The organism is Bacillus sp. OTU2372, from assembly GCF_038440275.1.
Classification (GTDB): Bacteria; Bacillota; Bacilli; order Bacillales; family Cytobacillaceae; genus Neobacillus; species Neobacillus bataviensis_B.
Genome location: NZ_JASATK010000002.1, coordinates 1 through 57,671 on the forward strand (window position 1 = coordinate 1; position 57,671 = coordinate 57,671).

General features: G+C 38.7%; 54 protein-coding genes and 1 riboswitch (1 of these 55 running past the window's edge). Of the genes, 11 read left to right on the forward strand and 43 right to left on the reverse strand.

The genetic code is table 11. The features are described from left to right. Positions 1-177 precede the first annotated feature (177 nt). Complete coding sequence (locus tag AAHB15_RS04995; protein WP_335575065.1) at positions 178-1,041, reverse strand: nucleotidyltransferase-like protein; 864 nt, start codon at positions 1,039-1,041, stop codon at positions 178-180. Between the two features lie 145 nt (positions 1,042-1,186). Here AAHB15_RS04995 and AAHB15_RS05000 point away from each other — a divergent pair, with 145 nt between their 5' ends. Then, positions 1,187-1,540 carry a YgzB family protein gene (locus tag AAHB15_RS05000; protein WP_335575066.1) on the forward strand — a complete coding sequence of 118 codons (354 nt, stop codon included), beginning with the start codon at positions 1,187-1,189 and terminating at the stop codon, positions 1,538-1,540. A gap of 85 nt (positions 1,541-1,625) precedes the next feature. Here AAHB15_RS05000 and perR read toward each other — a convergent pair whose 3' ends face one another. Both perR and AAHB15_RS05010 read right to left on the reverse strand, forming a co-directional pair. Beyond that, positions 1,626-2,063, reverse strand: coding sequence for a peroxide-responsive transcriptional repressor PerR (gene perR / locus AAHB15_RS05005; RefSeq protein ID WP_335575067.1), 438 nt, complete (start codon positions 2,061-2,063; stop codon positions 1,626-1,628). Positions 2,064-2,169: 106 nt separating this feature from the next. Then, positions 2,170-2,724: a cob(I)yrinic acid a,c-diamide adenosyltransferase gene (locus AAHB15_RS05010; RefSeq protein ID WP_342041891.1), complete on the reverse strand. Its 555-nt coding sequence runs from the start codon at positions 2,722-2,724 to the stop codon at positions 2,170-2,172. A gap of 396 nt (positions 2,725-3,120) precedes the next feature. On the opposite strand from AAHB15_RS05010, the gene AAHB15_RS05015 reads away from it, so the two are divergent. Then, positions 3,121-4,794 (forward strand): ribonuclease J, encoded by a 1,674-nt coding sequence (locus AAHB15_RS05015; RefSeq protein WP_144567372.1) that lies wholly within the window; start codon positions 3,121-3,123, stop codon positions 4,792-4,794. Positions 4,795-4,869: 75 nt separating this feature from the next. On the opposite strand, the gene bcp is transcribed toward AAHB15_RS05015, so the two are convergent. From bcp to AAHB15_RS05040, 5 genes are all read right to left on the reverse strand, one after another. Further along, positions 4,870-5,340, reverse strand: a complete 471-nt coding sequence (bcp, locus tag AAHB15_RS05020) for a thioredoxin-dependent thiol peroxidase (RefSeq protein WP_144567371.1) — start codon at positions 5,338-5,340, stop codon at positions 4,870-4,872. Between the two features lie 114 nt (positions 5,341-5,454). Then, positions 5,455-5,844, reverse strand: a complete 390-nt coding sequence (locus AAHB15_RS05025; RefSeq protein WP_255286546.1) for a potassium channel family protein — start codon at positions 5,842-5,844, stop codon at positions 5,455-5,457. A gap of 211 nt (positions 5,845-6,055) precedes the next feature. Continuing rightward, positions 6,056-6,841, reverse strand: a complete 786-nt coding sequence (locus tag AAHB15_RS05030; protein ID WP_335575070.1) for an ABC transporter permease — start codon at positions 6,839-6,841, stop codon at positions 6,056-6,058. Between the two features lie 3 nt (positions 6,842-6,844). Next, on the reverse strand, positions 6,845-7,636 hold the full coding sequence (locus AAHB15_RS05035) for an ABC transporter permease (protein ID WP_098528002.1): 792 nt from the start codon (positions 7,634-7,636) through the stop codon (positions 6,845-6,847). After that, a complete protein-coding gene (locus AAHB15_RS05040; RefSeq protein WP_335575071.1) occupies positions 7,629-8,645 on the reverse strand; it encodes an ABC transporter ATP-binding protein in 1,017 nt (338 codons plus the stop codon). Before AAHB15_RS05040 ends, AAHB15_RS05035 begins: the two co-directional genes overlap by 8 nt. A 163-nt stretch (positions 8,646-8,808) precedes the next feature. On the opposite strand from AAHB15_RS05040, the gene AAHB15_RS05045 reads away from it, so the two are divergent. The 3 genes from AAHB15_RS05045 to AAHB15_RS05055 all read left to right on the forward strand — a co-directional run bounded on the left by AAHB15_RS05045 (position 8,809) and on the right by AAHB15_RS05055 (position 16,432). Continuing rightward, the gene (locus AAHB15_RS05045) at positions 8,809-10,104 is read left to right on the forward strand and encodes a glutamate-1-semialdehyde 2,1-aminomutase (protein WP_342041892.1); all 1,296 of its coding nucleotides are present in this window, start codon (positions 8,809-8,811) and stop codon (positions 10,102-10,104) included. Positions 10,105-10,424: 320 nt separating this feature from the next. Further along, on the forward strand, positions 10,425-14,894 hold the full coding sequence (locus tag AAHB15_RS05050; RefSeq protein WP_342041893.1) for a glutamate synthase-related protein: 4,470 nt from the start codon (positions 10,425-10,427) through the stop codon (positions 14,892-14,894). 464 nt (positions 14,895-15,358) lie between these two features. Further along, positions 15,359-16,432 (forward strand): FUSC family protein, encoded by a 1,074-nt coding sequence (locus AAHB15_RS05055; RefSeq protein ID WP_342041894.1) that lies wholly within the window; start codon positions 15,359-15,361, stop codon positions 16,430-16,432. Positions 16,433-16,480: 48 nt separating this feature from the next. Here the strand turns inward: AAHB15_RS05055 and AAHB15_RS05060 are convergent, their stop codons facing one another. The 5 genes from AAHB15_RS05060 to fabL form a co-directional block, all read right to left on the reverse strand. After that, positions 16,481-18,250, reverse strand: coding sequence for an ABC transporter ATP-binding protein (locus AAHB15_RS05060; protein WP_342041895.1), 1,770 nt, complete (start codon positions 18,248-18,250; stop codon positions 16,481-16,483). A 90-nt stretch (positions 18,251-18,340) separates the two neighbouring features. After that, positions 18,341-18,871 carry a nucleoside tri-diphosphate phosphatase gene (gene ntdP, locus AAHB15_RS05065; protein WP_098527996.1) on the reverse strand — a complete coding sequence of 177 codons (531 nt, stop codon included), beginning with the start codon at positions 18,869-18,871 and terminating at the stop codon, positions 18,341-18,343. A gap of 193 nt (positions 18,872-19,064) precedes the next feature. Beyond that, positions 19,065-19,322, reverse strand: a complete 258-nt coding sequence (locus AAHB15_RS05070; protein ID WP_098527995.1) for a YgaB family protein — start codon at positions 19,320-19,322, stop codon at positions 19,065-19,067. 387 nt (positions 19,323-19,709) lie between these two features. After that, the gene (locus AAHB15_RS05075; RefSeq protein ID WP_342041896.1) at positions 19,710-20,009 is read right to left on the reverse strand and encodes a gamma-type small acid-soluble spore protein; all 300 of its coding nucleotides are present in this window, start codon (positions 20,007-20,009) and stop codon (positions 19,710-19,712) included. Between the two features lie 82 nt (positions 20,010-20,091). Next, entirely contained in the window at positions 20,092-20,841 is a 750-nt protein-coding gene (gene fabL / locus AAHB15_RS05080) for an enoyl-[acyl-carrier-protein] reductase FabL (RefSeq protein WP_144567363.1), read from the reverse strand. A 143-nt stretch (positions 20,842-20,984) separates the two neighbouring features. On the opposite strand from fabL, the gene AAHB15_RS05085 reads away from it, so the two are divergent. Then, complete coding sequence (locus AAHB15_RS05085; protein ID WP_098527992.1) at positions 20,985-21,209, forward strand: hypothetical protein; 225 nt, start codon at positions 20,985-20,987, stop codon at positions 21,207-21,209. Between the two features lie 38 nt (positions 21,210-21,247). On the opposite strand, the gene mutY is transcribed toward AAHB15_RS05085, so the two are convergent. Then, positions 21,248-22,348 carry an A/G-specific adenine glycosylase gene (gene mutY, locus AAHB15_RS05090; protein ID WP_342041897.1) on the reverse strand — a complete coding sequence of 367 codons (1,101 nt, stop codon included), beginning with the start codon at positions 22,346-22,348 and terminating at the stop codon, positions 21,248-21,250. 193 nt (positions 22,349-22,541) lie between these two features. Between mutY and AAHB15_RS05095 the strand changes: the two genes are divergently transcribed. After that, on the forward strand, positions 22,542-23,522 hold the full coding sequence (locus AAHB15_RS05095; protein ID WP_342041898.1) for a metal-dependent hydrolase: 981 nt from the start codon (positions 22,542-22,544) through the stop codon (positions 23,520-23,522). A 30-nt stretch (positions 23,523-23,552) separates the two neighbouring features. Here the strand turns inward: AAHB15_RS05095 and AAHB15_RS05100 are convergent, their stop codons facing one another. After that, positions 23,553-23,804: a YfhJ family protein gene (locus AAHB15_RS05100; RefSeq protein ID WP_144567360.1), complete on the reverse strand. Its 252-nt coding sequence runs from the start codon at positions 23,802-23,804 to the stop codon at positions 23,553-23,555. A 130-nt stretch (positions 23,805-23,934) separates the two neighbouring features. Between AAHB15_RS05100 and AAHB15_RS05105 the strand changes: the two genes are divergently transcribed. Next, positions 23,935-24,114, forward strand: coding sequence for a small, acid-soluble spore protein K (locus AAHB15_RS05105; RefSeq protein WP_098527988.1), 180 nt, complete (start codon positions 23,935-23,937; stop codon positions 24,112-24,114). A 116-nt stretch (positions 24,115-24,230) separates the two neighbouring features. Here AAHB15_RS05105 and AAHB15_RS05110 read toward each other — a convergent pair whose 3' ends face one another. Together AAHB15_RS05110 and recX are read right to left on the reverse strand one after the other, a co-directional pair. Continuing rightward, positions 24,231-24,554, reverse strand: coding sequence for a YfhH family protein (locus AAHB15_RS05110; protein WP_342041899.1), 324 nt, complete (start codon positions 24,552-24,554; stop codon positions 24,231-24,233). Positions 24,555-24,575: 21 nt separating this feature from the next. Continuing rightward, entirely contained in the window at positions 24,576-25,394 is an 819-nt protein-coding gene (gene recX / locus AAHB15_RS05115) for a recombination regulator RecX (protein ID WP_342041900.1), read from the reverse strand. A gap of 166 nt (positions 25,395-25,560) precedes the next feature. Between recX and AAHB15_RS05120 the strand changes: the two genes are divergently transcribed. Both AAHB15_RS05120 and AAHB15_RS05125 read left to right on the forward strand, forming a co-directional pair. Beyond that, positions 25,561-25,707: a YfhE family protein gene (locus tag AAHB15_RS05120; RefSeq protein WP_396897377.1), complete on the forward strand. Its 147-nt coding sequence runs from the start codon at positions 25,561-25,563 to the stop codon at positions 25,705-25,707. Positions 25,708-25,826: 119 nt separating this feature from the next. Continuing rightward, complete coding sequence (locus tag AAHB15_RS05125; protein WP_335573680.1) at positions 25,827-26,000, forward strand: YfhD family protein; 174 nt, start codon at positions 25,827-25,829, stop codon at positions 25,998-26,000. A gap of 46 nt (positions 26,001-26,046) precedes the next feature. On the opposite strand, the gene AAHB15_RS05130 is transcribed toward AAHB15_RS05125, so the two are convergent. The 20 genes from AAHB15_RS05130 to AAHB15_RS05225 form a co-directional block, all read right to left on the reverse strand. Further along, complete coding sequence (locus AAHB15_RS05130; protein ID WP_342041901.1) at positions 26,047-26,703, reverse strand: glycosyltransferase; 657 nt, start codon at positions 26,701-26,703, stop codon at positions 26,047-26,049. A gap of 61 nt (positions 26,704-26,764) precedes the next feature. Then, a complete protein-coding gene (locus AAHB15_RS05135; RefSeq protein WP_342041902.1) occupies positions 26,765-28,150 on the reverse strand; it encodes a glycosyltransferase family 2 protein in 1,386 nt (461 codons plus the stop codon). Positions 28,151-28,343: 193 nt separating this feature from the next. Then, positions 28,344-29,576, reverse strand: coding sequence for a homoserine dehydrogenase (locus tag AAHB15_RS05140; protein WP_342041903.1), 1,233 nt, complete (start codon positions 29,574-29,576; stop codon positions 28,344-28,346). 94 nt (positions 29,577-29,670) lie between these two features. Next, positions 29,671-29,780: riboswitch (SAM riboswitch) on the reverse strand. Between the two features lie 329 nt (positions 29,781-30,109). Continuing rightward, positions 30,110-31,486, reverse strand: a complete 1,377-nt coding sequence (gene argH / locus AAHB15_RS05145) for an argininosuccinate lyase (protein WP_144567354.1) — start codon at positions 31,484-31,486, stop codon at positions 30,110-30,112. Between the two features lie 226 nt (positions 31,487-31,712). Beyond that, on the reverse strand, positions 31,713-32,924 hold the full coding sequence (locus AAHB15_RS05150; protein ID WP_342041904.1) for an argininosuccinate synthase: 1,212 nt from the start codon (positions 32,922-32,924) through the stop codon (positions 31,713-31,715). A gap of 88 nt (positions 32,925-33,012) precedes the next feature. Further along, a complete protein-coding gene (argF, locus tag AAHB15_RS05155) occupies positions 33,013-33,990 on the reverse strand; it encodes an ornithine carbamoyltransferase (protein ID WP_335573675.1) in 978 nt (325 codons plus the stop codon). Further along, positions 33,974-37,210, reverse strand: a complete 3,237-nt coding sequence (carB, locus tag AAHB15_RS05160; RefSeq protein ID WP_342041905.1) for a carbamoyl-phosphate synthase (glutamine-hydrolyzing) large subunit — start codon at positions 37,208-37,210, stop codon at positions 33,974-33,976. The genes argF and carB overlap by 17 nt, the downstream gene beginning before the upstream one ends. Next, positions 37,197-38,273, reverse strand: a complete 1,077-nt coding sequence (locus AAHB15_RS05165; protein WP_342041906.1) for a carbamoyl phosphate synthase small subunit — start codon at positions 38,271-38,273, stop codon at positions 37,197-37,199. The genes carB and AAHB15_RS05165 overlap by 14 nt, the downstream gene beginning before the upstream one ends. A gap of 5 nt (positions 38,274-38,278) precedes the next feature. Then, positions 38,279-39,478, reverse strand: coding sequence for an acetylornithine transaminase (locus AAHB15_RS05170; RefSeq protein WP_342041907.1), 1,200 nt, complete (start codon positions 39,476-39,478; stop codon positions 38,279-38,281). Continuing rightward, complete coding sequence (gene argB / locus AAHB15_RS05175; RefSeq protein ID WP_335573671.1) at positions 39,478-40,275, reverse strand: acetylglutamate kinase; 798 nt, start codon at positions 40,273-40,275, stop codon at positions 39,478-39,480. Before argB ends, AAHB15_RS05170 begins: the two co-directional genes overlap by 1 nt. A gap of 12 nt (positions 40,276-40,287) precedes the next feature. Further along, positions 40,288-41,517, reverse strand: a complete 1,230-nt coding sequence (gene argJ / locus AAHB15_RS05180; protein ID WP_335573670.1) for a bifunctional glutamate N-acetyltransferase/amino-acid acetyltransferase ArgJ — start codon at positions 41,515-41,517, stop codon at positions 40,288-40,290. A gap of 71 nt (positions 41,518-41,588) precedes the next feature. Next, complete coding sequence (gene argC, locus AAHB15_RS05185) at positions 41,589-42,626, reverse strand: N-acetyl-gamma-glutamyl-phosphate reductase (RefSeq protein ID WP_335573669.1); 1,038 nt, start codon at positions 42,624-42,626, stop codon at positions 41,589-41,591. A gap of 220 nt (positions 42,627-42,846) precedes the next feature. Then, on the reverse strand, positions 42,847-43,611 hold the full coding sequence (gene aroD, locus AAHB15_RS05190; protein ID WP_342041908.1) for a type I 3-dehydroquinate dehydratase: 765 nt from the start codon (positions 43,609-43,611) through the stop codon (positions 42,847-42,849). 53 nt (positions 43,612-43,664) lie between these two features. Further along, a complete protein-coding gene (locus AAHB15_RS05195) occupies positions 43,665-44,189 on the reverse strand; it encodes a shikimate kinase (RefSeq protein WP_186446599.1) in 525 nt (174 codons plus the stop codon). 215 nt (positions 44,190-44,404) lie between these two features. Then, on the reverse strand, positions 44,405-45,274 hold the full coding sequence (nikC, locus tag AAHB15_RS05200) for a nickel transporter permease (protein WP_342042122.1): 870 nt from the start codon (positions 45,272-45,274) through the stop codon (positions 44,405-44,407). 47 nt (positions 45,275-45,321) lie between these two features. After that, positions 45,322-46,329: an ABC transporter permease gene (locus AAHB15_RS05205; protein WP_335573667.1), complete on the reverse strand. Its 1,008-nt coding sequence runs from the start codon at positions 46,327-46,329 to the stop codon at positions 45,322-45,324. 163 nt (positions 46,330-46,492) lie between these two features. Continuing rightward, on the reverse strand, positions 46,493-48,109 hold the full coding sequence (locus AAHB15_RS05210; RefSeq protein ID WP_335573666.1) for an ABC transporter substrate-binding protein: 1,617 nt from the start codon (positions 48,107-48,109) through the stop codon (positions 46,493-46,495). Positions 48,110-48,160: 51 nt separating this feature from the next. After that, positions 48,161-49,129: an ABC transporter ATP-binding protein gene (locus AAHB15_RS05215; protein WP_342041909.1), complete on the reverse strand. Its 969-nt coding sequence runs from the start codon at positions 49,127-49,129 to the stop codon at positions 48,161-48,163. Next, positions 49,110-50,117, reverse strand: coding sequence for an ABC transporter ATP-binding protein (locus AAHB15_RS05220; protein ID WP_335573665.1), 1,008 nt, complete (start codon positions 50,115-50,117; stop codon positions 49,110-49,112). The genes AAHB15_RS05215 and AAHB15_RS05220 overlap by 20 nt, the downstream gene beginning before the upstream one ends. Positions 50,118-50,347: 230 nt before the next feature. Continuing rightward, complete coding sequence (locus AAHB15_RS05225) at positions 50,348-51,112, reverse strand: MerR family transcriptional regulator (RefSeq protein ID WP_342041910.1); 765 nt, start codon at positions 51,110-51,112, stop codon at positions 50,348-50,350. A 353-nt stretch (positions 51,113-51,465) separates the two neighbouring features. Between AAHB15_RS05225 and AAHB15_RS05230 the strand changes: the two genes are divergently transcribed. Then, positions 51,466-52,962, forward strand: coding sequence for a peptide MFS transporter (locus AAHB15_RS05230; protein WP_335575192.1), 1,497 nt, complete (start codon positions 51,466-51,468; stop codon positions 52,960-52,962). A gap of 49 nt (positions 52,963-53,011) precedes the next feature. Here AAHB15_RS05230 and AAHB15_RS05235 read toward each other — a convergent pair whose 3' ends face one another. The 6 genes from AAHB15_RS05235 to AAHB15_RS05260 form a co-directional block, all read right to left on the reverse strand. Continuing rightward, positions 53,012-53,242 (reverse strand): hypothetical protein, encoded by a 231-nt coding sequence (locus tag AAHB15_RS05235; RefSeq protein ID WP_342041911.1) that lies wholly within the window; start codon positions 53,240-53,242, stop codon positions 53,012-53,014. A gap of 165 nt (positions 53,243-53,407) precedes the next feature. Continuing rightward, positions 53,408-54,151 carry an amino acid ABC transporter ATP-binding protein gene (locus tag AAHB15_RS05240; protein ID WP_335575162.1) on the reverse strand — a complete coding sequence of 248 codons (744 nt, stop codon included), beginning with the start codon at positions 54,149-54,151 and terminating at the stop codon, positions 53,408-53,410. Between the two features lie 15 nt (positions 54,152-54,166). Continuing rightward, positions 54,167-54,826, reverse strand: coding sequence for an amino acid ABC transporter permease (locus AAHB15_RS05245; RefSeq protein ID WP_098527421.1), 660 nt, complete (start codon positions 54,824-54,826; stop codon positions 54,167-54,169). A 269-nt stretch (positions 54,827-55,095) separates the two neighbouring features. Then, on the reverse strand, positions 55,096-55,872 hold the full coding sequence (locus AAHB15_RS05250; protein ID WP_186446597.1) for an amino acid ABC transporter substrate-binding protein: 777 nt from the start codon (positions 55,870-55,872) through the stop codon (positions 55,096-55,098). 285 nt (positions 55,873-56,157) lie between these two features. Then, positions 56,158-57,072 (reverse strand): ketopantoate reductase family protein, encoded by a 915-nt coding sequence (locus tag AAHB15_RS05255; RefSeq protein WP_342041912.1) that lies wholly within the window; start codon positions 57,070-57,072, stop codon positions 56,158-56,160. Positions 57,073-57,083: 11 nt separating this feature from the next. After that, positions 57,084-57,671 carry the 3' portion of a branched-chain amino acid aminotransferase gene (locus AAHB15_RS05260; protein WP_335575164.1) on the reverse strand. 483 nt of this gene lie beyond the right edge of the window, so 588 of the gene's 1,071 nt are visible here — the last part of the coding sequence; its start codon lies beyond the right edge, outside the window; its stop codon occupies positions 57,084-57,086.

A 57,671-nucleotide genomic window follows, 5' to 3' on the forward strand; every position in this document is an offset into this window, starting at 1 on the left:
TTCATGTCATTCACAAGCGACTTTATTAATTTAACACATCATCACTTTAGTGTCAACACTTTTTTGTTTTTTAACCGTCACTTACGAAAACTTTTTAAGAATGTTTCGCAGCGACGGTTATTAATATACCAAGTATTTTTATAAAGGTCAATACCTTTTATTATTTTTTAAAAATAATTATGAAACGCGATAACATCTATGAAAGACACCATTACCTTTGGTTTCTATATTGGCTACTTCTATTAAATGTTTTTCAATTAAATATTCAATGAGCACTGCTAAATCTACAGAATAAGGGATTAATTCTTTCTCGTTCATAATTTCATTAAACAGCCAGTATTCCTTCCCGCGTAGGACATCCAATAAATGAGAAGTACCAATACTTGTTCTGGAATGAATCAGAAACTCGCTGGCCAAGAACAAAAGCTCCAGTCTTTTTTCTAATGTTTCTTCACTATTCACTAGCTCAACATATAATTTATAAATTTCTGGCTCTATTTGTTTTACCTGATGCCAAACCGTAAGTTCAGGATGGAGACCATTTTCAATTACAGCCAATCGCGCTAAATGATGTAAGGAATGCACTACATAGTTATAGGCATCTAAAAATTGACCGCTCTCAAATAACGCTTTACCATCTACATAGCGCCGTATTAATTTAGCAAACTCTAAACCCATTTTAATTTTTCGTCCATTAAAAGGAAAATCCCGGAGCTCCGTTTTTAAATTCATGACGTACTCATTACGATCAAACAAAATTTTGGCTTCATGAATCCATTCAAATATCTTTCGGTTCGTGCCCAATAAGAGCCATTCCTGAAGCTGAGATTCTGACACGACATGCATAGCTGCCTTTTTGTCACCGTAGGTATAATGTTTAATAAATAATGACTGGTCAGCCTCTTTTACAATTATCAATAAAACAACATCAAATGAATCAGTAATATGACTTGATTTACGTTTTTTTTCGACCAACAAAACTCCTAGTGTATTGGATTGACTCGCCCTTTCTTGATAAATAGGCCGAAGGATGTCTTCCATTCATCATTCCTCCATTTTATTCAGGTAGCATTATATGTTCGACAGTGGAATCTAATTTCCTTCTTTCCTAAAAGACAAATTTCGACATTCTTTGTATTTTTTCTTACAAAATAATTATGGTATAGTTTGTCTAGGAGGGTGAAACATGGCAAAATATTCGAATAAGATAAATAAAATACGTACTTTTGCATTATCCTTAATCTTTATTGGTTTTATTGTAATGTATATCGGTATTTATTTTAGGACTTCACCAGTTATTATGACCATCTTTATGCTTTTAGGGCTACTTTTTATTATTGCGAGTACTGTCGTTTATTTTTGGATTGGAATGCTATCAACCAAAACGGTTCAAGTGAAGTGCCCTAGCTGCGGAAAACCAACTAAGATGCTTGGCCGGGTGGATATGTGTATGCACTGCCGCGAACCATTAACATTAGATCCTGGTCTTGAAGGAAAACAATTTGATGAATCCTATAATCATAAAAAAGAAAACAAATAAAAAGAGGATGACTAAAACCCATTGGTTAATACCAAATGGTTTTAGTCATCCTCTTTTTTAGAAAAAACAAACATTCAATTAATTATTAATGCACTTCTTTACTAACACATTCAGGACAAGATCCGTAAATCTCCATACGATGATTATCAACTTTAAAGCCTGTTACATGCGAAGCTAAATGTTCTACCTCATCTAGACCTGGATAATGGAAATCAACAATTTTACCACAGTTTTGACAAATCACATGGTAATGATGGGAGGTTACAAAATCAAAGCGTGCGGATGCATCCCCATAGGTTAATTCCTTAACAAGTCCAACTTCACGAAATACCCGTAAATTATTGTAAACAGTTGCCACACTCATATTAGGAAATTTTCCTTCAAGGGCTTTATAAATTTCATCTGCTGTAGGATGTGACATCGAGTTTATTAAATATTCAAGTATCGCATGACGTTGCGGAGTAATTCTCACACCCGTATCCTTCAGGGTATCCAACGCTTCTTTTAACTGATTCATCGCCATGCACCTTCTTTCTAAAAAATATTATTAGATTATAATTGTTATAATTAATTTTACTAGGTCTTTTGTACTTTTGTCAATATTGTAATCTAATAAACACTATTTGTTACTAACTATTACCATGTAAGGTTTGTTCATTCTGCCCTAATTGATAATTGACATATCTGGCTGTTACAAACAAAAGGTCGGAAAGCCGGTTTAAATAGGCTAAGACCAGTGGATTAACTTCTTCCCCTAATGAAACCGCACAACGTTCAGCTCTCCGTACAATTGTTCGAGCCACATGGAGGGAAGCACCCGCCGGATGTCCTCCAGGCAGGATGAAATTCGTTAGTCCCGGCAGGGTAGTATCCCAGTCATCAATCTGTTTTTCTAATAGTTCGATATCTGAAGGCGCAAGCTTCCACTTAACTTCCTTCCCTGTTGGTGTAGCCAATTCCGCTCCGACATGAAAAAGGTTTGTTTGTATTTTATGATATACATTTTCAATTATTTCTTTCCCTTGAAAATTTTCATTTTTTAAGTAACTTAAGGCAAGACCAATCATAGAGTTTGTTTCATCGCAGGTTCCATACGCCTCGACCCGTAAATCATTTTTCGCTACCCTTTGGCCATAAATTAGGGACGTCGTACCTTTATCACCTGTTTTGGTATATATTTTCATTTACTTACCTCCATTAGCAAAATTAATTAATCAAATCCTTATGTATTTAGGTGGGGCTGTTTTCTTCATCTTAACACCTTTACTTATATTTAGAAAAGTTGTAATCATGATATTCATTTTCATAAAAAAAAAGGGTCACTATGGACCCAAATGATTTTATCTGAGGAGGTATGCCCTAATAAAATGATATTCAATTTATGCTTTCTTGCATTGGACAAATGCCTTTTCTCGTGAAAATAGGCTTTAAAGTATGTAGATTTCATTCCTCATTTTATGAAAGAATTCATAACTCATGTCCAAAAATATAAAAAGGTTAAGATCGTGTACTTTTTCCCCTGCATCAAAGAATTACAAAAAGGAATAATAAGAAATATTTAGTTAGATGGGAGGAAAAAGATGAAATACACAGAAAACGCCTTATCGATATTCGCACTTGGCGGCATTAATGAAATCGGAAAAAACATGTATGTTGTTCAGTATGAAGACGATATTTTCATCATCGACTGTGGCGGGAAATTCCCAGATGAAAGCTTACTGGGAATTGATTTAATTATTCCTGACATTACTTATCTAGAGGAGAATCAGGACAAAATCAGGGCCTTAATTGTCACCCATGGTCACGAGGACCATATTGGCGGCATTCCCTATTTCTTAAGAAAATTAAACGTACCAATTTACGCCACCCGATTTACGCTTGGATTAATTGAATTAAAAATCGATGAACATAGGCTAAGAGGAGATTCCAAACTCATTACGATTGACTCCAATTCAAGATTGGAATTCGGATCGGTTGAGATTTCCTTTTTTAAAGTAAGCCATAGCATACCAGACTGCCTTGGAATTGTCTTTCATACACCTGAAGGGAATGTGGTTCACACTGGTGATTTTAAATTCGATTTAACACCTGCCAATAACCAATATGCCGATATACATAAAATGGCAGAAATCGGCCAGCAAGGTGTCTTAGTTTTAATTTCTGAAAGTACCAATGCAGAGCGTAAAGGGCTCACGCCTTCTGAGCAAATGGTAGGTTCCCATATGGACGAAGCCTTCATAAAAGCTAGAGGGAAGATTTTCATCTCTACATTCGCCTCGAATGTCAATCGGGTTCAGCAAGTGGTTGAGTCCGCGTTAAGGACTAATCGGAAACTAGCCTTGCTTGGCCGCAGTATGGTTAACGTTGTTAATGTCGCCATCGAACGCGGTTATTTAAATGTTCCAGAAGGTATGTTAATCGATGCCAGCGAGGTGGATAAACTGCCGGCTGAAAAGGTTGCAATCCTTTGTACAGGCAGTCAAGGGGAACCAATGGCAGCCTTATCCCGATTAGCTAGCGGAAACTTCCGTGATGTCGCGATTTACCCTGGAGATACGGTGATATTAGCTGCATCCCCAATCCCCGGAAACGAAAAAGATGTTTCTAAAATCATAGACAATTTATTTCAAATCGGGGCTAAAGTAATTTACGGTTCCGGCAGTACAACCGGCATGCATGTGTCCGGTCACGGCTATCAGGAAGACCTAAAGCTTATGCTGACTTTAATGAAACCTACCTATTTCATCCCCATCCATGGTGAATACCGGATGCTGCACCATCATCGGATGTTAGGTGAATCCGTTGGGGTGGAAAAAGGCAATACATTTATTATTAAAAATGGAGACGTCGTCGATATCAAAAATGGAACTGCCCGTCAGACCCGTTCCGTTCCATCCGGGGATACATATGTAGATGGTATTGGTGTAGGCGATGTCGGCGACATTGTACTACGCGACAGAAAGCAGCTGTCTGAAGATGGAATGCTTGTTATTGTCATTACAATTAGCAAAGGCGACCGAAAGATCATTTCAGGGCCAGATACTATTACTCGCGGGTTTGTTTATGCACGAGACTCGGATGAAATGCTCAAAGAAGTTAACCGCCTCGTTACAAAGTCTGTCAATGACATGCACGCCGAAAATATTCGCCAATGGAATGTTATGAAACAAAACATTAAAAAGTCAGTTGGGCAATATTTATTTACTCAAACCAAGCGAAAGCCAATGATTCTCCCGATTATTATAGAAATTTAAATAAACAAAAAAGGATGTGCACTTAACCCGTGACCCATCCTTTTTAATTAATCAGAATGCTATACTTTGTATGGATTAGACTAAATTCTCTTTTACATACTGCAATGCTTCTTCGACATGCCCTTGTACTTTTACCTTACGCCACTCTTTTACTAGCTTACCTTCCTTATCAATCACAAACGTCGACCGTTCAATTCCCATATACTCTTTTCCAAAGTTTTTCTTCAGTTTCCAAACCTCATACGTTTCTGATACTTTATGTTCTTCATCAACTAACAGTAAAAAAGGCAGATTGTACTTTTCGATAAATTTTTCGTGCTTCACTTGAGAGTCTGGGCTGACTCCTAAAATCACGCAATCTAATTCAGTAAAGTTTTGATGGTAATCACGAAAATCACATGCCTGTGTGGTGCACCCAGGAGTCATGTCCTTCGGATAGAAATATAACACAATATTTTTCCCTCTAAAATCTGCTAAGCTAACATTTTCTCCATTTGTTGCCCTTAATTCAAAATCAGGTGCCTGTACGCCAATTTCAATTGTCATTTTTAACCTCTTCCTTCGCTTAGTAATCATTGTTTAAGTGCCGTTTGGTACTCTTATTTATTCTAAGCGTAACCAAACTCACCTAATAACACAACTATATCACTATAAATGAGGTTACTTTTCACTATTTAGCACCACTCTAGCTACAAACGCCGCTGGCAATGTATAGCCAATTAATGCCTCAATAACAGCAACCATCCTCCCTAATCCTTGCGGGAGGACATCGCCGTTGCCTACTGAAAAAAGCGTCATCGCACTAAAATAAAAGCTTGATTCAAAAATATTATGATGGGGATGATTTACTTCACGCAGCAGCGGCATACCAATTAAATTAAACAGAATGTAGATCATGCCAAAACCTAGGATGATTGTTAAATAGACAGCTCCTAAATATAAAAAATTCTCAACCGAAGCAAATTTCCCTCTAAGCGTGTTAGGAATAAATAATGTTCGCAGACTCATAAAAATGCAAAATATGACAACCGGGAGTAAGAAATAGAACACCGAAACCACCCCTATTAGAATACGCGCTACTCTATTCCTATGCAGGCTTGGACGATTAAATAGCAAAAACCAGGCGTTAGCCCGGAATATTAAAGCGGAAGCGCATTGATCAGGGGCGACAGGCATAAGACAAGCCTTCTTGACGGATTGGCTTATGACCCCGATCCCCTAGGCGCTGGAACTGGACAATCATCAGAGTTTAATGCTTAATTTAATTCCCTGCACCTCGATATTTTTTAACACCTTGATTCCAAACAATCACTGATAAAATAAAGAAAATAACCCCAATAAACGGCGTTAAAAAGGAATACCAGTACCATTCTTGTTTTTCAAGGAAAAAGGCTGCAGGGTAAATACCTACAAAAGCAAATGGTAAGATCCATGTTAAAATAAAGCGAATCAATTGATTATAGATATTCACCGGGTATCTGCCGTAATTGCTGATATTATACATCATCGGCATCAGCGACGTCCGTGCATCGGCCCAAAAGCTAATACAAGCAAGCAATATAAAGATACCGCCATATACTAGTGCTCCACCTACGACAAAAACTATAAACATAATCGGGTCATACCAATCTATGTCTAAATGAAGCCTGCTGCCGGCATAGAACATAACGGCAAGTCCTGTAATGGCCCCTAACAGTGATTCAAGTTCAAGTCTTTCTAAAATGATTTGAAATAAACTGTGGATAGGCCGTGTTAAAATTCGGTCCAATTCTCCCTTTACAATGTAACGCTCGTTAAAATCCCAAATATTAAAAAAGGCTGAAAAAACCGCAAATGGGACTAAGAAAAATCCATAGATGAAAATAATTTCATCCCTGTTCCACCCGTGCAGTAAATGAGTGTGCCCAAATACAACTAAAATAAAAATAAGGTTAATGGCTTGCGAGAGCAAGTCGGAGAAAAACTCAACAAACACGTCAGCTCGGTATTGGAATCTCGTTTTTAAATACTGTGATAGATATTGAAAAAACATCGATAAATAGAACACAGATTACCCCCCTTGAATAATCAACTGTTTTTTCGCTAGATGCCAAAGTAAATAAATTGGCAGCATTAAGATGATTACCCAAATAAATTGCTGGCCGATAGCAGCTATCGCTTGATCATGTGAAAACCCTTTGGTGAAAATCATACTTGGCGCATAACTAATTCCTTGGAAAGGCAGAAAGCCCATTATAGATTGCGCCCATCCAGGAAAAAAACTAATTGGCAGAAGAAGCCCCGAAAACAAGTCAATCACCACTCGCTTCGCACGAATTAATCCAGCATTATTATATAAGAAGAAAGTGGTAATACCCGTTAATAAATTCAGCTCAGTATTAATAAAAAAGCTCAACATAATAGAAATAGCAAATAACCCCCATACACTTAAATCCCAAGTGAATTGAATCGGGAAAATAAAATACACGATAATAAGTCCAGGAGCTGAAAAGAAGAACAGTCTAAAGATCCCTTCCCCTAAACCCTGCATCGTTTTCATTCCTAAATAATTGTAGGGCCTGATAAGTTCAATCGCGACTTTTCCTTCCATAATTTCTTGAGCCATCTCCCGGTCAAGATTATTAAAATAAAAGGCTCTTGCCATCCAGGAAACCGCTACATAGGTAGTCATTTGGACAACCGAAAGCCCTTGGATCTGTTCTTTTCCACCATAAATAGCCGTCCAAAGAAAATAATAAGCACCAATATTAATACTATAAATGAGAATTCCTGTATAATAATTAGTCCGGTATGCCAGCATCATTAAAAAACGGATTCTAATCATTTCTAAATATTTATCCAACTTCCACAGCACCCTTTTCATAGATATTTCGAATAATTTCTTCTGTCGAAGTTTCATTTATTTTTACATCTTTAATTTTGAATGCTGCAACGACTTGGGCGATAACCTGTGAAATTAATTCATCACGATCCTCTACTGTCGCAGTAAAAATCTGGTCCTTCTCCTCTATCTCCCACACCACCGGAAGTCCGCTGGTTACTTTTTTTACTGCAGGAATATCGACTGCCTCAAGAAATTGGAATTGCAATTCTTTCTGGTCGCCCCATTTTTCTTTTAACTCCCTTAATCCTCCGTCATAAATGATGTTTCCTTCATCCAGCATTACAACACGCTCACACAATGCCTCAATATCCGAGAGGTCATGAGTGGTCAGTAGAATCGTAGTGTTATATTTTTCATTAATTTCTTTCAAGAACTCCCGAATTTTCAACTTTACCAGGACATCTAATCCGATGGTTGGTTCATCTAAGAATAGTAACGGAGGGTTGTGAATTAAAGCGGCAGCAAGTTCACAGCGCATTCTTTGACCGAGTGATAACTTTCTTACTGGCTTGTCTAAAAGTGGTTCAATATCCAATGTTTTAATGACATGGTTCATATGCTGGTCGTACTGTTCGTCAGATACTTTATAAACTTTTTTCAACAAGCGGAATGACTCCTGCACAGCAATATCCCACCATAATTGCGAACGCTGCCCAAAAACAACGCCAATTGTCTGCACAAATCGTTCCCGTTCCTTATGCGGATTCATCCCGTTAACAATGATTTCACCGGATGTCGGGGTTAATATCCCCGTCAGCATTTTAATAGTGGTCGATTTACCTGCCCCATTTTCACCAATGTAGCCCACCATCTCCCCTTTTTTGACTGAAAAATTAATATCATTCACAGCAGGTAAAACTTTATAATTACGGGTAAATAAATCCCGAAATGCACCCTTTAAACCTGAACGGCTAGAATAGGCTTTAAACTCTTTTCGTAAATTTTTAACTTGAATTACATTTTCCATTTTGCGTCCTCCTGATACATTGCCCTAGAGAATTAGTTTAGCCAAATAATATTGATTAAACAACAATCCTGTATTTCAACAAATTTTCTAAAATATAAAACAGATAGAACTCAACATAAAAAGTGATAAAATAGAGAGATACGTAAATGAAGGAGGAAAGATTGTGCAATTTTCAAATTCAGAAAGATTACATAATGAAGCATTAGAACACATTGTAGGCGGAGTTAACAGCCCTTCAAGGTCTTACAAGGCAGTTGGCGGGGGTTCCCCGGTGGTTATGGAACGAGGTCAAGGCGCTTATTTTTGGGACGTCGACGGCAACCAATATATCGATTTTCTTGCGGCTTATGGTCCAATTATTACAGGCCATGCCCACCCGCATATTACCCAAGCCATTAAACGTGCTGCAGAGACGGGAGTTCTTTATGGAACTCCCACTCCTCATGAGGTTAAATTTGCCAAAATGTTAAAAGAAGCCATACCATCCTTAGATAAAGTTCGATTTGTTAACTCGGGAACAGAGGCCGTCATGTCTACCATTCGTGTTGCCCGCGCCCACACAGGACGTGATAAAATCATTAAATTTGCCGGCTGTTATCATGGGCATTCAGACCTTGTGCTCGTTGCGGCCGGTTCAGGTCCATCTACTCTGGGGACACCGGATTCTGCTGGTGTGCCAAAGAGCATTGCCCAAGAAGTAATCACGGTTCCTTTCAATGATATTGAACCATTTAAACAAGCATTAGAAAAATGGGGCGATCAGGTTGCTGCTGTATTAGTTGAACCAATCGTCGGAAACTTTGGGATTGTTGAACCGAAGCCTGGCTTCCTGCAACAAGTCAATGACCTTACCCATGAATCAGGGGCACTGGTTATCTATGATGAAGTCATAACAGCCTTTCGTTTTATGTATGGAGGAGCACAGGATTTATTAGGGGTGCAGCCTGATCTAACCGCATTAGGAAAAATTATCGGCGGCGGTCTTCCAATTGGAGCATACGGCGGTCGTAAAGAAATTATGGAGAAGGTCGCACCGCTCGGCACTGCCTACCAAGCGGGCACGATGGCTGGAAACCCGGCATCAATGCTCTCAGGAATTGCCTGCCTTGAAGTCTTAAAGCAAGATGGAGTGTATGAGTATTTAGATCGATTAGGGGCTATGCTCGAAGAAGGAATTTTGGAAGCTGCCAAGGAGAATGGTATTGAAATAACCATTAACCGTTTGAAGGGCGCTTTAACTGTTTATTTTACGAATGAAAAAATAGAAAATTATGAGCAGGCAGAAAATACTGATGGTCAAATGTTTGGAAAGTTTTTCAAACTTATGCTTCATCAAGGAATTAATCTTGCCCCTTCAAAATATGAAGCTTGGTTCTTAACCATTGCTCATACAGAAGAAGACATCGAAGCCACATTACACGCGGTAAGAAATGCATTTTCTTCACTTAGAGACGAATAATTATGCATATTTTATGCACAAGGGGGAGTGGAAAACATTCCCCCTTTATTTTAAAAATGCGAATGAAAACGTTTACACCAACCTATTTATTCCTCAATTTGCATATTTTTTAGCGCACTTTTTTATCCAAAATAATGTATATTTATTTGATTTCTGAAAATTCTTGTGATAATATTAGCTTATTATTTCTTTATTTGAATCTTTTTTCTTTTACCCTTTATAAAGAGTTAAAAATTTCGTTTTAAAAAAGTAGTTTTATAAACTAATAGTATCATAGGAGGTGAAACGGCTTTAACGGTGAACCGATAAAGCCATGAATAATGTCACAAAACTGGACCCCTTCCCTATTTAAAGATTTCCATAAGCAGGAACATGATGCCTGCGGAATTGTCGCTTGTCTTGAAAAAAGTAAAATTCCAACTAGAAAAAATATTTTTGACTGTATAGAAGCACTTGTTACAATGAACCATCGCGCTGGTTTTATTAACGGCGAAGGTGATGGTGTTGGGATCCATATGGACATTCCAACAAAGCTTTGGAAACACAAACTAACTGCTGCCGGCATTGATGCAAACCTTGCAGACCAAGAGGACTTTGCTGTCGGTCATGTGTTTATCAGCCAAAAGGTTAACTGGCAATCAACCAAACAAGAACTACAAAAAAAGCTAGAAAAATACGAACTCACCTTAGTTTTTGAGACAGATGAAGTGACAGACTCTGCCGCGCTAGGTCCAATTGCCATCCAAGAAAATCCTGTGTTCTGGCAATTTGCCTGTATTTCTACTAAGAAAGGCAAGGAACTGACCAAGAATCTGTTTGACGCGCTTATTGACTTTGAGATAAACGAGCATGTACATGTAGCATCACTTAGCCAAAATCATGTAGTTTATAAAGTTATGGGTGCGGGAGATATTTTGCCTCGCTACTATCATGACTTAGCGAATCCACTTGTCGCTTCAACCATGACTTTAGGCCATAATCGTTATTCCACCAATACTTTATCAAGCTTTTTCCGGGTTCAGCCATTTAGTGTCCTAGGTCACAATGGTGAAATTAATACCATTGCCAAGCTTCGTGATGAAGCAAGAATGATTGGGGTTCCGCTTGTTAAAGACGGAAGTGACTCACAGGACTTAAGCCGTACAATGGAGACATTAATCTGCCGTGACGGATACTCCTTATTTGAAACAATGGATTTATTGTTCCCGCCAATCATAAATGAAATCAAAGCATACCCTGAACATCTGCAGGATTTATATACGTATCTTCGTGAAGCATGGGGACATTTTGCTCAAGGACCAGCAGGTATAATTTCCCGCTATGATGATGAGGCAGTATTTAGTGTAGATGCTTTAGGATTACGTCCACTATGGATGCTTGAAACTGAAAGCTCTTATCTTTTCTCATCTGAACCAGGGATTATTCCTTCAAGTGAATATGTGAATGATCCGAAGCCATTAGCACCAGGAGAGAAAGTTGGTTTTAAATGGAACGGTGAGACATTAGCAGTTTTCGAGCATAGCCAATACCAAAACGAAGTATACAGCCGTTTCAATGACCGCTTAGCAATTAGTGAATCAAGAGTTAGACTTCAGCCTCCAACATTTAATAAAATTGTTACAATGAGTTATCCAGATAAAATTCACAACGGACAATATAAGGCATTTGGCTGGGAACGTGATCATATCCAATTAATTGAACAAATGGCCGAAAAAGGTGTCGAGCCGATTCGTTCACTTGGACATGATGCCCCACTTGCAGCCCTTAATCCAGAGCGAGTGAATATCGCTGACTATATTAAAGAAAGTGTTGCCGTTGTTACGAACCCTGCTATTGACCGTGACCGTGAAACAGAGCACTTCTCCACGCGTGTCATTGTTGGTAAACGTCCAGTCTTATTTGCGGCTGAAAAAGCAAATGGAGTCATTGAGCTTACCACTCCTCTTTTACTGGAAGGAAAAGCTGGATTCTTGTGTGCAGAAGAGGTAGGACAGCCTAGTTTTGATCAGGTAGTCCAACATTTCCAAGAGCTGAAATTAGCTGCCTTCATTTCTACAACATTTGCAAGCAGCGAAAAATTAGATGAGGCACTAGAAAGACTGGCAAATGAAGCGGTTCAAGCCGTTCAAGCTGGTAAAACGCTGCTGATCCTTGATGATGCGAAAGCACACCAAGAAGATTCCTACTGGATTGATTCACATTTAGCGACTTCTGCGATTGATCAAGCATTAGTAAAAGCTGAGTTAAGAAGAGACTGTTCTTTACTACTTCGTTCAGCATCAATCCGTTCGCTTCATGATGTAATTACAGTATTCGGTTTAGGAGCAGATTTGATTAGTCCATATTACATGTTCTTAACCGTTCAAGATGAAACAACTAAGCCGTTAACAAACCTATATAGTGCTTTAACAAAAGGGCTAGAAAAGGTAATTTCTACGATTGGAATTCACGAGCTGCGTGGATATGGCAGACTGTACTCAAGCATTGGGTTACATGATGAAGTTGCCAAAGTATTAAACATCGTAAACTTCTTTGGTTCGAATGAAATCAAGATGGATTTTGAAGCAATGAAGCAGGATTCTATCAAAAGGGCAGCAGATTACCAGAATGATAAAGAAAGAGTCGGCAAAACGTTCCACCTCTTCCCACGTATCTGGAAAGCCATTGGCGAGGTTGCTTCTACCGGTGACTACAACGCATATCGCGATAAAATAACTGAGCAGGAAGAGCAAAATCCGACTACAATTCGTCATTTGGTATCACTTAAAAAGAGTAACAAACAAGTATCACCAGAAGAAGTGGATCTTCGTGTTGGCGATCATGATTTACCATTCTTAATTTCTTCCATGTCATTTGGTTCTCAGAACGAAATTGCGTTTAGAGCCTATGCCGAAGGTGCAGATCGTTTGAACATGGTAAGTTTAAATGGTGAGGGCGGAGAAATTAAGGATATGCTTGGAAAATATCCAAGAACAAGAGGACAGCAAATTGCATCGGGCCGTTTTGGTGTAAATGCTGAACTGTTAAACTCTTCAAACCTATTAGAAATTAAGATTGGTCAGGGTGCAAAGCCTGGTGAAGGCGGACACTTACCTGGATCAAAGGTTACAGCAAAGGTTGCTGCTGCTCGTAACGCAACACTTGGTTCAGATTTAATTTCACCATCTAATAACCATGATATCTATTCAATTGAAGATTTGGCCCAAATGATTTTAGAATTAAAAACAGCCAATGACCAAGCTAAAATTGCGGTTAAAGTACCGGTTGTACCAAATATCGGTACAATCGCAGTTGGTATTGCCAAAGCTGGTGCAGATATCATCACACTAAGCGGCTTTGATGGCGGTACAGGTGCGGCTAGAATCCACGCCCTTCAATATGTTGGCTTGCCTGTCGAAATTGGGGTTAAAGCAGCTCACAATGCCCTATTAGAAAGCGGTCTTCGCCATAAAGTAGAAATTTGGGCAGATGGCGGCATGAAGAGCGCCATGGACGTTATTAAAATTATGCTTTTAGGTGCTAACCGCGTTGGTTTCGGTACATTAGCAATGCTTTCAATTGGTTGTACAACATGCCGCGGCTGTCATTTGGATACTTGCCATGTTGGTATTGCAACCCAAATTGAATCAGAAGCACAAGCGAAAGAACACGGCCTTCGTCGTTTTGTTCCTAGACAATTAGATTTAGCAGTTCAAGGAATTATGAATCTATTTACTGCATTTGGAACGGAATTAAAAGCTCTTGCTGCTTCATTAGGTATTAAAAATTTACAAGATGCAGTAGGTCATTCTGAACTACTTGAGCAGATTAAGGGTGAAAACCAACTTAGCCTATCTTACCTGTTAAAAACGCTTGAAATTAGCCAATTTGCAAAAGTTGAAGCTTCAAAATCAATGGATGAAGTTCAAATGCAGGTGGCTGCCGGTGCAGAATATCTTGATGCCAGTGTAGATCAGCTTCATTCTTCACGCGAGTTCTTAAGTGTAACATCTGAACAAAGGGTACTAGGAAGCCGGGTATCCTGCCACCGCGTCCGCGGCAGACTAGATGGTTCCTATAAGCAGCTGGCTCCTGTTCAGCTCAAATATAAGGAAGGCTCTATCCCTGGTAACGGTTTAGGTGCATATAACAGTGAGGGAATTGAAATTACTGTCAATGGCGGCGGACAAGACGGAGTCGGAAAAACTTCCTTCGGCGGTAATATTCATGTTCTTAAGTCTAAAGGTAAAAATGGCCGTTACCTTAATGGTTCTGTTGGTAAAGGTTTCGGTTATGGTGCTCAAAAAGGTCTTCTCGTTGCTCAAGGAAATGCTGATGCCCGTGCGGGAATCCGTCTTTCCGGCGCTGATTTAATTATTGGTGGTGCCGTGAAGAAGCCTATCCACGAAAAAGAAGCTGGTAATATCGGTGCAAACGCAAATATCAAAGGTTTTGCCTTTGAATATATGACAAATGGCCGCGGCCTTGTTTTAGGTGACCCAGGTCCATGGATTTGTGCAGGTATGACCGGTGGTGTTGTTTATGTCCGTCATCAGCCTGAATTGGGTCTAACCAAAGATGCCATTCAGCGTCGTGTTGCAAAAGGTGCCAAAGTATCTGTTGTCAATTTAGATGAAAAAGGCAAAAAAGATATTAATGAATTATTAGGTCAATATACTGCTTTGCTGGCGCAAAATGGTCAAAGTGAAGAGGCAAAACAGCTTAGAAGCCTTTTAGAAAATCCAGAAAATCACTTTGTGCAAATTCTCCCTGTTAAAGAGCAGGCAGATCCATCTGTATCAACAGAGTGATGAAAGAAAAGCGCAAGCGCCCCGTTTAGCGGCGTATGGCCTGGAGTGCTTCGTGAGATAAAGGAAAACCGAAATGCGGAAGCGCCTGGTTAAGGGGCGACAGGCATAAGACGATTCGTCAAGAAGGCTGTTCTTTAGCCTTCTTGACGGATTGGCTTATGACCCCGAGCCCCTAGGCGCTGAAGCTAGACAACACGAAGAGCGACAGCGATTCGATGTTGACTTATCGTAGGGAGAAGTGCGAAGGACACTAGCCGCTGGGTGCTGGAGCTGGACAATTTCCAAAGCCGATTATTATATGAAACGTCCGCTGATTTTAGCGGACGTTTTTTTAACATTTTTTTCATATAAATCGAATATATAAATTGATATAATATCTCTTGATAAAATGGGGTAAACATTGTATAGTACATATTTGTTATTCATTGAACAGATAAACGAACATTCGAAAGGAAATTAATTAAATGAAGTTAGGTGCCCGCATTTTAAAAACGGGAATAGCCATTGCATTATCCCTCTTTATTGGCCAGCTGGTGCATTCCCCATCCCCTGTCTTTGCCGGGATTGCAGCAATTTTTGCGATTCAACCGACCATATACCGCTCTTATTTGACTATTATTGAACAGATTCAAGGAAATATTATTGGTGCATTGTTTGCGGTAATTTTTGTTCTTCTTTTAGGGAATCACATTATTGTCATCGGATTGGCCGCCATTATTGTCATTCTTCTTAATCTTAAGCTTAAACTAGAAAATACAATCGGATTATCACTCGTAACCTTAATTTCCATCATGGAGATGCAAAGCGGTAATTTTATTCAGTTTGCCGGTATTCGTTTCTCGACCATTATGATTGGGGTATTCTCCGCTTTTTTAGTCAATCTCATCTTTATGCCGCCAAAGTATGAAAATAAACTTTACTTTAAAATTGTCAATACAACAGAAGAAATCATTAAATGGATTCGCTTAAGCACCAGACATGACTATGATCACCAATTACTTAAAGCAGATATTAAGACTTTTAAAGAGAGCATTCATTCTATGGAGCAGTTGTATACCATGTATAAAGAAGAACGCAGTTATTTTAAAAAAGTTAAGCTGGAAAAATCACGGAAGCTGGTTATTTATCGTCAATTAAATTTAACCGCAAAAAAAGCCCTGGATACACTTAAAAGGCTGCATCGCTTTGAAAACGAACTTTTACAGCTTCCCGATAGCTTTAAACAGTCCATCCAAGATCAATTAGATAGCTTAATTTATCATCATGAACAGGTTTTACTCCGTTTTATTGGAAAAGTCCCAACTCCGTCCTCAGGTGATAAAGAATTAAACTACATTAATAAAAAAGAGTTGTTCGATTTTTATTTAAAGCATGTAAGAGAAAACAACGATCATGATAACCCGCATTTATATCATTCCATGCAAATTATCGCTACAATTATCGATTACGGAGAACAAGTCGAACATCTTGATACTTTAATAACCAGCTTTCATTCCTACCATCATAACGAAGTATCGGTCGAAGAGGTACACGAATAAATGGAAAGAACCCCAGCATTCTGCTGGGGTTCTTTTCTGTTTGTATCCTTAAATAGATACCTGCTCATTCTTACTTTCAAGCTGCTGGACCTGAAATAACTTATAATAATTCCCTTGTTTAGCCATTAGTTCCTCATGAGTCCCAATCTCAACAATTTGACCATGTTCAATCAGAACAATCCGATTGGCATGAGTAATGGTCGATAAGCGATGGGCAACAATAAAGGTGGTCCTATCTTTTGCCAGCTCTTCCAGCGATTCCTGAATAAGATGCTCACTTTCTAAGTCTAAGGCTGATGTGGCTTCGTCAAGAATTAAAATAGGAGGATTTTTTAAAAATACCCTGGCAATCGCAACACGCTGCTTCTGACCACCAGAAAGCTTTACTCCTCGTTCCCCGACCTTGGTGTTGTATCCATCTGACAGGTTTAAGATAAACTCATGGGCGTTTGCCGCTTTGGATGCTAGATACACTTCTTCTTCGGCCGCATTCGGCTTCCCTAATAAAATGTTATCTTTAACGGATTCACTAAATAAGATATTGTCTTGAAAAACAACGCCTATTTTGTCTCTTAGAGTTTGAACCTTAAATTCACGTATATCCACGCCATCTAAAGTAATTTTTCCTTTTGTTACATCATAGAAGCGGGGGATGAGACTAACGAGAGTTGACTTTCCTCCTCCACTCATCCCAACGAGTGCAATTGTTTCTCCCTTTTTAACATCTAAATGGATGTCTTTTAGTACCATCTCTTCTGCTGGATCATAAGAAAAGGAAACATGATCAAATGATATATCGCCCTTTACCTCACTGCAGTCTCGAGCACTTGGCTTGTCAACTATGTCATATTTTTCGTCTAAAAATTCAAATACCCGGTCCATTGATGCAAATGATTGCGTAATCGTCGTCGATGAATTCACTAGTCTTCTTAAGGGATTATAAAGTTTATCGATATAGGCAAAAAAAGCGACCATCGTTCCAAGTGACAATTGATGGTCAATTACTAGGTAGGCTGAGTATCCAATCACAATTAATGGAGCGATATCCGTAATCGTGTTAACAGCTGCAAATGATTTAGCGTTCCAGCTTGTATGCTGCAAGGCTTTTTCTAAAAAATTTTTATTTTGTTTATCAAACTGTGTTTGTTCATATTTCTCTATAGCAAAGCTTTTAATCACTGACATTCCCTGCACTCTTTCGTGCAAATAACTCTGTACCTCCGCTAGCGCTTGTGAACGATTCCTTGTTAACTTTCGAAGGTTACCAAAAAAGTACCGTACCGAAAAAGCATAAAACGGAAATAACAAGATCGATACCACGGTTAATTTAACATTCATATAAAACATAAAAATGATAGCTATAACGATAGTGGCAATATCAAGCCAAAGATTCATTAATCCGGATATAACGAAGGTTTTCGTCTGCTCAACATCATTAATCATTCGGGAAATGATTTCTCCAGCACGGTTATTTGAAAAATACCGAAAGCTGAGCTTTTGAATATGAGTATACATCTGGTCCCGTATATCATATAGAATTTTACTTGAGGTCCATTGTGCGTAGTACTGTCGGTAATATTCAATCGGCGGTCTTAGGAAGACAAAGACCACAACCATAACACCCATAATGAGCATAAGTTTATTGACCTTTTCATCATGGGACAGGCCATGATTTCCAACAATATCATCAACCACATACTTTATCAGCATGGGAATAATCAGCGGGATGGAAAATTTAATAATACCAATAATAATCGTCCATATAATTTGTAAACGATACGGCTTCACAAATTGCAGGTATCTGCGAATACTGCTCAAGCAATCCCCTCCCCTTAAACTAAAATGCAGAAATTGACAGATAAGAACCTGTTGCTCTCCGAACAACAGGTTCTTTAACAACTGAAGTATTTAACGTCTGTAAGTTAAATAACGTTCATACCAAATATCGATAAAATCAGGTGCAAAAGGACCGTTACGTTGACGAATCCATTGAATTAATTTCTCAACATTTCTCTTTAAAATTTTATCGATGACATCGGGATAGTTCATCTCACGACGATGTCGTTCATATTCATCTTCGTCTAGTAAGTTAAAGGTCATATCAGGATACACTTTAATATCGAGATCATAATCAATATACTTTAGTGCTTCACCATCGAATATAAACGGTGAACTAATATTACAGTAATAGTAAATACCATCTTCCCGAATCATTCCAATTACGTTGAACCAGTATTGTGAGTGGAAATAACAGATTGCCGGTTCTCTTGTAATCCATGTTCTGCCATCTGACTCCGTTACAAGTGTCCGGTCATTTCCGCCAATCACTAAATTCTGAGACCCTTTTAAAACAGTTGTTTCTTCCCAGACGCGATGGATGTGCCCATTGTGTTTATAGCTATGTATTTGCATTGGTTCACCTTCGATGGGTACGACCATTTTCTCCCCTACCTTCATTTGAACGCTTTGAAACCTATTTCATAACTACATAAATAACGACAAAAGGTAACAAAGTAAAATTCCTATTTTTTATTATTATAACGGTTAAGACAAGAATTTAAAACAAAAGAGCCAGAATTCACTGGCTCTTTGTAAAAAATTGTGTATTTTTTCCTTGTTTTTCGTTCAAAAATTACAGTGAAGGGGTTAAATTCATTTCGCGGTAGGAATTAATGACCTCTTCAGTTTGCTTTTCAAAAATTAATTGTATCTCTTTTAGTTCTTGCTTCATGGCCTGAATATCGCTTTGAATGCTCTCTAGATTGGTTGCATTTTGTAATGTCTGGAGCTCTTCCTCAATTTGCTGGCATCGCTCAAGTTCAGCTTGCAGATATAGTAATTTTTCCATTGTCACCATTTGCTCGGAAACTAATCGGTTAAAATGATCCATTTCCCTCACCGCCTTATTTTTTAGCTACTATATGTATTCTCGAACAACAGCATTTTCCCTTTGACTTATTCTGTAGACATACAAGAAGTTTTGTCGAAAACAGAAAAGCGGAAGCGCCATGAACAGGGGCGATATAGGGAGAATTATCGATTGGCAAGCAAAGCGCAGCCAGAGATTAGTCTCCCTTAATGCGTACAGAAAGCGATAGCTTTCTGTAGCCAGGCATAAGACGAGCCGGCGGGAAGGCTGTACTTTTGCCTTTCTGACGGATTGGCTTATGACCCCGAGCCCCTAGGCGCTGGACAATGGAAAAGCGGAAGCGCCCTTTTATTACAGGAAAGAAGGCACTCTTACGAATGAAGAGTGCCTCCTTTTAAGTATTTTGTATTAGCTTTGGCCGAATTGACCGCTGCCTTGGTTCTTACGAGCTTGAGATTGTTGATTTTGTTGTCTTACTTCTTGAGCATTTGTTTCGCTAGCGAATTCAGTTCCAAATTGGCCAGCAGCTGCTCCAGTAGCTCCTGCAGATTGAGCATTTTGCTTTCTTACTTCTGCAGCATTAGTTTCGCTTGCAAATTCAGTTCCAAAAGAAGAACCGCCTTGTACAGATTGGGCATTTTGTTGTCTAACTTCCTGGATGTTAGTTCCAGCAGAAGTTTTGTTTGGCTGTTGATTGAAGTTTGCCATTGATATCACCTCCACGAAATTAATATGTCCCGGCTTCGTGGAGAATATCCAAAAAAATTATTTAAAAATAATTTAAATTAATTTAAACGAGTAAAGAAATTCCGCCATCAACAATGATCGTTTGTCCTCTGATCATGCTGGATTCATCTGATAAAAGAAACATAACACTATTAACGATGTCATCAATTTCCACCATTCGTCCTGCCGGGGTTTTTTCCCTCGCTTCTTGCAAAAGTTCTTCCCTGTTAGGAAAATGCTTTAATGCCTCGGTATCCACAGCACCGCCGGAAACAGCATTAACAATGATATTCTTTTGTGCTAACTCAACTGCTAAATACCTTGTTAACGCTTCAAGAGCTGCTTTAGAAACGCCTACTACGGTATAATTTTCTAAATAGCGAATAGAACCAAGGGAACTGATGCTGACTATTTTTCCGCCTCCGTTTCTTTCCATAAGTTTTGCTGCTTCTTGGGCACAAAATAAAAGTGCTTTACTATTGATATTTAACGTCCAATCCCAGTGCGATTCTTCTAATTCCATCACTGGACGTTGTACACCAGAAGCCGCATTATTAACGAAAATATCCAAACGGCCAAATTCTTGGTCTATTTGGGCAAACATATCTTTTATTTTTGCCACGTCGCCTACATTAGCCTTTACAACTAAAACTTTCCGACCCTTTGCTTCTATTTGTTCTGCAACCTCTAGGGCCGACTTTTTACTTCGTGCATAGTTAATAACGATATCATAGCCTGCTTCTGCTAAGCGAAGGGCGGTTGCCTTGCCAATTCCTCTACTGCTTCCGGTAATCAGTGCTACTTTTTGTGTCATATTTTTATTTCCCTTCTATGTATTTTGTTTTAGGATAAGTCGTAAAACGTTTCACTTTTCTATTCATTTTATCTTTTCCATGAATAGAAGACAATTAATATAAAACACTAAAATCAAATACAACTGAGGGGGAGTTTAGGGATATGTATGTAGGACGGGATATGACAGAGCTTTCAATGATGGCGAAAACAGATTGGAAGAATAGTGAATTAGCCTTTTTTCACCATTCGTTTCAACAAATTGCTCCGTATCTAAATAGTGAAGGTCAAACGATTCATCGAGAAATTATTGAGGAAATCGAACAGCGCGGCGGGATGAAACGTCAAGAAGCCGATTATACTCATGGAACCAAAACTGTGTATGACTAATATAATTAAGAAGAGGAATGGACGCTTATTGGCAGCGTCTATTCCTCTTGGGAATTCTTATACATTTGGAAGATTTTTTGATAGGAAACAGGGAAAGCATATTCATCCATTTCTTCACTGGAGACAAGCTTCCAATCCTCTTTTTCTATAAAATCATCAGGAAGTGTCCCTGTATAGACTTTAATATTCCATATCAAATGGGAAAATACGTGTTCTATTTGACCAATAATCCTTTCCAGATGGGCATTTAACTGCAACTCTTGGGTAAATAAAGATACTACCTCTTCCCGCTCATTTTGTAAATTGTGATGTAGCTCAATATTGGGTAATTCCCATAAATTTGCAAGCAAGCCGCTAGCTGGACGCTTATGAATAAGAAATTTACCTTCGGAATTTGTTAATACAGCAGCAGCAAGTTGAACATTCCGTGTTTTCGTTTTTTTGGTTTTAACAGGCAGCTCTTCTTGTACCCCTTCGAAAAAGGCCTGACAGTGCTCCCGTACAGGGCATAATAAGCAAGAGGGCGATGTAGGTGTACAGATTAAGGCACCAAGCTCCATTAAGGCTTGATTAAATGCCGATGGATCATCATGTGAGATTAAATCACGAACTGCTTGTTCAAAAATTTTCCTTGAAGATGGTTTAGCTATATCATCCCAAATCGATAGTATTCGGGAGAGGACTCTCATCACATTTCCATCTACAGCGGGTTCAGGAATCCCATAGGCAATACTTAAAATTGCCCCAGCTGTGTATGGTCCTACTCCCTTTAGTTCAGAGATTTCCTTCGGTGTATTTGGCACTTCTCCGTTATACTTCTCCCTTACTTCCTTCACTGCGGATTGAAGATTTCGCACGCGAGAATAGTAGCCAAGACCTTCCCAAGCTTTAAGTACTTTATCTTCATTAGCATCAGCCAAGTCATCAATTGTCGGGAACCATTCAATAAATCGATTAAAATAAGGGATAACCGTATCTACTCTTGTCTGCTGAAGCATGATTTCTGAAACCCAGACCTTGTAAGGATCCTGGTCCTTCCGCCATGGCAGGTCACGCTGTTCCCTTTTAAACCAGGAAATTAAATCGTTTTGAAATGTATTTATATTGATTTTTTCAGAATTTTCATGTTCAATAATCATAACTTTTGATCCTCCAGATTGTTAAACACCACGAAAAAAGGGAAAATAAATAAGAAAAGCGCAAGCGCCTTGATTAGGGGCTTAGACCTCCGAGTACCTAGGCGCTGCAGCTGGACAATTATCTACATCCATTCATTTACGATAAGCTAAAATCGCTTTTTTGACAAGAATTTATTAAAGGGGGAAAATCCTTTTGGATACTGGAACTCATGTTGTAATGGGTATTGCTTTAGGCGGTCTTGCTACGCTGGATCCGATAGTGGCCGGCAGTCATGCTACCGCAGTAAGTGTCTTGATTGGGACGATTGCAGGTTCACAAATTCCAGATATTGACACTGTATTAAAACTTAGAAATAATGCGATCTATATCCGAAATCATCGTGGAGTGACCCATTCCATTCCCGCGGTTATTTTATGGCCGCTCCTTATTATAGCGGTTATCTATCCGTTTTTCTCAGGTACAAACCTTTTGCATTTATGGGCTTGGACATTCGCTGCAGTGTTTATCCATGTTTTTGTCGATATTTTTAATGCCTATGGGACACAAGCCCTTAGACCCTTCTCTTCTAAATGGGTAGCGCTCGGAGTCATAAATACGTTTGATCCAATTATTTTCACTATTCATATTGTCGGCATATTTATTTGGATGCTCGGGGCAAAGCCAGGACTAACCTTTTTAATTATGTATGCTGTAATCATCCTATACTACGTTCGGAGATACTTAGCGAAAAATAGTGTCTTGCATGAAGTAAAAAAACTAATTCCAGACGCCACAGAAGTGATCATTGCACCAACAATGCGGTTTCATCAATGGAGAATTGCCGCCATGAATAAGGAGCAATTTTTTGTAGGTAAATCTGTTAATAAGCAGGTTGAAATCTTAGACAGGTTTATCCGAGTCCCTGTTCCAAATACGCCTGTAATCGAAGCTGCTAAAAAGGATAAAAATCTGTCAGCATTCTTGTCATTCTCCCCCGTCTATCGATGGGAAGTTGATGAATATACTGACTTTTATGAAGTCCGGTTTATTGATTTACGTTATCGAAGTAATGGCCACTATCCGTTTGTAGCTGTTGTTCAATTAGATCGTGACCTTAAGCCAATTAGTTCTTATACAGGATGGGTGTTTAGTGAGAAGAAATTACGGAAGAAGTTAAGTATTATCCCCAGTTGAGAAGGGCTAACTCAGGTAGCCCTTCTTTTCTTATTGAATCAAGAATTTTTTATATTTTGGATTTGTTGCGACAAACTCGTGAAGTTTGTTTCCGTAATTTTCAATCCACTGAGTAACAATCCGTTCTGCCATTTCACTGCCTTTGTATTCCCTGCCAGCTCTTGCATAGGAGGTTTCAAAATCATCCCATAATAACTCCACCCATGTACGTGCTTGTTCGTAGCTTAGCTGTCCGTTTTTAACCATTAACAACTTAATTAATCTTTCATGGTATTCATTCATCAACAACACCTCTTTTACCATTTTCTTTTAAAATAACCTGCAATCAATAAGCCAATACTAACGGTACGTGGTTAGCACTTGGAATATGATGCTTTTCACGTTTTTCTCATTCCCTAACTGGAGGTACAGCATGAGAAATAAGGCCACTAATTTCCCAAATCAAAATGATAACAAACTTGAGGGAGAGCCGCGCGCTAAAGCAGAATATGCTTCCACAAGAGCAGACGGCAGCATCAATACTCACCCGCAAGAACGTATGCGGGCTTCCGGCGAGCGCGATGACGAATCACCGCAAGCTGTCTGGAAATAAAGAAGAGCTACAGCGCCATAAACAGACGCTGTAGCTTGCAAAAACCTCAAAGAACAACAGACAGACCAGAGATATGCCTCTGGTTTGTCTTATAAGTCTTCTTGCCACGTGTTGTTTTATTTTAACGGTGTTAAAACCGAGATAGGCAGTGCCTCTTCCTTACCGTCGCTCTTTAATCGGTAGCCCCAAGCAAAAACCCCGTTCATATAATCAATTTTAAAATATTGTCCAGGATCTCCTTCAATTTGATAAATTTCACCTGGTTTAAACGAATCAGGATCCATCATATAAGCTCGTGCCATTTGGACTTTTCTTTCTAGGACAGCAAATTCATTCACCATTCCCATTTGCTCAGCCTTTCTTGCTTTTTCCTTTAGCTCTGCAATTTCTTGCCGTAATGCAAACTCAGTCATATCACTGTAGCGTTTGTCCTGTTGCATACATACACTTCCCTTAACTCTTTATTTTTCGTCTTTCTCAGCTATAAAACGCTCAATTAAATCCATTGTAAAGCCTTTACGGTATAGTGCTTGTTTTATTTTTTGCTGATACTCAAACCCCTCAAGATGAGAATACTTCCTATGGACCTTCTCCCCTTGAAATCTAACAGCTTCCATTTCTTCATCTTCACCCTGTTTCGGTACCTCTGTCTCATTAAGAGCAAAGTTTATCACTTCATAGGAGTACCCTTTTCTTAACAGGAGCTGTTCAAGCTTTTGTTGTTGGACCTTAAGAGAGACCTTGGCATTTTTTTGATAATATTTTTCCGAAATTTTAATTGCCTTTTCCATCTGCTGCTCAAGCGGAAATTCCTCAAGCGCCTGGATAAGAATTCCCTCTGCCACTCCTTTTTCCTTTATTTCCTTTTTAATTACATTAGGACCTTTATCTGTTGTATTTGCTTGCGTCCTGACGTAAGCTACAGCATATTCTTGATCATTAATATAATGTTGAGTGGTTAACTTATGAATAACCTCTTTAATAATAGGCTCGTCCACTTCTTTTTGAACAAGGTAATCCACGATTTCCTTTTCCGACCTCATTCTTCTAGCCAAATAATTTATAGCCAGACTATAAGCCTTGCGGATGTCATCTTGGAATTGTATTTCTAAGAAGGAAAAGTCATCGAGCTCCATTCCCTTTTTAAGTTTAAATTTAATTAATACATCACTGTCGACACTAAAAGCAAATTCCTCACCTTTACCTTTGCCATAATCCATAAATACGTTAAACCGGTCTTGGTTCTTCTGCTGTGTGGTGATTTTTGTAATAATGGCCATATCCTTCACCTCAAAATTACTTTACCATACGGAAGAAGTATTTTTTTAAAATATATTGCAAAAACCCGTATCTTTTTTTTCTAAAAGGTAAAAATGGAAATAAGTACATATTTAGTTTTATGATTTTGCACTTAGGCTTTCAGTTTTAACAAAAAGGTTGAAAGGAATGAGCACAATGGGTGGAAAGAAAAAGAAGGACAGTAGAGACGGAGGAAAATTTTCTTTAACAAGCATGCAAGAGGTCCGCTATCAGCGAGATTTTAAGATGGCTGACCGTGCGGCTGGTTTTACAGACAAAAAGACTCGGATCTAAGAAAACATTCAAAGATTAAATATAAAATTTTTCCATTAATGGACTCCTTTCAGAATGTAAAAACTATCTTTGAGAGCATTTGCTGCTCTCTTTAGTTTAATTTGAAAGGGGTTTTTTAAATGGGTCGCGCACAAGGACAAAAGCACAATAAAGGGTCACTTCCACAAGTTCCTAAAAACTTAAAAACAGATGGAAAAGATGTCGAGTATTCTTCAGAGTTAGCAGATCACGCTGATCTTGAGGCACAGGCACGCGCTAATGCTGCTAATCAACGTGTGAAAAATCGAAAGTAAAATAACCTCTTAATTAAAAAATAGAGAAGCAGGGCTGCCCTGCTTCTTAAATTAAAGTTGATTTCTGATTTGATACTACCGATTGAAAATCATCCATATACCCAACTAGGTCCCCCCACCCTATTAGGTCGTCATCATCAATCTTCCAAGTATGGTTTTCTGAGTCATGGCGAATAACTGCAAAATCAAAACGATCGGTTGAAAAGATGTTAAAAGCCAATTTTTTACATTGATCAATAAAAAAGTAATCCTCAGCACGATTTACTTTTTCAAAACGGATATAATAAAATAGATTTTTTCTAAACATCAGGGTTGCACCTGCTACTGTATCAGACATAGTATTTTCCGCTCCCTGAACATGAATAAGTGCCTTTTTATTTTTAAAATATATATAAATCGAGTTTTTACCAACAATCGAGATATTTGGATCCTCAAAGACCAACAGTGCATTTTTAATATAATCAGGTCCGTAATAATCATCATCGTCAAATTTAGCTATAATATCATAGCTGGAGTTCAAAACCCCAAAATTTAAACAATCGCCTAAAGTGACATTTTCATACAATTGAAACACTTGGACATTCGGATAGTTCTTTGCCTTTTTAATCCAACGATCAATGTCCATTGAATTTTTATTCAAAATAATAATTAACTCCTTTTCTTTCCATGTTTGTTGCTGATAGTTATTAAAAATATTATCCATGCATTCATCTCTTATTGTACAAGTAATAATGGAAACCACTTTTTCCACTCCTCTCATTGGTTTATGAGTTTATCACCAGTGCCAAAAACTTGGTTAAATTCGGATAGCTATTAAGGGTTTCAATTTGTTTCATATCGTTTTTAAGACTTTCTCTAGCCTTTGAACTATAGCCTGCAGCACCTAAGATATTAATATGACGAATGTCGACTTCTAGCATAAGAATAATGGTCTCAAGGATAGCAATGAATTTTTCTCTGAAGCGTTGAAATTGTTCTGGATTTGTTTGTAGAAGCAGTTTATATTCCTTTAAAACATTATTCATGGTTAGCATATCTGTCATTCTAGCAATCTCTAACGCTAAAATTAACACATCTACTTCATGGTGTTTTAAACAGAATAAACCAAAGTTTCCTACTGCCTCTTTCCACTTTGCCTCCCCAACAGGATGCTCTTGGTGGTATGTGGTCAATTTATTGCTTACTATATATTTTGCACCCATTTGATGTAATCTGTATCCTAATTCCCAATCCTCATAACCGTAATGGTAAAACTCTTCATCAAACATCCCGGCCTGAATTATAAGCTCCTTCCGTATGGACATATTCCCTGTTAGAAATGCCATCCATGGAAACATGAACCCTTCTAATTCTTCGTTGAAATTACTGATGATTCCTTGAAACCATGGGTACGCACGATACGATATTTCTTTGAAGGTTCCCTGAACTATATCGTCTTTTTCGATTAGTGGATACGACGTTTCAAGAGGAAATTTACAATCTTGGAATCTCTCATATATTTTTTGATTCTTTTTTGCTAAGTTTTCGAGCTTTTTCATGATTCGGTCGGAGAATTCTGGGAAAATACATGAATATAACGCTTTTGCATACATTGCCCCTGTTACAATAAGATTTTGGGAATTTTGGTGATAGTTAAAGTGATTCGCGACAAAGTCAGGTTCAGTAATCATTTCTGCATCAAGGAAAATAAGAATGCTCCCCCTTGCAGCTTGAATGCCTAAATTTCTAACCCTAGCTCTACCGAGTTTTTTTGTGTTGCGAATATAATTAAACTGAAAGGGAGGATGGTAGTTTTTTAATGCTTCTTCTGTTTGATCAGTAGATGCATCGTTAATAAAGATTACTTCCATCTTTCTAGTGTTAAAGGTTTGATACTCGAGGGAGTAAAGGGTAAATAAATTTAGTGGATACTTATTTTGTGATGGAATGATAATACTGACTTCAATCTCATGATTCGTATCATCCTGTGAGATTTTACTTGTACCTTTTTCTGAAATTTGGTCAGTATCGTTTTTTCGTTTTCTTATACTTTTTGACCACTTAAATTCGCCGCCCCAGCTTTTTTCACCAGTGCCGTCTCTTAATCTTTCCTGTTCCAAGGAATCAGAGAACAATGGATTACTTCTATTCGTTATAGACTTTGCTGTCATACGGACCTCTTCACTTCCTTTTAGATTATACTAGTCCATTTGGTCTTTATAGGATATGAGGGACAATCGTATCTGACTAAACTTATACCTAATTTAATGGTTTCTGTGCACTTTTTTGTTAACACGAATGTAAATGGTAAAAAAAAAAGAGCCGTGGGCTCTTTTTGTATAAAGGTGATAATGTTTAATTATTCTATAAAGCTACTCTTGCCGATATTTGCTCTTTTTCATATTCTCCTATAATCGGAAAAAAAATAAGTTCATTATTTTGTGTCGAGAGCGCCTCAATTTCTCCCTTTTTCCCTTTTGCAATCCATGTTCCATCTTCAACATGTTCAATCAATTTAATCGAAGGGTCAATTGCATTATTAAACAATCCAGCTAATAACCAATTTTCTTCTTTTTGCTCAAGGTCGGAAATAGCGGTATTGGTTTCACTTGTTGATAAGAGCCCTTGGCTTTCAGGCCGGTTCTGACAGACGTAGACTAAATCTTCAATAACCGCACTTGCTGTGGGATACATCCCTGCACCTGGTCCTTGTAGTGTTATTTGACCGACAATATCCGAAGAAATGTTTACTGCATTCTGAACCCCTTCGACATGATATAAAGGATGCTCATTTCCAACAAGGACTGGTTTAACAGATACCTTTAGTTGATGACTCGATTTGCTTATACTGGCAATATGTTTAAACCTAAGTCCAAGCCTTTCGGCAGTGTCGATTAATTCTCTTGTGATTGAAGTAATCCCTACCCTTTCAACTGCATGCCAATTTGGTTCTTCACCAAAGGCAAGTCTGCTTAAAATCATGGCTTTATAAAAGGCATCAAAGCCTTCTACATCATTTGTCGGGTTGGCCTCAGCAAAGCCGTTTTCTTGTGCTGCTCGTAAAGCTTGGGCAAAAGAAAGCTTCTTCTCTCGCATTTCCGTTAAAATGAAATTCGATGTTCCATTTAAAATACCTTGAACTTGCTGAACACGATTTACATTTAATAATTGTCTTAATGTTTGAATAACCGGAATTCCTCCAGCTACAGTGGCTTCATATCCAACAGAGACATGATGCTCTTTTGCAAGTTCAAGCAGTTCTTGTCCATAGTGTGCGAACATTTCCTTATTTGCTGTAATAATATGACAGCCACGCTCAATGGCTTTCTTTAAAAATATGTATGTTGGGTCTTTATCAACAATGGCTTCGACAACAACATCAAGCTGTGGCAAATTTAGTATATCCGTAAATTCTGTTGTAACTAATACATCTTTGTTAATGTCCCGCTCCTTTTGCTTGTTCTTGATTAGTATGGCAGCCACCTCTACCTTCTTGCCTAAAACGGCTGTCAGTTCTTCCGCATGTGATTGAATCGTTCGATAAAACCCTTCACCAACAGTCCCAAACCCGAGGATTGCCACTTTAATTACAGACATGTTGATCCACCCTTCTTATTATATTTGCATGATCTTTATCAGTTTTTCTAATAAATGAAGAAAAGCCCTCTTATAAGAAGAGGGCTAATTCCTCCTCTTATCTTTCAGGCTAAATAACCTGCAGGAATTAGCACCTTTTCAAGGAATACCTTGATGGTTGCCGGGCTTCATCGGGCCTAGTCCCTCCGCCTCTCTGGATAAGAGTTATATTTTATTTTCATTTAAATTACCAAGTTAAGTTATAAAAAATATTCTAGTTTAATTATTATTAAATGTCAATATATTCTTTTAATTCGATTATTTGATGAACAAAAGCACAAGCGCCTTGAACAGCCCCGACAAGCATAAGAAGCTCAGGGAAAGAAGGCGTTCTTTGCCTTCATTCCCTGAGTGGCTGTAGACCATCGAGGGGCTAGGCGCTGGAGCTGGACGTTGAGAGTCCTTTTATTAACAGTTATCCAAAAGCGAAAATTTTATAATTTCCTAAACGAAAATAAAAACCCGCCGTTTGGCGAGCCTTAAAATTATCATGGTTATCTTTGAAGTTTTCCCTGTGCAAGGCGTATTTGATTTTCCACTTGTTCTGGGGCGGTGCCGCCAAAGCTGTTTCTAACCGCGACTACATGCTCAGGAGCCAATACCTTGTATATATCTTCTTCAAATAAAGGACTAAAGCTTTGATATTCTTCAAAACTTAAATCAAGTAAAAACTTATTGGCTTGAATTGAATATAAGACTATTTTCCCAATCACTTCGTGTGCCTCACGGAATGGCAAGCCCTTTCTAACCAAATAATCAGCAATATCCGTTGCATTGGAAAAATCATTATTGATCGCCTTTCGCATCACATCTTTGTTGACAGTCATCGACTCAATCATTGGAGCTAACAGCTTTAATGACCCTTCAAGAGTCTCTACCGTATCAAACATGCCTTCTTTATCTTCTTGTAAATCTTTATTATAAGCAAGCGGCAAGCCTTTAAGTACGGTTAACAATCCAATTAAGTTGCCGTAAGCCCTTCCTGTTTTACCACGAAGTAATTCTGGTACATCCGGGTTTTTCTTTTGAGGCATGATACTTGAACCTGTACAGAATGAATCATCAAGTTCAACAAACTGGAATTCTTGGCTGGACCAAATGACTAATTCCTCAGAAAATCTTGAAATATGTGTCATAATAATAGACCCAATCGATAAAAATTCCAAAATAAAATCACGGTCACTCACTGCATCCATACTATTTGGATATATGGTTTCAAAGCCTAATATTTCTGCGACTCGTTCACGATTGATTGGAAATGTTGTCCCTGCTAGTGCTCCGGAACCTAGTGGCAGCCAATTAACTCGTTTAAGTGAATCCATAAGTCTCTCTTTATCACGTTCAAACATCCAAAAATAAGCCATTAGGTGATGTGCAAAGGAAACTGGCTGGGCCCGCTGCAAGTGTGTGTACCCTGGAATTAATGTGTGAATGTTCTCTTTTGCCTGCCCAATTAATGCCTGTTGGACATCTTCAATTAACTTAATTAGTTCAGTCGTTTTAGTTCTTAAGTATAGATGCATATCAGTAGCTACTTGGTCATTGCGGCTGCGCCCTGTATGAAGCTTGCCGCCTACAGGTCCGATTTTTTCAATTAAGAGCTTTTCAATATTCATATGAATATCTTCATCTTCAACTAAAAACTCAACTTCGTTAGCATCCACCATTTTCTTTATAGCAAGAAGGCCGTCCTTTATTTTACTAGCATCTTCCATCGGAATAATCCCGCATTCTCCCAGCATTTGAACATGCGCCATACTTCCGGCAATATCTTCTTTCGCTAACTTTTGATCAAAGGAAATTGATGCTGTAAATTCTTCAACGAGCTTATTGGTTTCTTTCGTAAAACGGCCGCCCCATAACTTCGACATTACTGTTCCTCCTTAAATAAGAAAAGCGCAAGCGCCTTGGTCAGCCCCGACAAGCACAAGACAAGCCGGCCGAAAGGTTGCTTTTTAACCTTTTGGACGGATTGACTTGTGACCTCGAGGGGCTAGGCGCTGGAGCTAGACAATTCTCAAAGTCAATTTCTATATTATCTTATCTACAAATAAAGAAGAGAGCCCCCGAAAATGGATTCGAGGGCAATCCGGATTATTATTTTAAAATCGTTTCTTTGTTATTTACTTCAGAATACACCTTAGTTGGCAGCCCCCAAAGCTTGATAAAGCCAACAGCGGCATTATGATCAAAAGCATCTCCTTTAGCATAGGTTGCTAATTCTTCATTGTAAAGGCTGTGTGGTGATTTACGTCCAACCACTGTATGAGTTCCTTTAAACAATTTAACACGGATTGTACCAGAAACTACCTTTTGTGTCTCATCAATAAAAGCATCAAGTGCTGGTTTAATCGGTGAGTACCAAAGACCTTCATAAATAATCTTCGCCATTTGCTGTTCAACCTGTGTCTTAAATTGGGTAACCTCACGAGTTAGCGTTAAAAACTCTAATTCCTTATGAGCATTAATTAAAATTAATGCAGCAGGGTTTTCGTACACTTCTCTAGATTTAATCCCTACTAATCTATTTTCAATATGGTCGATACGGCCTACTCCATGCTTACCGCCAAGCGTATTAAGTGTTTCAATAAGCTGAACAAGTGGAAGCTTTTCGCCATTCAGTGCAACTGGAACCCCTTGTTCAAATTCGATTTCAATATATTCAGGTGCATCTGGTGTCAATTCAATTGGATTAGTCCAGTCAAATGCTGCTTCCGGAGCTTCTGCCCAGGGATCTTCGAGAACTCCTGCCTCGCAGGCACGTCCCCAGATATTGGCATCAATAGAAAATGGATTGTCTAAATTTACTGGAATAGGAATCCCGTTTTCTTCCGCGTATTTAATTTCCTCGTCACGGGTCATTCCCCACTCACGAACAGGTGCAACCACTTTTAAACTAGGATTTAATGCTTGGATGGATACCTCAAAGCGGACTTGGTCATTCCCTTTACCTGTACAACCGTGGGCAACAGCCATTGCTCCTTCTTTTTCCGCAACTTCTACCAATAATTTAGAAATAAGCGGTCTTGATAGAGCTGACGATAACGGGTATTTACCTTCATATAAACAATTAGCCTTTAAAGCTGGTAAAATATATTCTTTTGCTAACAATTCTTTTGCATCTATCATATACGCTTTCGAAGCGCCAACTTTTAATGCTTTATTTTTAATAGCTTCTAAGTCTTTACCTTCACCGACATCTAAACCCAACGCAATTACATCATAACCGTACTTTTCTTGGATCCATTTTACTGATACAGATGTATCTAAACCGCCTGAGTATGCTAATACAATCTTTTCCTTAGTCATTTTTATCTTAACTCTCCTTGAATACTTTATGGATTTTTATTCATTCGATAGAATGATTATACAACACATCTCATAAAAAAGGAACCCATTATGATAGTAAAAGTTTTAAAATTGCTTTTTGAGCATGTAAACGGTTTTCAGCCTCATCGAATACAACTGAATGTGGTCCATCAATAATCTCACTCGTAACCTCTTCACCACGGTGTGCCGGTAAACAATGTAAAAAGATAAAATCGTTATTAGCATGGCTGCATAATTCCTCATTGACTTGAAAGCCTTGGAATGCTTTTAAACGGATGGCAGTTTCCTCTTCCTGCCCCATGCTGGTCCAAACATCTGTGACAACCACATCAGCATTCTTTATCGCTTCATAAGGATCATTTGTAATCGTAACCGCGCTTCCCGTTTCCTTGCCAGCTTGGATGGCTCTTTCAGTAATTTCCTCATTAGGCAGATAGCCCGCAGGACTTGCAATACTGATATTCATCCCGACTTTTACGGCCCCTTCCATTAGAGAATGAGCCATATTATTATTTCCATCACCAATATAACAAAGCTTTAAGCCTGCCAACTTCCCTTTATGCTCAAGGATAGTTAGCAGATCTGCAAGCACCTGGGTTGGGTGCTGCAGGTCTGTTAATCCATTAATGACAGGTACTGTGGCATGAGAGGCTAACTCTTCAACAGACTCATGCGAAAATGTTCGAATCATAATTCCATCAATATAACGGGACAATACCTTCGCGGTATCAGAAATGCTCTCGCCGCGGCCGAGCTGAATATCCCTTGAACTTAAAAAGATTGCATGTCCTCCTAACTGCAGCATCCCTACTTCAAAGGAAACCCTTGTTCGAGTCGAGGATTTTTCAAAAATCATGCCCAATACCTTCCCGCTTAAGAATGGATGGGGTTTACCTTGTTTTTGCATTCTTTTTAATTCAACTGCTTCATCTAGCAAACAAAGGACTTGATCGGTGCTGTAATCAGCTAGCTGTAAAAAATCAATACCTTTAAATGTTTGTTTATTGCTGATGCTTTTTCCGTCCGTATTAATTGCTTCTAACATGAACGGCACCTTCTTTCTCATATTTGTAATACTCACTAACCGTCCTTACTTCATATTCAGCCCCAAACTTCTTTTGTACGCCTAATGTGGTTTCAATAGTATCTAGATGTGTGAACACCGGTACTTTATAGCGGACTGCATACTCACGTAAATGGAAACCAAATTTATTTTTATTTCGACCTTGATTCGGTATATTAATAACGGCCAGAATTGGTTTATTTCGGAAGATATTATTTAAATCTTTTTCGTCTTGAACCACTATTTCTACAGAGAGACCATTGGACTTTAGAAATTCAGCCGTTCCTTCTGTAGCCGCAAGCTTGTAATCTTCTTTTACTAGTTCCTTTAAAATAGCAAGACTATCCGTTTTTTCTCTATCTGAAATCGAACATAGCAGATACCCTTCTCCCTTAGTTCCATTGATTAAAGGGACAGATTTTTGAAGTGCTGCCTGATAGTTAGTGCCAATTCCGAGTACTTCTCCTGTGGACTTCATTTCCGGTCCGAGTACATGATCGACTCCTTTAAGCTTACTAGAAGAAAAGACAGGAGATTTTACTGAAAAGTAATCGGGTTCGGCAAGTAACCCTAAATCTTGACTCAATTCCGTTAAGGATTCACCTAATTGAACACGTGTGGCCCACTCGATCATCGGAACGCCAGTGACCTTACTAATAATCGGCACTGTACGGGATGAACGCGGATTTACCTCCAGAACATAAACAGTTTCATCATAGATAACAAATTGGATATTCATGATACCAATAACAGGAGCAGATTTTGCGATTCTGCCTGCATAATCTATTAATGTTCCTTTTATTTTGCTAGATAAAGAGATTGGCGGAAAAACTGTAATACTATCACCGGAATGAACCCCTGCTTTTTCAATATGTTCAAAAATACCGGGTACGACAATATTTCCCCCATCACAGATGACATCAATTTCACATTCCAGCCCTGGTAAGAACTTATCAACTAATAATGGCCACATTTCAGCATGTGAATTTTCTTCAAGCTGGTTAATGTACTGTACTAGCTCTTGTTCAGAATAAATCGTAAACATGGACTGGCCGCCAATTACATAGGATGGACGAACAAGCACTGGGTAGCCCAAAGCGTTAGCCGCTTCTATCAATTCATCAGGCTGCGAAACTGTTTTTCCTTCAATGTGAGGAATCGCTAATTCATCCAGGAGTTGATAAAATTCCTTACGATCCTCTAAGCGGTCAACATTTTTAACTGTTGTTCCTAAAATCTTAATTCCTTCTTCTTCTAAATCATGAGCAAGATTGATAGCAGTTTGACCGCCAAACTGGATTAACACGCCATCTACTTTTTCTTTTTCAATTACATGTAAGACATCTTCAGCAGCGAGCGGTTCAAAATACAAGCTGTCGGCAACCGAATAATCTGTACTTACAGTTTCAGGATTGTTATTAATTACAACAGCTTCAAAACCTTTTTTCTTGAGAGCTTTAGCCGCGTGAACAGAACAATAATCAAATTCGATTCCTTGACCAATACGAATTGGACCAGAACCAATGACAAGAATTTTTTTCTTATCTGTGATTTCTACCTCATCACTACCATGCCATGTAGAATAATAGTAAGGTGTAATGGCATCAAATTCAGCAGAACAAGTATCAACCATTTTGTACCCCGGCTTCCACTGTAGTTCTTTCCACTTGTGTCTTACTTGTTTTTCCGGGATCTCATAAATTTGCGCTAATAACTTATCGGCCACATTATTTCTTTTGGCTCTTTTAAGCAGGTCGACTGGAACGGTACTCCATTGATAGGATGCTAGTTCCTTTTCTAACGCAACGATTGAGCTAATTTTGTGTAAAAACCACGGGTCAATCTCTGTCAGCTGTTGTACTTTTTCAAGAGTGAACTCTCTTCTAAACGCTTCCGCGATGACAAATAATCGTTTATCATTTGCTACACGAAGCAATTCAATTAAAGAGGATTCTTCTAATGACTCATAAGCTGTTTGACATAGACCATAAACATTCATTTCCATAGAGCGAATCGCTTTGTTTAAAGCACCTTCAAATGTTCGGTCGATTGCCATAACTTCCCCTGTTGCTTTCATTTGTGTTCCCAATGTCCGGTCTGCTTCAGGGAATTTGTCAAATGGAAAGCGGGGCAGTTTCACCACAATATAATCAATCGCTGGCTCAAAAGAAGCAAACGTATTACCTGTTATCGGGTTCACAATCTCATCAAGATGATAACCAATCGCACACTTTGCCGCCATCCTTGCGATCGGGTATCCTGTTGCCTTTGAAGCAAGCGCCGATGAACGGCTTACCCTTGGATTAACCTCGATAATATAGTATTGATTGGATTCCGGGTGAAGCGCAAACTGAATATTACATCCACCGATAATCTTTAACTCTCTTATTACTTTAATAGAAACGTCACGCAGCATTTGATATTGAACATCTGTTAATGTTTGTGATGGGGCGACAACAATGGAATCTCCAGTATGAACTCCAACGGGATCCATATTTTCCATATTACAAACAATGATGCACGTATCATTTGCATCTCTCATGACCTCATATTCAATTTCTTTCCAGCCTTTAATGCTTTTTTCAACTAAGACTTGGTGAATTGGGCTTGCGGCTAAACCTTTTTTTAGCACAAGTTCAAGTTCCTCATCGTTATAAGCGAATCCTCCACCCTCTCCTCCAAGTGTATAGGCTGGGCGGATGATGACAGGAAAACCGATTTTTTGAACAAACTGAACGCCTTCTTCGTAACTATGAATGATTTCAGATTCTGGGATTGGTTCACCAATTTTCAACATTAAGTTACGGAACTTCTCGCGATCCTCACCATTCTTAATGGATGCAACCGAAGTCCCTAAAAGTTCAACATTGTATTTTTCTAAAATTTTCTGTTCAAATAGCTCAACGGTTAAATTTAATCCTGTTTGACCGCCAAGTGTACCTATGACTCCATCAGGACGTTCTTTTTGGATAATTTTCTCAATTGTTTCTACATTTAAAGGTTCAATATATACTTTATCGGCAACTGCCTCATCAGTCATAATCGTGGCCGGGTTGTTATTAATAAGAACAACTTCAATTCCCTCTTCTTTTAAGGCGATACACGCCTGTGTTCCGGCATAGTCAAATTCTGCTGCCTGCCCTATTACAATCGGGCCTGAACCAATGACGAGTACTTTTTTTTGATTTTTATTTAACGGCATAAATGTTCTCTCCCAATGATGCGATCTGACTCACAAAATCTTTAAAAATATAATCCGTGTCGCTTGGTCCGGGATGTGCTTCCGGATGAAATTGAACGGTTTGAATTGGATACAATTTATGTTGCAATCCTTCTATCGATTGGTCATTTATATTTCGGTAGGTAACATTAAATACCTTTTGATCAATGCTCTCATCAAGGACAACATAGCTATGATTTTGAGCGGTTATTTTCACCTTACCGGTTGTCAATTCCTTAACCGGATGGTTTCCGCCCCTGTGTCCATAAGCAAGTTTTGTAGTTTTTGCCCCATATGACAATGCAATTAGCTGATGGCCAAGGCATATTCCAAGTGTTGGGAAGGCCTGGGTAATTTTTTTAATTTCCGGGAACCATGCTTTTAACTGCATGGGGTCTCCAGGTCCATTACTTAATAAAATACCATCCGGATTTAAGGATTTTATTTTTTCGAATGTAGTTGTGTAAGGGACAATGGTTACTGAACAGTTTTCCTCTAAAAGCGCATGAAGGATAGACTTTTTATATCCAAAATCCATTAGCACGACGTGAGGCCCATTATTCTTGAAATATTGAATCTTATTCGTAGATACTTTTTCTACCCACATCGTTACTTTTTGATCGCTAGGCAATTTGATTCCCTTTTCTTTACCTAGATAGGCTTTTACTGTTCCACGGCTGCGAATAGTTTTGACAAGCCGTCTTGTATCTACCTCGGCAAGCCCGGCAACCCCTGCATTTTTCAGCTTTTCTGAAAATTTATTTATGGACTGATAATGACTAGGTGTTTCACATAAATCACCTATTACTACTCCTGCTAAGGCAGGAGAAATACTTTCATCATCTAATGCATTAATCCCATAGTTTCCTATAATTGGATAACAGAAAGTGATAATCTGTCCGGCATAGGATGGATCTGTGATGATTTCCTGATATCCGGTCATACTTGTATTAAAAACGACCTCTCCGAGAGAGTCTTTCTCTGCACCTATTAGTACACCTTCAAAAACTTCTCCTGTTTCCAAAGTAAGATAACCCTTTTCCAAAATATTCACACGCCTTTCTCTATACTTTGGAATGTTTCTTCCAACGCTACAGTAAATTCATCAATCTCCGCTTTTGTTACGGTTAATGGCGGTAAGATTCGAACGACATTCGGTCCGGCAGTTAAGATTAAAAGATGGTTGGCAATCGCTTTTTGCACGATTTCCAAAGCATTAATCTCCACCACTAATCCTTTTAGAAGGCCTTTACCGCGAATCTCATTTATGAAAGAATGCTTCTCTTTTAATTGTAGGAGCTGCTGGTCGAGATAATTTACCGTTTCCTTAACATCTTCCAACAGATTACTCTCCATAATATGGGTCACTGTGGCAAGCCCCGCTGCTGTTGCCAAGGGGTTTCCGCCAAAAGTACTGCCATGGCTGCCGGGTTCAAACCCTTTTGCTGCCTCTTCTTTAGCAATAATGGCTCCAATTGGAAAACCAGAACCCAGCCCTTTTGCGATACTTATCACATCTGGTTCGATAGAATATTGCTCATAGGCAAATAATGTTCCCGTTCTGCCTATTCCTGTTTGGATTTCATCCACCATCAGGAGGATCTCATTTTCCTTACAGATTTGTGCTAGTTTTGTCACCCATTCTTGATTTGCCGGAATAACTCCGCCTTCACCTTGAACCAATTCTAGTAAAACTGCTGCAGGTTTAAGGGTGATAAGCTGATCTAACGCTTCCTCGTCATTAAATGGCAGGTAGCTGAATCCAGGCATTAGCGGTGCAAAGCCCTGTTGGATTTTTTCTTGTCCTGTTGCAGTTAAAGTAGCTAAAGTTCTTCCATGAAAGGATTGTTGAAAGGTAACCACTTCTGAAGAACTGTTTCCTTTTATTTTATTAGCGTATCGTCTTGCCAGTTTAATAGCAGCTTCGTTCGCTTCCGCACCACTGTTGCAGAAAAAGACCTGATCGCCGCAGCTATTAGCTGTTAGTAAGGCAGCAAGCTGCGCTTGATTAGGAATGTTATATAAATTTGAACAATGCCACAGGTTTTGCAATTGTTCCTCTAGCTTTTCCTTAACTGGATCAGGCACATGCCCTAAGTTACATGTGGCTATTCCTGAAGTGAAATCTAAGAATTGATTCTCCTGGTCGTCCCACACGTAACTACCTTTTCCCTTTACTAATGTGACAGGAAAACGGCTGTATGTGGCCATTACTGGTGTGGTTAGGGAGACGGATGTATTGTTAACCATTAGGCTATCTCCTCTTCTAAGACAATTTTTGTACCGACGCATTTGCCGTTTGAGTAGTCTAACAGACTATTTTTCTCAAACCCATTAATGATTCCTACTTCTGGGATGTTGTGAACAAGACCGTCAATCGCAGCTTTGACCTTTGGAATCATTCCTCCATAAATGGTTTGCTCTTGGATCATTTGTTCAATTATGGTCTTTGAGACTTTATCAAGCTTTGTTTTCACCCCATTGTTGTCGACTAAGATTCCCGGAATATCACTGATAAAGCAAAGGTTTGCTTCTAATGCCTTGGCAATCGCTGAGGCAGCAATATCACCATTTATATTGTAACGCTGCCCACCGGCATCAATTCCTACAGGAGAAATAACTGGGATAAAACCTTGGTTTATAATGCCTTTGATGATGCTGTGATTTACTTCTACCACTTCTCCAACAAAACCTAAGGTTTTTGCATCAGCTGTTGGCGCAGCCTTTAGTAATCCACCGTCCACGCCGCTAATACCAACAGCGTTTCCACTTACTTCTACAAGGTTTCTAACCACTTGTTTATTGACCGACCCACTTAAAACCATTTCGACTACGTCTAACACTTGATGGTCAGTTACTCTTAATCCATTCACAAATTTGGTTTCAACGTGTAAGCTTTTTAGTAAAGATGTAATTAATGGCCCCCCGCCATGAACAATAATGGGCGTCCACTCACTAGATGTATGCATTTTTACGATATCTTCATAAAATGATCTTGGCAGATTTTCTAACACACTTCCGCCACACTTAATGACTAAATATTTCATTTTTGTCCTCCCTTAAGTGCGGTAGGATGCATTAATTTTCACATAATCGTAAGTAAGATCGCATCCCCAGGCAGTGGCACTGTAGTCACCTTGATTTAAGTTAACATATATAACAACGTTCTCTTGTTCTAAGTAGCTTTTTACTTCTTCTTCAACAATTGGGCACGGTAAGCCCTTCTCAAACACTTTATATTGACCGATCGAAACCTCTAATAAATTAGGTTCAATTGGTACACCACTGTATCCAGCCGCTGTGACAATTCGTCCCCAGTTAGGGTCTGTTCCATAGATAGCTGTTTTAACGAGATTAGAAGAAATGATTGATTTGCCGACAGTTTTAGCTGCATCTGTGCTGAAAGCTCCACTTACTTGGATTTCAACAAGCTTTGTTGCACCTTCACCATCTCTAGCAATCTTTTTGGCAAGTTCCTTACAGACGATTTCTAATCCATCTACAAAACAATCCCAGTCTGGATGGTCTTTTGTTAGCTGTTCATTGCCCGCTAATCCGTTTGCCATAACCAGTACCATATCATTAGTACTTGTATCACCATCGACCGTAATCATGTTAAAAGTTTGATTAGTTACATCCTTAAGAGCTGCTAATAAGTCCTCTTGGGCTATGTTTGCATCGGTTGTTACAAAGCCGAGCATGGTGGCCATATTCGGATGAATCATCCCGGAGCCTTTTGCAGCACCACCGATTGATATGGTCTTTCCATCTATTGTTAATTGAACACCAATTTGTTTGATACAAGTATCAGTTGTTAATATAGCTTGTTTAAAATTTTCCTCTTGTTCATATTCCGATTGGAGGATTTGTTTTATTCCCGTATTTATACAATCCATTGGAAGCAATTCACCTATTACTCCCGTTGACGTAACTGCCACAAGATGCTGTTGTACGCCTAACTCGTCTGCGAATTTTTTTTGCATCTCTGTCGCATCAAGTAAACCCTGCTCGCCTGTACAGGCATTTGCGTTACCAGAGTTTACAAGTATTGCTTGGATTTTATTTTCTTTTGCTATACTTTCTTGGGTTACGATTAGTGGCGCAGCTTGAAAAATATTAGTCGTATAAACTCCCGCTACTGCGGCTGGGACTTCTGATACGATATACCCTAAATCAAGGCGCTTCTTCTTAATTCCGCAATGCATACCGCCCGCTTTATACCCCTTTGGTAAGGTTACACTCTCATTTCCAAGTATAACGATTTTGTTGGTTGATGTGGCTTGTGTCACTTTTCTTTTCCCCCTTAAGATTCCCTTGGCGTTTAACCGGGCTATTTAACTAGTAAATTATTAGTTTTAACTTATGGATATATTGGTAAATCAGTGAGCCCAGTTTGATCGTCCCAGCCATTCATTAGATTGGCGTTTTGAATCGCTTGACCTGCAGCCCCTTTTACTAAATTGTCGATAACTGAGATGACAGTTAACCGATTAGTCCGTTCATCTACATGCAAGCCAATATCGCAAAAGTTTGATCCCATAACTTCTTTTGTTGCGGGTATATTTCCTTCCGGGCGTACTCTTATAAAATGAGATTCTTGATAAAATTGTTTATATAAATCAATAATTTTTTGGGTTGAAATTTTTTCTTTTAGATTCACATACATCGTGCACATGATTCCCCTTGTCATTGGAACAAGATGTGTAGTAAAGGTAACGGTAATAGGATTACCACTCTCATCCGACAATACTTGTTCTATTTCAGGGATATGTTGATGTTTTCCTAATTTATAAGCTTTAGTATTTTCATTAATCTCTGAGTAATGGGAAGTTAATGACAAGCCTCTTCCCGCACCAGATACTCCTGATTTAGCATCAATAATAATGGATTTTTCATCTGCTAATTTTGATTTAAGTATGGGTAAAAGACCAAGATTGGTTGCTGTTGGATAGCAGCCGGGATTAGCTATTAAAGTTGACTGCCTGATTTCCTCTTTATAGATCTCACTCAAACCGTAGACTGCCTGTTTTAAGTACATCTCTTCCGGTGATGAGTGTTTATACCAATTCTCGTACTCTTCAGACGACCTCAGCCGGAAATCTCCCGATAGGTCAATACACTTGATTCTTTTTTCAAGCAGCTGTGGTACCAGTTTGCTGCTTACACCTGAAGGGGTAGCGAGAAAAACAATGTCATTTTCTTCACTTAATCTATTAGCATTAAATGTTTCTAGCTGTTGAACAACAACGTCGGAAAGATGTGGATACACATCACTAAAATTAACCCCAGCTTGGGAGTTGGATACAACTGAACCAATCTCTAAGTATGGGTGCTTATTAATTAACCTGACTAACTCAATTGATCCATAACCTGTTCCACCGATAATTGCAGCTTTCATTTCTTCCACTCCCAAGTCGCTTTTATAATGTATTATTATACATACCATTATATAATTATTCAATAGTTAATTAGCCTAATTTTTTATTTTTACTGAAAATTACCGTATTTATTTTTGCAAACGCTTACATTAACCTTTGTAAGATTATACATTTCCTATGCAAAAAAAAAAGCTCCTGAGATGCACAGGAACTTCATGGGATTAACTACCAAATATTAATTTATAGGCTTGTATGGAGCAAATTCAATACGCTTCGCAATTCCTTAACCGCTACCTGTCCCGGTGCAGAAGCCTTCTTAGCAGCTCCAAAAGTAAGGGCCGATCCGAATAATTCTCCAGCTAAGCGGCTGATAACTCCCTTTCCTGCCATAGACATAGTAATAATCGGTCTGTCAGCATACTGTTCATTCATAGTAGTGGTTGCATCCAACAATGTAAGTACATCAGCCGTACTAGTTGGCATTACAGCTATCTTCGGCAGATCTCCACCTAGTTCTTGTGCTTTACATAAACGTGAGATAATCTCCTCTTTTGCAGGAGTAGCATGAAAATCATGATTAGAAATAATCACATAAACATTACGTGCATGTGCTGCTTCTATTAATGCTTTAACATCATTTTCTTCATTAAATAACTCAACATCGACGATATCGGCTAGGCCAGTTTCAGCGATAGCTTTATTTAGTTCAAAATAGAAAGCGGTGCTCACCTCTTTTTCTCCGCCCTCTTTAGCACTACGGAAAGTAAAAACAAGAGGGGTCTCTGTGAGGATTCCTCGAATCTTACTTAAAGCCTCTTTTACCTTTTCAATTTGTTCGACATCCTCAAAGAAATCGACACGCCACTCTACTACATCCAAATCAAGTGTGTTTAAATAGTTTGCTTCCTCTATTAGTTGAGCTAAGCTTGTCCCTACCATCGGAACACAAATTTTAGGAGCACCTTCCCCAATTGTAATACCTCTGACTGTAATTGTTTTCTTCATTTTTCCACAGTCCTTTACTATTTTTTAAACAAAAGTTCGTGAGGTTATTACGGTTACTTTTCACCATATAATTCCCAGGCTAATTTTAATGACTCTACAATATACTCCGCTATATCTTCAACATCTTGATTATCAGTTGATACAACAGAATGGTGATCAGCGTAGATCTCCTGACGCTTATAGAACAGTTCTTCAATTTCTTTTAAGGACTTTCCTTTTAAAACAGGCCGGCTGTCAATAATAAGGCTTATTCGCTCCTTCCAATTTTCCCAAGATAAATCAAGGAAAATGACCAGGCAATTTTCTAAACAAACCTGTTTGATCTCTTCTTGTAGAAATGCCCCGCCGCCAAGAGAAATAACCTTCATTTTCTTTTTGCACAAATCGGTAATTACACTTTTTTCCTTTTCACGAAATGCCTTTTCTCCAATCTTATTAAAGATTTGTGACGTTGGCATACCGTACTCTTTTTCTATCTCCGCATCAATATCGATAAAATCTCGATAGAGTTTTTTTGCGACAGCTTTACCGATAGTAGTTTTTCCTACACCCATAAACCCTATAAAAACTATACTCATTTCTTTTAAAGAAACTCCCCGATATACCAATATATAATTTCCCCCTCAAGGATATGAATTGTATAATCACTTTTTCTGAAATATGTGACATTATCTTGTCATAATTATAATAGTTCCCTCTATAGAAAAACAATATTTATGTGAGTATTTGAGCATATTACACCTAAAAAAATCAAAAGAAAAAGACCCCTGCTGGAGTCTCCAGTTCAAACACCTTAGTTCTTCATCTTCGGGTCAAGGACATCCCTTAGTCCATCTCCCATTAGATTAAATCCCAGCACTGTCAGCATAATAGCGATTCCAGGAAAAAACAATGTCCATGGAGCCTGGGTAATATAATTTTTTGAATCTGCCAGCATCTTTCCCCACTCTGGTGTTGGCGCCTGTGCCCCCATTCCGAGAAAACCCAGTGCTGCCGCTTCGATTATAGATGTGGCAATCGCTAAAGTTGCTTGGACAATGACTGGTGAAATACTGTTAGGGAGAATATGACGTAAGAGAATTCGTGTGTCCTTCATCCCCACTGCTCGGGCTGCCATAATGTATTCTTCTTGCTTAACACTTAACACCTTAGATCGGACAAGCCGGCCAAAGTTCGGAATATTAATAACAGCAATGGCAATTAATGCGTTTTGTAAAGATGGTCCAAGGATTGCCACAACCGCTATGGCTAATAGAATACTAGGGAAGGCAAGCATAATATCAAAAATACGCGAGATAAGCGAATCAATCCAGCGGCCATAATATCCCGCGACAATTCCTAAAATGGTCCCAAATACGACAGATCCAAGGACCGAAAAAAATCCCACCCATAAAGATATTCTTGCCCCGTATACAATTCGTGAGAAAATGTCACGGCCAAAATCATCTGTGCCGAACCAATGATCACTTGAAGGAGGGAGCATTCGATCTGTTAGCACTTGCTCTTTAAAACTATAGGGGGCAATGATCGGTGCTAAAATGGCAATCATGATAAAAAATCCTACAATCCCCAAGCCAGCCAGGGCTAATCGATTTTTATAAAATGATATCCATGCTTCCTTCCAAGGAGGCAACAGCTTTTCTTCAACAAATACAGGCTCAATATTAGCTGCTTTTTTTACAAGTTCCGCCACTTAAAAATCCCCCTCCTTTATTTCGTGTATTTAATTCTTGGATCAACAAAGACGTACAATAAATCCACAATTAAATTAATAAGGACAAAAATGGCAGCAATTAATAAAATGCCTGACTGAATCACTGGATAATCACGATAGCCGATCGCATCATATAAATATCGGCCAATTCCTGGCCAGCCAAAAATTGTTTCTGTTAGGATGGCTCCCCCCAATAGCAGGCCTGTTTGCAATCCGATAATCGTCAGTACTGGGATAATCGCATTTTTTAAAGAATGCTTATAAACCACCCAAAACATACTTAGCCCCTTTGCCCTTGCAGTACGGATATAATCTGATTTCATCACTTCTAGCATCGTGGCACGTGTCATTCTTGCAATTATTGCCATGGGAATGGTGGCCAGTGCCATGCTAGGCAGTATCAAATGTTTGAGAACAACGATAAATTGGTCAAATCTTCCTTGTAATAACGTATCTATTAAATATAGATTGGTAATGGCTGATACGGGATCTCTAACATTCTCTCTACCTGTGGTTGGAAGCCAGCCTAAATGTATGGAGAATACCCATTGTTCCATTAAACCAAGCCAAAATATCGGCAGTGATACCCCAATCAAGGCAAGTACCATTGCCACATAATCAAACCATGATCTCGAGAACCAGGCACTAACAATCCCTGCATTTACTCCCATAATAACGGCTATAAACATTGCAACAATTGTTAATTCCGCTGTGGCTGCAAGGTAAGACCAAATTTCTTCATTAATAGGACCTCTTGTCCTCAGCGAAACCCCTAGATCTCCATGAATTAATGCATTAATATAATCTACGTATTGTATGTACCATGGGCGGTCTAATCCTAATTCCTTTGTTAGGGTAGCAATCGATTCTGCAGTTGCCCTTTGACCTAGAATGACTTGTGCTGGATTACCGGGAATGGCATGGATAATAGCAAAAACAACTAGTGTCATTCCAATTAAAACAGGTATTAGAGAAAACACGCGGCGGACTGTGTACGTAAACAAGTTTTTCACCTCTTTTGAGAATGAATTTTAAGTTTCCAAAAGGGAGGGAAAATCCCTCCCCTTTGTTCCAAGATAAGAAATTATTACATCACTTTAAAAATTGACCAGCTCCAGTGCCCAGCGACTAGTGTACTTCGCTAAACGGGCGCTTGCGCTTTTCTTATTATTTAAACTCAACCTTCGTCAGTGCTTCTGAACCTGTTGGATGCGGCAAGTAATTAACTACGTCTTTCCCTGCTGCTAACAATGGTGTTGAGTGTACAAGCGGAACCCAAGGAGCATCATCATGGATGATTACTTGTGCCTGCTCATAAAGGGCATTACGTTTAGCTTGATCCGTTTCTGTCTGCGCCTTAATTAAGATATCGTGCAATTGGTCATTGCTATAATAAGAATAGTTATTGCTTCCAATGCTGTCTTTATCAAGCAAGGTGTATAAGAAGTTATCAGGATCTCCATTGTCACCCGTCCAGCCAAGCATGAACATATCAAACTCACCTTTGGCTGCTTTATCTAAATAAGTTGCCCAGTCAACAGACTGGATCTTCGCTTTGACACCAATTTTACTTAAGCTTTCTTGAATCACTTCTGCCACCTTTTGAGCTTCCGGCATGTATGGACGAGCTACAGGCATAGCCCAAAGGTCAGTTTCGAATCCTTTTTCATAACCCGCTTCTTTTAATAATTGTTTTGCTTTCTCTAAGTCATATGGGTATGGCTCAACGGACTTATTATAGCCCTCAATCGAAGGTGGAATTGGATTAACAGCTTCAAGTGCCTTTCCCCCATAAAATGCATCGATGATCGACTTTTTATCAATTGCATAATTGATAGCTTGACGAACGAGCTTGTTATCAAATGGTTTACGAGTGGTTGTTAAACCAATATAACCCACGTTCATAGACGGTCGTTCAATCACTTGAAGATTAGTATTTGCTTTAACAGTGGCCTCGTCTGAGTTGTTTAGGCCATCCATTACATCAATTTCGCCATTGGCAAGAGCATTAAGACGTGCTGTATTTTCAGGAATGACACGGAAAATCACTTTGTTTAACTTAGGGTAGCCTTTTTGCCAGTAGTCTGGGTTTTTCTCAAGCGTAATCGTATCGTTTTCTTTCCACTCCACGAATTTAAATGGTCCTGTACCAACAGGATGCTGTCTAAATTTATCACCGTACTTTTTAACTGCCTCAGGGCTGGCAATTCCAAACGGAGACATGGCTAGGTTCTTTAAAAATGGTGCTTGAGGTCTTGTCAATACAAATTGTACAGTATGCTCATCAACCGCTTTAACTTCTTTAATCACATGTCCTTTTTCCCCTTTATAACCGCCAAACATCGTATAGTAAGGGAAGCTGTCTGCATTTCCATTCATCCAGCGGTCAAAGTTAAAAACTACTGCCTCTGCATTAAAATCGGTCCCATCATGAAATTTAACTCCTTGCCGAAGCTTAAAGGTATAAGTTAACCCATCAGGAGTAACTTCCCATGATTCAGCAAGTCCAGGATGGATGGTAGTATCCTGGTCGCCATATTGGATTAAGGTTTCAAAAATGTTTTCCGTCACTTTAAATGTTTCACCTTCCGTCGAGGTGATGGGGTCTAGTGATGTAGAATCTCCTCCACGGCCGTAGACTAGTGTGTCCTTTTTTGCTGCACTTCCAGAAACAGGATCTTTCTTGCCTCCTGTTGCTTCATTTGTTTTACTGTTGCAGCCAGCCAAAAACATGCTGATGGCTAACAGAGAAATCAACAACAGTATAAAAGGTTTTTTCTTCATAAAAGTTTGTTACCCCCTGTACATTTTATTTTTTATCATAAATGCAGCAAATCACTTGTTATATAAATGACATGCAACAAAATGACCGTTCAAATCATGTTCTTGAGGCCTAGTTGTTTTACAAATATCCATCACCTGTGAACACCGGGTATGGAAGGCACATCCTGATGGAGGATTTGCCGGACTTGGAATCTCCCCGTCAATTAAAATAGTTTCCTTCTTTAGATCAGGGTCTGGAATCGGCACCGCCGAAAGTAGGGCCTTTGTGTAAGGATGGGAGGGATTTTGATATAGCTGCTCACTATCGGCTAACTCTATTAATCTTCCTAAATACATCACGCCAACACGATCACTAATATGTCGTACCACACCTAAATCATGTGCGATAAATATGTAGGTAAGCTGAAATTCCTTTTGGATATCCTTCATTAAGTTAAGAACCTGGGCTTGGATTGAAACGTCCAATGCTGACACAGGTTCATCTGCTATTATCAACTTCGGTTTCGTCATTAATGCTTTAGCAATCCCAATACGTTGACGCTGGCCGCCCGAGAATTGGTGCGGATATCGTTTGGCATGGTAGCTGCTCAAGCCGACCACCTCGAGCATTTCTCGCACTTGTTTTTTTCGCTCTTCTTTTGTGCCAATCCCATGAACAATGAGCGGCTCTTCAAGAATTTGTTCAATCGAATGCCTTGGGTTTAAAGATGCATAGGGGTCTTGAAATACCATCTGGATATCACGGCGGGTTTTTCTTAATTCATTTTTTGACATACTAGTAATCTCTTTATCTTCAAACACAATCTTTCCTTCACTTGCTTCAATTAAACGCATTAACAGACGGCCGGTAGTCGATTTCCCGCAGCCGCTTTCCCCAACAATGCCCAATGTCTCTCCCTTTTTAACATAAAAAGAAACATCGTCAACAGCTTTCACTTCACCTTGCTTCCTTCCAAAAAGTCCCCCAGTGATTGGAAAGTACTTTTTCAACCCATTTACCTCAAGAAGTAACTCTGACATACTTGTCCCTCCCCTCCTTCAATATATGTAGGAAACAGCGAACTTCATGTTCCTCATTTTCCAAGTTCAATAATTGAGGTTCTTCTTCATGGCACTTACCAAATGCCTCTGAACACCGTGGCGCAAACCGGCAGCCATTTTGAATAGTTCCCGGCGCAGGGACTGTTCCGGGTATGCTATAGAGACGCTCCTTTTTCCCTCTTAATTCAGGGACGGATTTTAATAGCCCTTTAGTATAAGGGTGCTGAGGATTTTTAAGTATGGTTCTGACATCACCCTGTTCTACAATTTGTCCAGAGTACATCACTATTACTCGCTCACAAATTTCCGCTACCACACCTAAATCGTGTGTAATGAGGATAATCGATGTATTGGTTTTTTTATTTAAATCCTTCATTAGTGCAAGAATCTGTGCTTGTATAGTTACGTCAAGTGCAGTTGTAGGTTCATCCGCAATCAGCACCTTAGGATTGCACGCCATTGCCATAGCGATCATGATCCGTTGTCTCATCCCACCCGATAATTGGTGGGGATACTCTTTCAGAATTCCCTCTGCTCTTGGGATTCCTACCAGTCTTAATAATTCAATGCCCCGAGCTAGCGCTTCTCTCTTTGAGAGATTGGTATGTAGTTTGATGGCTTCCATCACCTGATTCCCAATGGTGAACAAAGGATTCAGTGAAGTCATAGGTTCCTGGAAGATCATTGAAATCTGATTCCCACGAACTTTACGCCACTCTTTTTCGGAGATGTTTATTAAATCTCTTCTTTCAAAAATAATATGACCGTCCTCAATTTTACCTGGCGGTGACGGAATTAACCCCATTGTGGCTAACGAAGTTACACTTTTGCCACTCCCTGATTCACCTACGATTCCAAGAATTTCTCCCTCACTCAGATTAAAACTGATGCCATCAACAGCAGGTAAGAGTGTTCTCCCAGACTGAAACGATACTTTTAAGTTCTTTATCTGTAAAATATGACTCACATTAACACCTACCTCTTAATCTATGATTTATAAACCCTTTTTGAAATATTATAATATAACAAATTTTAAAATTATTATGACATATATCACTTGCCTGTTATTATCGAAATTTGTCAATAAAATAAAAATTTATAAAAAAAAAAGCCCTACACCACTCTGCATTAAAGCGTTATTGCAGCGTAGTATAGGACCCTTTATGTTCTAATTTTCGGCTTATTTCTATATTAATATTATATTTTTTTACCCGTGTAAATATAAATGGCATCTCTAAAAAATTCAGCTGTCCCTGGCTGCTCTTTATCATAGTAGGCAGTGAATCTCTCATCATCTACATACATTTGAGCAAGACCGGCATGGGCCTCTTTGCTATATTCGGCCCAATAATAGCGTAACCATTGTTTGTGCAGTTCTGCAGCCTTTTGGGCTAATTCCCCACCTGGATCGCCTGTTTTAAACGCCTCAGCTAAGGTTTTAGTGATATTCTTAGCTAATGCATTGACCTCATCATGCTGCTCCTGCGTCATATTCATTACCTTTGCATTTGATTGGTCTACTCTATCGTTCCCATATTTTTGGCGAATTTCTTTCCCATACTTTTTCTCGTTTTCCTCAATCATCTTTTTCTTAAAGCCTACAAACTTTTCTTTATCGGCCATCTTCATTCTCCCTTCCGTTAACGCAATGGTTTTATCGACATTAGCAATTAATAAGTCTAATTGTTTCTTTTTCTCAAGGAGTTTTTCACGATGTTCTCTAAGTGCGGCCGCACCATCAAAGGACGGATCGGTGACAATTTCTTTGATTCTATCTAAGCTGACATCTAATTCCCTGTAAAATAGAATTTGCTGCAGCCGATCGACTTCCTTCTTGCCATAGATTCGATAACCTGACGAATTGATTCTTGCTGGCTTAAGAATCCCGATCTCGTCATAATATCTTAGTGTCCTAGTACTTATCCCCGCCAAACTCGCCAACTTTTGCACTGTATACTCCATCGGTTCACCCCCCTTGGTTAAACAATACACCTTTACGCTACGTCAAAGTCAATCAATGGAATGCCCATTTTTACTCAATACCTTTTGATTTGCAATTGGAAGTTCAGTAATTCCATTTAGTTTCAAAAAATAATCCTAACCAATTTAAGAGCCTCTATTAATGTAGTAGAGTGAAAATTTTTTCAAGTTAGAAAAAATTAATTATTTTAAAAAAACTTTCTTTTTTCCTTGGTATTTATAAATATATTGAATTATCAAGGTTTTTACTTAAACTTCACTTTATTACCAAAAAAAGTTTTTGACAATTCAAATATGTGAAAAGTATTATAGAATAATAAAGAGGAGGTTATATAATGTCAAATCTAAATAGGCAGAAAATTGTGGATAGTGTACCTCAGAAAGGATTCTTTGGACATCCTAAAGGTCTATTCACCCTTTTCTTCACCGAATTCTGGGAAAGATTCTCTTATTACGGAATGAGAGCTATTCTCGTTTACTATATGTATTATAGTGTAACCAAGGGCGGTTTAGGTATGGACCAAACCTTGGCCTTATCGATTATGTCGATATACGGTTCCCTCGTGTATATGTCAGGGATTATTGGCGGCTGGTTCGCTGACCGAATCTTCGGTACGTCAAGAGCAGTGTTCATTGGGGGCATCCTCATAATGCTTGGTCATATTGCCCTCGCAATCCCTGGAAGTATTGCCTTTTTCTTTGTTTCCATGGTATTGATTGTCTTGGGGACAGGGTTATTAAAACCAAACGTTTCTACCGTTGTTGGGGAAATGTATGCTGAAAATGATAACCGCCGTGATGCTGGATTTAGTATTTTTTATATGGGGATTAACGCCGGTGCCTTCCTATCACCATTAATCGTTGGCTCCAAAACAATTATGAATACGAGCTTTCACTTAGGTTTCGGTATTGCTGCTGTGGGTATGTTCTTAGGATTAGTTGTCTTCTTAATGACAAAAAAGAAAAATCTTGGTCTTGCAGGGACCACCGTATCAAACCCGCTTACTTCTTCTGAGAAGAAAAAAGTATATACTTATTTTGCAGTTGCAATAATTGTTATTGCTATTATTTGTTTTATTACAATTCCAAATGGGTTATTAACATTTGAAGGGTTTATTAACATTGTAAGTATTCTTGGAATTCTCATTCCGGCTATTTACTTTATTCGCATGTACACAAGCCCTAAAACTACATCAGTTGAGAAATCACGTGTTGTCGCGTATATTCCATTGTTTATTGCTTCCGTTATGTTCTGGGCGATCCAAGAGCAGGGTTCGACCATCCTTGCCAATTATGCGGACAAGCGGACACAATTAGATTTTGCTGGTATACAGATTTCTCCAGCTTGGTTCCAATCATTAAACCCATTATTTATAATTGTATTAGCTCCTGTATTTGCTGCAATTTGGGTGAAATTAGGCAAGCGTGAGCCTTCCATTCCGCAAAAATTCTCATTAGGCTTATTATTTGCAGGTTTATCATTTATGGTTATTCTTGTACCAGCCTATTTCGGAGGCACAGATTCATTAGTAAATCCATTATGGCTTGTTCTTAGTTATTTAATTGTTGTACTAGGTGAATTATGTTTATCACCTGTAGGACTATCAGCTACTACAAAATTAGCTCCGGCAGCTTTCTCAGCGCAAACGATGAGTTTATGGTTCTTATCAAGTGCAGCTGCTCAGGCATTAAATGCACAAGTAGTTAAATTCTATACTCCTGCAACAGAAATGACATATTTTGGTGTAATCGGCGGTGCTTCCATCGTCCTTGGTATTATTCTATTAATGCTTGCACCAAAAATTCAGGAATTAATGAAGGGTATTCGATAATGAAAAAAAGGTGAAGTTCTCTTTAAATTAAAGAGAACTTCACCTTTTTTTATTGATCTGTAAGATCATTTAATTCATCTACTAACTGTTTCGTCCGTTTGGCGTTTCCTTGGGCAAAGTTTTCAAGGCGTTCTTTTAATTCATCATTATCATGTATCCGTTCTGCTGTAATCAGATAAGTCCGCATCAAATCTTCTTCCATTTCTTTTGAGTTTTCTAAAACGGAAGCAAGGTTTTCCTTTTCCTCATGATCCTTACTATTAAACGGTTTTAAATTCATTGAGAAGGCCCCCTTTTTACCTTTATCCTTCTCTAACCTAACTATAATTATGTTATTTCTTTTGCACAACATGCTAAAAATCAACCACAACCTATAACATAGCTTAAATAAAAAAACTCATCTTAAGGTTAATTAAGATGAGTTTTTTTCTGTGATATTCTAATATTATAAACTGCGGTTTAAAAACACCTTAGTCCGTTCGAACTGTGGATTAGTAAAGATCTCAGACGGATGGCCGGATTCAATTATCTCTCCATTGTCCATGAAAATCACTTTGTTGGCCACTTCTTTAGCAAATCCCATCTCATGAGTCACCACAATCATTGTCATGTGTTCTTCAGCTAAATCCTTCATTACTTGAAGTACCTCACCTGTCAGCTCCGGATCAAGAGCTGATGTAGGTTCATCAAAAAGCAGAATTTCAGGACTCATCATAAGAGCCCGAGCAATAGCAACCCTTTGTTTTTGTCCGCCTGATAAATTCGCCGGATAAGCCTTGGCACGATTGAGGAGACCTATTTTGTCCAATAGCTCTGAGCTTCGCTGTTGAAGTTCAACAGAAGTCTCCTTTTTCACCAATTTAGGCGCAATCATCAGATTTTCCTGAACTGTTAGGTGCGGGAACAGATTAAAGTGCTGAAAGACCATTCCCATCTTTGCGGTAATCTGCTTAATCTCAGGAAGCTTTGGATAAACTCCATCCTTCACCAAATATTGACCCGAAACACAGATACTGCCTGCCTCTATTTGTTCAAGATGGACAAGACTGCGCAGCATCGTACTCTTCCCTGAACCCGAGGGACCGATGACCGCTACTACATCATTTTTATTAACATCAAAGGTAATCTTTTTTAATACATCCAATTTCCCGTAAGACTTTTTGAGGTTTGAAACTTCAATGATCGCCATATTCACCCATACCTTCTATTCAAATCTAAATCTATTTTCAACCCATTTAAATACTAGTGTTAATACCAGTGTCATCAAGAGATAAATTACCCCTGCAACAACGAATGGTACGATTGTAAAATCACGATTTACTGCGGTTTCAGCAAAGTGCAATAATTCCGGTACTGCAACTGCATAGAGGAGGGCAGTATCTTTTACTAACGTAACGGATTCATTTGCTACAGCCGGCAGGGCGATTCGAAACATTTGCGGCATGATAATTCTGGTTGTCATTTGCCATTTATTCAACCCAAGCACTTGAGATGCCTCGTATTGTCCCTTATCAATTGCCAGCAGCCCACCACGAAAAATCTCAGCAAAGTATGCAGCATAATTTAATATAAACCCTAAACAGGCAGCCACAAAACGATCCAAGACTAAATATTCACCAATGACAGGAATCATCGGCAGCCCAAAACAGATAAATAATAATTGCAATAACAGCGGCGTTCCCCGCATCGCATATATATAAGCTTGAGCAAGCCATGACAATGGTTTAATTTGACTTCTTACCGCCAATGTTAATAAAAAGCCCAATGGAATGGAGACTAAAATGGCAATGATGAATAACAGGATCGTCATCTGCGCCCCCTCAAGCATTGGCTTCAGGATTGAAATAATGTAATTAATAGACATTCTTAATTTTCCTCCAATTAGAAAAGCGTAAGCAGCATTACCAATGGCTATTTTCGCATAGATTATTGTTTCTCGTATAAGTTCATCAACCCGTATAAGTTGATGCCTCGTGGCATCTTTTCGTAAAAACATTTGCGAAAATTGCCTAGAAACTTAGTAATTGACCCTCATTAAAATCCTGTAGCAACAAAGTTTACGAAAAGAGCCTTACCAATTAACAAACAAAACAGGCTTTCCGGAGGAAATCCTGTTTTGCCTTCTTATAAATTTTACTTCAATACTTTATTTTCGCCAAACCACTTAGTTGAAATTTTTGATGCCGTACCATCTGCATTCATATCATCAAGGGCTTTTTGTAGATTTTTAAGTAACTCTTCGTTGCCTTTTTTCACACCTACTCCGTACTCCTCAGGGGCAAGTGATTCATCCAATATTTTAAAAGTATCTTTCTCTTTAGTCATATAATAATTAATAACGACCTCATCAATGACCACGGCATCCAAACGTCCGCTTTTTAAATCGTTTAAAGCTAACACATTATCTTTGAATTCTGTTACAGTTTTAATTTTTGATTTAATTGGATTTGCATCTAAGGCATCTGACGCAGAGGAAAGCGATTGAAGACCTACAACTTTACCTTCTAAATCCGATAGTTTAGTAACTTTAGAATCAGTTCGTGTTACAACAACTTGTGCATTTTTTAAATAGGGTTTTGTGAAAAGCACTTTTTTCTTTCGATCATCAGTTATAGTATAGCCATTCCAAATGAGGTCAATACGACCGCTGCTAAGTTCAGACTCTTTTGTCTTCCAATCGATTGGCTGGAACTCTACCTTTTTCCCCATCTTTTTAGCAGCAGCTTTTGCGAGGTCAATATCAAAGCCGACAATTTTATTATTTTCATCTCTGAATCCCATAGGAGCGAATTTATCGTCAATCCCAATTATTAGCGTGTCATCTTTAGCACCAGATGTTTTGCCTGAGCAGGCTGTAAGAAGAGAAAAAACAGCTGCAATTGCCAGCATCATTGTTACTATACGTTTCATCATGTATTACCACCTTTTACAAGATAATTTAATAAGTCCTTTAGCACGTTACCATATTATCATACTAACACATTATAACATTATAATATTTTAAAACACAATCATTTTCCCACTAAAACGAAAAATGTCTTTCTTTATGTATAAATAGACTTCCATTATATTTAAGAATGTTTTCAATATAAAGAATTTTGTTATTTATTAAAATAATTTAATTCAATCTGCTTAAAATTAGTAATCTATAAAAAAGGCAACTCCCCAAAATGGGCAGTTGCCTTAAGTTTTTCATTATGCCATTGTGTACTGTTTCTCAACCGACTTTATCCTATGATACAACTCTTGATTAACCGGTGTAGGCACATCATATCCTTTCCCCAATTTTACTACGGTACCGGAGAATAACTCTACTTCACTAAATCGTCTTGCCTCAACATCCTGGGCCATTGAGGGTTTTCCATCTGGACTTAATTTGCCTAATACCCTTAACCAATAATCTAAATCTTCTTCTATTAAAGGTACCCCAACTTTTTCCGAGAGTGCCATTACCTCTCTCATAGCCGAAATCATCATCGTTCTGGCTGGTCCCTCAACCTGAACCTCTCCATAATTACTTTCGAAGACAGCAACGGTTTGATTTACCCCTACATTAAGCATGAATTTTCCCCACAGCCTTCTTAACATATCGGGGTCAACCTCATATGGAATTTCCACTTGATCAAAAAACTCAGCCAGGCTATTCACCTTTTCTGTTTTATTTCCCCCAAAGCAGATCATGCCCATATGGTCGTATATCAGTTGGTTCTCCACTTTAACCGCATCCATGCCTTGGGCTACACAATATAATACCTTATCCATACCATAAGCCTCACCAATGATTTCTTCACTAGTGATACCATTCAGGAGCGATAAAATAATCGTTCTCTCTCCAACATGGTGTTTGACCGCTTGAATCGCATCAGCTAAGCCATTAAATTTTACCGCAATAATCAGTAGATCTGCAGGCTCACACGCTTCATGAGGTCTCACATAGTTGAAATCACAGCGCTCACCATTACAAAAAACCCCGTCCTCTTTATAACGTTGAATGCGGTCTTGATCAGCTATTATTCTTAAATCAGCACGGGGTAATCTCTTGGAAAATTGGTTCCCAAATAGAATCCCTAATGCCCCAAGACCGATAATAGAGACTTTTTTTATGACCATCTCACTTCACCTTAAATCTGTACTGACCATCCAAAAGGATCTTCTTTTGTGCCATTTTGGATTCCTGTTAATGTATCATATAGTTTCTGGGATAATGGGCCAATCTCTCCATTATTAACCACCATTCTCTCATTTTTCCATAAGAATTCACCGATTGGTGAGATAACTGCAGCAGTTCCTGTGCCGAATGCTTCTTCCAGCACACCATCACGATAGGCCTGCTCAATTTCATGAATTGAAATTCTTCGTTCAACCACTGGAATATTCATATAATTTAATAGTTCGATAATAGATTTACGTGTAATCCCTTCAAGAATACTTCCATTTAACTCTGGGGTAATAACCTCCCCATTGATTTTAAAGAAGACGTTCATACTACCAACCTCTTCAATATATTGATTTTCCCTGCCATCAAGCCATAACACCTGTGAATAACCATTTTCACTGGCAATTTCAGATGCCTTTAAGCTTGCTGCATAGTTTCCTGCTGTCTTAGCATTACCTGTTCCGCCGGCAACGGCACGAACATATTCGCTTTCCACAGCAATTTTAACAGGATTGATTCCCTCTTTATAATAAGCACCTACCGGAGAAAGAAT

What these genes read in the sequence shown, in the direction of transcription:
- AAHB15_RS04995 (WP_335575065.1), bottom strand. Translation starts at nt 1,041, where the DNA reads ATGGAAGACATCCTTCGGCCTATTTATCAAGAAAGGGCGAGTCAATCC.
- AAHB15_RS05000 (WP_335575066.1), top strand. Translation starts at nt 1,187, where the DNA reads ATGGCAAAATATTCGAATAAGATAAATAAAATACGTACTTTTGCATTA.
- perR (WP_335575067.1), bottom strand. Translation starts at nt 2,063, where the DNA reads ATGGCGATGAATCAGTTAAAAGAAGCGTTGGATACCCTGAAGGATACG.
- AAHB15_RS05010 (WP_342041891.1), bottom strand. Translation starts at nt 2,724, where the DNA reads ATGAAAATATATACCAAAACAGGTGATAAAGGTACGACGTCCCTAATT.
- AAHB15_RS05015 (WP_144567372.1), top strand. Translation starts at nt 3,121, where the DNA reads ATGAAATACACAGAAAACGCCTTATCGATATTCGCACTTGGCGGCATT.
- bcp (WP_144567371.1), bottom strand. Translation starts at nt 5,340, where the DNA reads ATGACAATTGAAATTGGCGTACAGGCACCTGATTTTGAATTAAGGGCA.
- AAHB15_RS05040 (WP_335575071.1), bottom strand. Translation starts at nt 8,645, where the DNA reads ATGGAAAATGTAATTCAAGTTAAAAATTTACGAAAAGAGTTTAAAGCC.
- AAHB15_RS05050 (WP_342041893.1), top strand. Translation starts at nt 10,425, where the DNA reads ATGTCACAAAACTGGACCCCTTCCCTATTTAAAGATTTCCATAAGCAG.
- AAHB15_RS05055 (WP_342041894.1), top strand. Translation starts at nt 15,359, where the DNA reads ATGAAGTTAGGTGCCCGCATTTTAAAAACGGGAATAGCCATTGCATTA.
- ntdP (WP_098527996.1), bottom strand. Translation starts at nt 18,871, where the DNA reads ATGGTCGTACCCATCGAAGGTGAACCAATGCAAATACATAGCTATAAA.
- AAHB15_RS05070 (WP_098527995.1), bottom strand. Translation starts at nt 19,322, where the DNA reads ATGGATCATTTTAACCGATTAGTTTCCGAGCAAATGGTGACAATGGAA.
- AAHB15_RS05075 (WP_342041896.1), bottom strand. Translation starts at nt 20,009, where the DNA reads ATGGCAAACTTCAATCAACAGCCAAACAAAACTTCTGCTGGAACTAAC.
- fabL (WP_144567363.1), bottom strand. Translation starts at nt 20,841, where the DNA reads ATGACACAAAAAGTAGCACTGATTACCGGAAGCAGTAGAGGAATTGGC.
- AAHB15_RS05085 (WP_098527992.1), top strand. Translation starts at nt 20,985, where the DNA reads ATGTATGTAGGACGGGATATGACAGAGCTTTCAATGATGGCGAAAACA.
- mutY (WP_342041897.1), bottom strand. Translation starts at nt 22,348, where the DNA reads ATGATTATTGAACATGAAAATTCTGAAAAAATCAATATAAATACATTT.
- AAHB15_RS05100 (WP_144567360.1), bottom strand. Translation starts at nt 23,804, where the DNA reads ATGAATGAATACCATGAAAGATTAATTAAGTTGTTAATGGTTAAAAAC.
- AAHB15_RS05105 (WP_098527988.1), top strand. Translation starts at nt 23,935, where the DNA reads ATGAGAAATAAGGCCACTAATTTCCCAAATCAAAATGATAACAAACTT.
- AAHB15_RS05110 (WP_342041899.1), bottom strand. Translation starts at nt 24,554, where the DNA reads ATGCAACAGGACAAACGCTACAGTGATATGACTGAGTTTGCATTACGG.
- recX (WP_342041900.1), bottom strand. Translation starts at nt 25,394, where the DNA reads ATGGCCATTATTACAAAAATCACCACACAGCAGAAGAACCAAGACCGG.
- AAHB15_RS05120 (WP_396897377.1), top strand. Translation starts at nt 25,561, where the DNA reads ATGAGCACAATGGGTGGAAAGAAAAAGAAGGACAGTAGAGACGGAGGA.
- AAHB15_RS05125 (WP_335573680.1), top strand. Translation starts at nt 25,827, where the DNA reads ATGGGTCGCGCACAAGGACAAAAGCACAATAAAGGGTCACTTCCACAA.
- AAHB15_RS05130 (WP_342041901.1), bottom strand. Translation starts at nt 26,703, where the DNA reads ATGGATAATATTTTTAATAACTATCAGCAACAAACATGGAAAGAAAAG.
- AAHB15_RS05135 (WP_342041902.1), bottom strand. Translation starts at nt 28,150, where the DNA reads ATGACAGCAAAGTCTATAACGAATAGAAGTAATCCATTGTTCTCTGAT.
- AAHB15_RS05140 (WP_342041903.1), bottom strand. Translation starts at nt 29,576, where the DNA reads ATGTCTGTAATTAAAGTGGCAATCCTCGGGTTTGGGACTGTTGGTGAA.
- argH (WP_144567354.1), bottom strand. Translation starts at nt 31,486, where the DNA reads ATGTCGAAGTTATGGGGCGGCCGTTTTACGAAAGAAACCAATAAGCTC.
- AAHB15_RS05150 (WP_342041904.1), bottom strand. Translation starts at nt 32,924, where the DNA reads ATGACTAAGGAAAAGATTGTATTAGCATACTCAGGCGGTTTAGATACA.
- argF (WP_335573675.1), bottom strand. Translation starts at nt 33,990, where the DNA reads ATGTTAGAAGCAATTAATACGGACGGAAAAAGCATCAGCAATAAACAA.
- carB (WP_342041905.1), bottom strand. Translation starts at nt 37,210, where the DNA reads ATGCCGTTAAATAAAAATCAAAAAAAAGTACTCGTCATTGGTTCAGGC.
- AAHB15_RS05170 (WP_342041907.1), bottom strand. Translation starts at nt 39,478, where the DNA reads ATGGTTAACAATACATCCGTCTCCCTAACCACACCAGTAATGGCCACA.
- argB (WP_335573671.1), bottom strand. Translation starts at nt 40,275, where the DNA reads ATGAAATATTTAGTCATTAAGTGTGGCGGAAGTGTGTTAGAAAATCTG.
- argC (WP_335573669.1), bottom strand. Translation starts at nt 42,626, where the DNA reads ATGAAAGCTGCAATTATCGGTGGAACAGGTTATGGATCAATTGAGTTA.
- aroD (WP_342041908.1), bottom strand. Translation starts at nt 43,611, where the DNA reads ATGAAGAAAACAATTACAGTCAGAGGTATTACAATTGGGGAAGGTGCT.
- AAHB15_RS05195 (WP_186446599.1), bottom strand. Translation starts at nt 44,189, where the DNA reads ATGAGTATAGTTTTTATAGGGTTTATGGGTGTAGGAAAAACTACTATC.
- AAHB15_RS05210 (WP_335573666.1), bottom strand. Translation starts at nt 48,109, where the DNA reads ATGAAGAAAAAACCTTTTATACTGTTGTTGATTTCTCTGTTAGCCATC.
- AAHB15_RS05215 (WP_342041909.1), bottom strand. Translation starts at nt 49,129, where the DNA reads ATGTCAGAGTTACTTCTTGAGGTAAATGGGTTGAAAAAGTACTTTCCA.
- AAHB15_RS05225 (WP_342041910.1), bottom strand. Translation starts at nt 51,112, where the DNA reads ATGGAGTATACAGTGCAAAAGTTGGCGAGTTTGGCGGGGATAAGTACT.
- AAHB15_RS05230 (WP_335575192.1), top strand. Translation starts at nt 51,466, where the DNA reads ATGTCAAATCTAAATAGGCAGAAAATTGTGGATAGTGTACCTCAGAAA.
- AAHB15_RS05235 (WP_342041911.1), bottom strand. Translation starts at nt 53,242, where the DNA reads ATGAATTTAAAACCGTTTAATAGTAAGGATCATGAGGAAAAGGAAAAC.
- AAHB15_RS05240 (WP_335575162.1), bottom strand. Translation starts at nt 54,151, where the DNA reads ATGGCGATCATTGAAGTTTCAAACCTCAAAAAGTCTTACGGGAAATTG.
- AAHB15_RS05245 (WP_098527421.1), bottom strand. Translation starts at nt 54,826, where the DNA reads ATGTCTATTAATTACATTATTTCAATCCTGAAGCCAATGCTTGAGGGG.
- AAHB15_RS05250 (WP_186446597.1), bottom strand. Translation starts at nt 55,872, where the DNA reads ATGAAACGTATAGTAACAATGATGCTGGCAATTGCAGCTGTTTTTTCT.
- AAHB15_RS05255 (WP_342041912.1), bottom strand. Translation starts at nt 57,072, where the DNA reads ATGGTCATAAAAAAAGTCTCTATTATCGGTCTTGGGGCATTAGGGATT.